Below are 57486 nucleotides of genomic sequence, written 5' to 3'. Positions count from 1 at the left end.
TTGATCTGGCCGTAGTCGAACGTGCTGCGCAGCGGCTCGATCCAGATGCCGACCGCCGTCCACAACATCGCGACGCGGCGGCCGGCGCCGGCGGGCACGCCCAGCAAGCGCTGGCTGATACGGATCGCGCCGTACAACGCGGCCATCGTCGCGAGCTGCCATCCGAACGCGACGAGCCCGAACGGCAGCAGGTGCAGCGGATAGAAGACGACGGCCGCGAACGGTGGATAGGTGAACGGCAGCGGGAAGTCCGGCGTCTGGTCGGCGTAGACGTAGCTGTACAGGGCGCCGGGATGGTCGAGGGCCGCGGCGCCGCCCAGGTAGACGTGCAGGTCGACGAAGTTGGCGCCGTTGGGCGCCAGGTAGGTCCAGGCGAGCCGCGCGATCACGCTGGCGATCAGCAGCAGCGGCGCGGCGGCCTGCGGCCGGCGCGTGAGCCGCCGCCCGCGGGGTGCCGTCGGCGCGGCGGTGGCGTCGAGGGTGGGGTCTATCTGCCCGACTCTAGCGAGCGCCGCGCCCGCCCGGTCACCGCCGTCACTCGTATCGGTAACGATCAAATAAATGCCACACGTGTCACTTGAGTCACTTCAGTATCAAAGTAGCTTCGGCCTCGGGACCTGTCATCGACAACCAGGGAGAATCATGCCAACCATTTGGACCTATCTGCGTGCAACCGCCGTCGTGGTCGGTTCGTCCGCAGCACTGCTGACGGGCGGAATCGCCCACGCCGACCCCGTGCCGGCCCCGCCGGTGCCGAACATTCCGCAACAGCTGATCAGCTCGGCGGCCAACGCACCGCAAATCCTGCAGAACCTCGCCACCGCCCTCGGCGCCACCCCGCCGGCGGCGCCGTCCGCTCCCGGCATCACCTTCCCGGGGGTGCCGTCGGCGGCCTCGCCGGCGCAGTCTCCGGCGTCGGTGCCGTCGATTCCGGGGCTCACCCCGGCTTCGCCCGCGGCGCCGGCGGCAACCACGCCGGGCCTCCCGGGGCTGGGTTCGATCCCGGGCCTGACGCAGCAGGCGCCGGCGGCGCCCGCCGCCCCGACGATCCCGGGGCTGCCCGCCATTCCGGGGCTTTCGGCGCCGGCGGCCCCCGCCGCGCCGGCCGCCCCGCAGATCCCGCAGGCGAAGGTGGACATGCCCGCGCTGCCGTCAAACCTGCCGGTCACTGTGCCCGCGCAGCTGACCCTTCCGCAGGATCTGTCGGCGCTGACGGGCCACGCTCCCGCGGCACCGGCCGCACCGGCGCCGGCGCTTCCCAACCCGATGTCGCCGCTGCTTTCGGCCATTCCGTGAGCAGACCGTAGACCGCCCACCCACAACATATGACCGGAGGAACCGTGGCGAACAGTTGGAACACACGTAAAGGTTTGGCCGCTTTCGTCATGGCGTCGGCTGCCGCGTTCGGGATGAGCCCGAGCGCGGCGGCCGATCCGGCCGCACCGCCGCCTGCACCGCAGGCGACTTCCCCTCAACAACTCCCGGGCCTGCCGGCGCTCTCGCAGCTCAGCCCGATCATCCAGCAGGCGGCCAGTGACCCGACGCAGGCGACACAGCTGCTGATGGCCGCCGCGCAAGCGTTCAGCCACAATCCCACGGCGCCCACCGAGTCCAAAAACGTTGCGGCGTCGGTCAATCAGTTCGTGCAGGAACCCGGCGCTCCCGGTGGCGGCACCCCGCCCGACACCGCGCCGACGCAGCACGTGCCGGCGGCGGGCATCGAGCCGGGCCTGCAATCCCACCTGCCGCAGGGCATCGATCCGGCTCACGCGGCCGGGCCGGCGCCCGCCGCGGCGCCCCCCGCGCCCGCCGCGGCGCCGCCGGCCACCCCGTCCGCACCGCCGGCCGCCGCTCCGGCCACCCCGTCCGCACCTCCGGCCGCCGCTCCGGCCACCCCGTCCGCACCTCCGGCCGCCGCTCCGGCACCCGGGCCCGCCGAACCCGCCGCGGCGCCCGCGCCGGCACCCGCCCCGGCCGCTACTGCCGGCCTCGGGCCCGACGCCCCGCCGACGCAGGACTTCATGTACCCCTCGATCGGCACCAACTGCCTTGCCGACGGCAGCAGCGCGATCGCGACCGCGCTGTCGGTGGCGGGGCCGGCCAAGATTCCCACACCCGGCCCGGGTCCCGGCCAGACCGCCTACGTGTTCACCGCCGTCGGCACCCCCGGCCCCGCCGAGGTGCAGAAGCTGCCGCTGAACGTCACCTGGGTGAACCTGACCACCGGTAAGTCCGGCACCACTGCGCTCAAGCCGCGCACCGACATCAACGGCGACGGGCCGACGACGCTGACCGCGATCGCCGACACCGGCTCGGGCAGTATCATGTCGACCATCTTCGGGCAGGTCACCACCAAGGAACGGCAGTGCCAGTTCATGCCCACCATCGGATCGACGGTGGTGGCCTAGCTAGCCCGCGATCCGTCTTCCGGATCTCGCGGCGATGATGGGCCCGAGGCCGGGCGGGCCGCGAAAGACGCGGCGCAACAAGACTTTCAGCGCGGCGAAGAGCGCTGGCTCGGAAGCTGTCGGCCGACGATCGGCGCCCGTTCCTGCGGGTGTCGTGTCAGCTGTCGGCCACCGAGGACGGCGCTAGTACGCCATGAACAAGATGGCGTCGCGGTCGTACTCCAGGCCGGGATGAACGCTGGCGAGGTGAGCCTGGGTCAGTTCGACCAGTTCATCCTCGTCCTTGCCGACGATGGCCTCGCCGCACGGGCACGTTAGGTGTGTCTTCACGTTGCCGCCTTTCCCTTCGCTGCCGCCTTCATCTGCTTTTTGTACGACCGCACCTGACCTAGTGAACGTTCGTCGACGATATCGGCGACGGACAGGTGGGTGCCCTCCTTGCCGAAATCGCCCGCCGCCGCGCGCCAGCCCTTCGGCGTCACGCCGTACTGCTTGCCCAGCAGGGCCAGGAAGATCTTCGCCTTCTGCTCGCCGAACCCCGGTAGCCCCTTGAGCCGCCGCAGCAGCTCCGGGCCGTCGGGCTCGCCGGCCGTCCACAACCCGGCCGCGTCGCCGTCGTAGCGGTCCACGATGATCTGCGCCAGGGCCTGGATACGCTTGGCCATCGATCCCGGGAACCGGTGCACCGCGGGCCTTTCGGCGCACAGCGCGGCGAACTTCTCCGGGTCGTACTCGGCGATTTGGGCGGGGTCCAGGCCGCCCATCCGGTCCGCGATCTTCTTCGGCCCCGCGAAGGCCGTCTCGAAGGTCACCTGTTGATCAAGAAGCATCCCGATCAGCAATGCGAACGGGTCGTCGTCCAGCAGCGCGTCTGCCTCGGGATCTTGAGCGAGCCAAAGTTTCACCGTCTCAGACCAACCTTTCCGCTGACCACCCTACGACCTGACCGCGGGGTTACCGTGGCGTGGTGGTGGATGAAGCCAGATTGGCACGGATGCTCGCCCGGGACGAACTGCTTGAGCTCGTCAACAGCTATTGCCGGGCCGTCGACCGCGCCGATTACGAGGCGCTTCGAAACCTGTATCACCCCGACGCGACCGACGCGCACGGTTCGTTCTCCACCGGCGGCGTCGAACAGTTCATCGCACAGCTGCAGGCCGCGGAGCCGTATGTGCGTGTCTCCCAACACAACATCACCACCACGAACTTCGCGATCGAGGGCGAAACGGCCCGCGGTGAGATCTACTGCCTGGTGTTTCACACCTTCGCCGGTCCCGAACACGACCTCGACGTCATCATCGGCGGCCGCTACCTGGACACCTACGCCAAGCACGACAGCCGCTGGAAGTTCGGCCGGCGCACCATCGTGGCGGACTGGGCGTACCAAAACGCCCCATCCCAGGTGAACTTCGGACACCCCAGCACCCGGGGCAGCCTGCGGGGCAAACCCGGCCAGGCCGACCCTTCGATCGGGCTGTTCACACCGCCCCGGGCGCCGGGGTAACGACCCGGAGGCCCTGCGCGACAACCCTTCCGGGCTAGCCGCTCTTGCGGCGGAACTCGCGGCGGCTCTCCACCGGACCGTGGGCCCGCGGTTGTTTGTCGCCACCGTCCTTGTGGTCGGACCCGCCCGAGGACTTGGCGTTCTTGCGGTCGAGGGCTTCGCGGAACTTGCGCTTGGTGTCGTCCTCTTGCCGGGGCTTCGATGCGGCCATTGCGGCAGCCTAACCCCCGCCGGCGCGCATGGCTCGTAAATTCAGCGCTTGCCCGGGGGCATGCCGTAGACGTGGGCGATCGGCAACGTCAGCACCACACGTCGGTCGGTGACCATCGCCCGGCGGTACTCGTCCCAGTCCGGATGTTCGCCGGCGATGTTGCGATACAAGGCAACCAGCGCCTCGACGGTCTCATCGCCGGGCGCGGCCGCGGGAGGGGTGAGCTCGGCGATGCCCTCGGCCACCGCATACGCCCATCCGTCGTCGGCGTCGACCAGGATCGAGGCCCGGGGGTCGCGGCGCAGGTTGCGGGTCTTGGCGCGCGGCTCGGTAATAGACACCTGCACCGCCACGCGACGCGGGTCGAAGTAGTACCGGACGTTCGACAGCTGCGGGCGCCCGTCGCGTTTGATGGTGGCCAGCACCCCCAGGGAATTCCCGCTGATCACGGCCAACAGCTTGTCGTCGAACACCTGGCGTCCCATGGGAGAAGCCTACGTCGTGGTGGAATCGGTAAATGACGACATACGCGGCGTTCCTGCGCGGGGTCAACGTCGGCGGCGTCAACCTCAAAATGTCCGAGGTGGCGGCCGCGCTGACCGACGCCGGTTTCGGCGAGGTCCGCACCATCCTGGCGACGGGCAACGTGCTCCTGGAGTCGACGGCGGGGGCCGCCGCGGTGCGCAAGAAGGTCGAGGCCGCGCTGCGCGAGCGGTTCGGCTACGACGCGTGGGTGCTGGTGTACGACGTCGACGCCGTCGCCGCCGTCGCCGACGCCTACCCCTTCGAGCGCGAGGTCGAGGGATATCAGTCGTACGTCACCTTCGTGGCCGACGAAGCGGTGCTCGACGAACTGGCCACGCTGGGCGAAGCCGCCGGCCCCGAGGAGAAGATCCGCCGCGGCGACGGCGTCCTCTACTGGCAGGTGCCCAAGGGCAGCACGCTCGACAGCACCATCGGCAAGACGATGGGCAAGCCGCGCTACAAGTCCTCGACGACGACCCGCAATCTACGCACGCTGGCCAAGGTGCTGCGATGAGACCAATAGCCTAGAGCCGCAAGCGAATTGACTTAGTCGTCGGGCACGTTGGTCAGGTAGCGCATCGCGTCGGACTTGGTCAACCCCAACGCGCGGGCCACCTCGACGTACTCCTTGGCCGCGGCCGCCATCGCCGCGTCGGTGGGGTCGAAACGCGAGATGAAAGTGCCGAACCGGCCGCGGGTTTCGACGATGGCCGCCGACTCCAGCTCGCGGTAGGCGCGGGCGACGGTGTTGGCGGCGACGCCGAGCTGGCCGGCCAGGTCACGCACCGTGGGGAGCCGGGTGCCCGGCGGCAGCGCTCCGCTCCGGACGCCGTCGATGACCTGGGTCCTGAGCTGGTCGAACAGCGGCTTGCCCGCCTTGACGTCCACCCGTATCAAATCCCGCAGCTCCACACGACCAGTATCACCCAGTACTCGCCGCACACGACTATGTTTGTGGGATGCGTGTGACGGTGCTCAGCGGCGCGGGGATCTCGGCCGAGAGTGGCGTGCCAACCTTCCGCGACGACAAGAACGGATTGTGGGCCCGTTTCGACCCCTACGAGCTGTCCAGCACGCAAGGCTGGCGCGACAACCCCGAACGGGTCTGGGGCTGGTACCTGTGGCGCCACTACCTGGTGGCCAAGGTGCAGCCCAACCCCGGCCACCGCGCGATCGCGGCCTGGCAGGACCATGCCGAGGTCAACGTCATCACCCAGAACGTCGACGACTTGCACGAGCGCGCGGGCAGCGCGCCGGTGCACCACCTGCACGGCAGCCTCTTCGAATTCCGTTGCGAGCGCTGCGATTTGCCCTACACCGGCGCGCTGCCGGAGATGCCCGAACCGGCGATCGAGGTGGAGCCGCCGATCTGCCACTGCGGGGCGATGATCCGGCCCGACATCGTGTGGTTCGGCGAGCCGCTGCCCGACGAGCCGTGGCAGCGCGCGGTCGAGGCCACCGAAGCCGCCGACGTGATGGTGGTGGTGGGGACGTCGGCGATCGTCTACCCGGCGGCCGGCCTGCCGGACCTGGCGCTGTCGCGCGGCGTGGCCGTCATCGAGGTGAACCCCGAGGCCACACCGTTGACCCGCAGCGCCACGATCAGCATCCGCGAGACGGCGAGCCAGGCGTTGCCCGGGCTGATGCAGCGCCTGCCCGCGCTGCTGGGATAGCTCGCGCCCGTCCCCTCGCCCGCCGAGACTGCGCACAGATCGCGGTTCGTCCCGCAGCAAACCAGGCGCTGGGCGCAGTCTCGGCGCACCGAACTCAAGGCCTGCGCGCGCGGCCCAGCGCCAGCTCCGACACCGGCAGCGGCGCCCAGATCGGCAACGTCCACTCCCGCCGCGAAGAGTCCACCTCGAACCCCGCCTCGACGATCGCGCGCTCGGTGTCGCGATGGGTGTGACAGTTGCCGAACAGCCTCGGCCACAACGTCGCGTCGGCGATCCGCTGCCACCGGCCCCGCCCGCCGCCGCTGGCCACGTGCTCGAGATAACGCAGCTGCCCACCGGGGCGCAGCAGCCCATACAGCCGCCGCAGCACCCCGACCGGGTCGCGGACCGAGCACAGCACCAGCGAGCACACCACCGCGTCGAAGGGCTCGCCGTCGCTGAATCCCTCGGCGGTGTCGCCGATCACGACGACCGGCACCGGGGCCGTGGCGGCCGCGACGCGGGCCTGCGCGGCCAGCCGCGGCTCGGGCTCCACCGCGATCACCTGCCCGACCGTCGCCGGGTAGCTGGCGAAGTTCGTCCCGACGCCCGCGCCGACCTCGAGCACCCGGCCCGACAGCCCCGCCAGGTTCTCCCGGCGCAGGGCTCGCACCGCCTCGGTTTCATGGCTGGCGACGACGGGCCAGATGCGCGCGAAGAACGGATTGTCGATGCGCGACGCGGCTGCTTGCGTCATGCCCGGGGCTCTTGCGGCGGCCGATGCGCCGTCACCCAGGACGCCAGCTTCTGCGGCGTGGCGTCGGCCCCGCAGTACCCGAGCACCAGTTGCCCGCAGAAGACGGCGGACAGCACCCGGTCGGCGAAGGCGTCGGCATCGCCGAAAGGCAAGTGCGGCTTGGCAATCAGCATGGCCGCCACCCCGTGCGCCGCGCTCCACAGCTCCAGCGCGACGGTGGTCGGGTCGTCGGGCCGATAGATGCCCTCGTCCATCAGTTTCTGCACGGTCGCCCGCATGTGCCTGAACGCCGAGCTGTCCAGCGTCGTGTCGATGTCGCGTCCGGAACGCCACTCACCCATCGTGGCGATCCGGTACAGCTCCGGGTTTTGGGTGGCGAAGCGCACGTAGGCCAGCCCCTGGGCGCGCACCACCTCGACCGCGGACGTGTGCTCGGCGGCCGCGCGCAGCATCTCCAAATTGAGCTTTTCGAAGTAGCGGGCGCACACCGCGTCCATCAGGGCGTCTTTGTCGGCGAAATGCAAATAGATCGACGGCGGGGTAACACCGACGCGTTGGGCGACCGACCGGATCGACACCGACCGGGCGTGACCGGTTTCCAGCAGCAATTCGGTTGCGGCGTCCAGGATTTCGTCGCGGAGCCGATCGCCGGACCCGCGGGGGGCCCGGGCGCGGCGAAGGCCGTCGACCGGCACGCTAACCAACTTTGGTCACCGGCTCCCTGACCGCGCGTCCATTGTGTTGCACCGGCTCCCCGGGCGGCTCCTCGTGCGCGGCCTGTTCGGCCGGTCCCTCGCTGATGCCGAACCGCTCGTGCAGCCACACCAAAGGCTTTGGCGCCCACCAGTTCCAGCGGCCCATCACGTGCATGAACGCCGGAACCAGCACCATCCGCACCAGCGTCGCATCGACGAACACGGCGAGGGTAAGCCCCAGGCCGAACATCCGCATGAACGACACGTGCGCGGCGATCAGCGCGGCGAACGACATCGACATCACCAACGCGGCGGCGGTGATCACCCGGCCCGTGCGGGCCACACCGTGTGCCACGCTCTCGTCGTTGGCGGCGTGGGCCTCGGCGGCGCTGACCTTCGCCGGCCGGGCGGCGCCGGAGGCCAGCCAGTATTCGCGGATGCGGGAGATCAAAAACACCTCGTAGTCCATCGACAACCCGAACGCGATGCAGAACAGCAGCACCGGCATGTTCGCCACCAGCGTGCCGCTCGGGGTCGTTCCCAGCGCGCCCAGATGGCCGTCCTGGAAGATCCACACCAGCGCGCCGAACGCCGCGGTCAACGACAGCACGTTGCACAGCAGGGCCTTGAGCGGCAGCACCGCACTGCCGGTCAGCAAAAACAGCAGCACGAACGTGATCGCCGCCATCAACCCAAGCACCAGCGGCAGCCGCTCCATCACCGCGTCGACGCTGTCGCGGTTGACCTGCGCGACGCCGGCCATCTGGACGGGCCGGCCGTGGGGCCCCGGCACCCGGTGCAGCCGCGTCAGCTGCGTGTCGGACGCCTCAGAGAACAGCGGCGCGGTGCTGTTGACGGTCAGGAAGGCACTGCCGTCGGCCAACCCGGTCGCACCCGTCGGCGGACCCACCCGTTGCCCGTGCACGAAGGCCCCGCCGGGCGCCGACACCGCCGACACGTCGACGACCCGCGACAGGTCGGCGGCGTAGCTGTCGAGGGCCGCCGGGTCCAGGCCCCGGGCGTCGGGGATGACGACGGGCACCGCGGTCGCGGAGTCGTTGGCAAAATTGCCGCGCAGCTGGTCGCCGACCTGATGCGCCGACGCCGACCGCGGCAGCACCCGGTCGTCCGGGAACCCCCATTTGACCTGGGTGAAGGGAAGGCCGAGGAGGAGCAGCAACGCGACGACGGCCAGGCCGATGGGCAGCCAGCGTCGCATCACGAACTTGCTCGACCGGTACCAGAACAACGCCTCGACCGGCTTGTGCGCCGGCTCCGGGCGGCCCAGCAGCCGCCGCAATCCCCGCCGCACGTCCAGCGCGTCCAGCCGCGTACCGAGCAGCACGATCGCGGCCGGGGTGATCACGATGGACGCGGTCGCGACGAACGCGACCGTGGCCACACCGGCATAGGCGAACGACTTGAGGAAGTACATCGGGAAGGCGACCGTCGCCGACATCGACAACGCCACGGTGACCGCGGAGAACAGCACGGTGCGGCCCGACGTGACCATCGTCCGGATCAGCGCCTGGTTGCGGTCGCCGCCCTCGGCCAGCTCGTCGCGATAGCGGCTGAGGATCAGCAGCGTGTAGTCGATGGCGAGCGCCAGCCCCAGCGCGGTGCTCAGGTTGAGCGCGAAGATCGAGACTTCGGTGGTGAAGGTGACCAGCCGCAGCACCGACATCGAGCCGACGACGGCCAAGGCGCCCAGCGTCATCGGCAGCGCCGCGGCCAGCAGCCCGCCGAACACCCAGACCAGCACCACGAAGCTGAACGGGATCGCGATCATCTCCATGACGACGAGGTCGTCCTGGTTTTGCCTGTTGATCTGGGCGTACTCCATCGCCGCGCCCCCGGCGCGCACGGTGACGCCGTCACGGTCGTGGGCGAACTGCTCCGCCAGGGTCTGGGCGTTTTTCTGGACGTAGTTCTCGCCGCCCTTGAGATTGACGACGATCAGGCCGGACTTGCCGTCTTCGCTGGTCAGGCCGGCGGCGGCCGGCGGCGGCGCGGTCCACGCCGAGGTCACGTTGTAGACCAGCGGCGACCCCTGCAGGGCGCCGACCAGGTCGGAAGCCACCTTGCGGGCCCGTCCGCTGTTGGCGCCGTCGGGAGAGGTGACGACGATCAGCATCTGCTGGCCGCTCTGGCCGAACTTGTCGGTCAGGGTCGCGATGGCGCGCGCCGACTCCGAATTGGGGTCCTGGAAGCCCCCGGGGGAAAGGCTCTTGGCGACGGGAATGCCGAAGATCGCGGCGACAACGAACACCAAGACGCCGACTCCGATAATTCGTCGCGGCGCCGCGATGGCCAGTCGAGCGATCGCTCCCAGCATGGTCCGGTCCTTCCCCCGCCCGGTGCCGGTCACGCTCCCCCGCCACCCGTCCGCGGTAACTTATCAGCGGTAACTTACAGGTGTCAAACAACACTATCGTTTAAGACGGCCGCGCATGGCCGGTTGGTTCAAAACCGTTCAAAAGCCCGTCAGAAGCCGTTCAGAAGCCCCCTGAAGCCCTGCGGAAGCCCCCTAGCGGCCGCTCAGCGGGCCCCCCTCACAGCCGCGCCGCCCCCGAGAGCCTGGCGGGGAAAACGGCCGGCGCCGGGGCGCCCCGGGGCCGCGATCGGAGGCCGACGGCCGGCAAACCTACCCGTCGGTAAATTGCCACAATTTTCCGAATCGTGACTCAAAGATTCCTTAAGGGTGGCCCATACGCTCAGTGTCATGTGGATCGACGACTCGAGTGCCGACGTCATCAAGGCTGACTTCGACGCCCTCTACCACGGCGACATGCTGGTGGAAGGCGTGACCTCGGAGCAGCTCGACGATTGGCACCCGTTGCCTACGGCAAGCTGACCGATCATGAGCGTGTTAGCACGGCTGCTGATGGCCGAACCCGCCATTACCCGATGGTTCCGTCGATAAGGTCCTGTTCGGTGAAAGCCCCCCGCAATGCGGGGGGCTTTCATTTTCTGCTGGGGGTTCGGCTGGGTATCCGCGGGTGGCCCGCTCAGCGGGGCGCCATGCGGATGGCGCCGTCGAGGCGGATGACCTCGCCGTTGAGCATCGGGTTTTGGATGATGTGCAACGCGAGCGCCCCGTACTCGTCGGGGTCACCCAGCCGGGCCGGGTGCGGCACCTGCTTTCCGAGTGACTTTTGCGCCTCCTCGGGCAGCGAACCCAGCAGCGGAGTCTTGAACAACCCCGGCGCGATGGTCACCACGCGGATCAGCTCGCGCGCCAGGTCCCGCGCGATCGGCAGCGTCATGCCGACCACCCCGCCCTTGGACGCCGAGTAGGCGGCCTGCCCGATCTGGCCTTCGAACGCGGCCACCGATGCGGTGTTGATGATGACGCCCCGCTCCTCACCGAGCGGTTCCGTTTTCGCGATCCGCTCGGCGGCCAGCCGCAGCACGTTGAAGGTGCCGATCAGGTTGACCCCGACCACCTTCTTGAACCCGTCCAGCGGGAACGGGCCGTCCTTGGACAGCGTCTTGATGGCGTTGCCGATCCCCGCGCAGTTGACGTTGACGCGCAGCGGACCCAGCGACTCGGCGACGTCGAGCGCCTTGGCCACGGCGGCCTCGTCGGTGACGTCGGCCTCCACGAACCGCGCGCGCTCGCCCAGCTCGCGCACCGCCTCCTCGCCGCGCAGGTCCAACACCACCACCTGCGCGCCGGCGTCGAGCAGCCGCCTGGTGGTGGCCAGGCCCAGCCCCGAGGCGCCCCCGGTGACGACGGCGACGGCGTCCTTGATCTCCATGCGAGTCCTTCCGTTGTCAGCCAACCAGTTGGTAGGGAACTATACCCAGTCCTTGAGCACCGCCTCGACGTCGGTCGCCGGCTCGGCGGGGCGCGGGGTGTCCGGCGCCGTGCGGGAGAACCGCGGCGCGGGCCGCGGTTGCAGGGCCCCGTTGACCTCGTAGAACGTGTCGCGCTCGGTGATGTGCGGTTCGTTCTGCACCTCGCCGAAGGCCAGCACCGGCGTCACGCAGGCGTCGGAGTCGGCGAACACCTTGGCCCAGTGGTCGCGGTCGTGACTGGCGAACTTCTCGGTGAGCAAAGCTCGCAGCTCGGGCCAGCGGGCGACGTCGTTCTGCGGTGGCAGGTCGGCGCCGTCGAGGCCCAGCCCGGCCAGCATGGCGGCGTAGAACTGCGGCTCGATCGCGCCGACCGCGACGTAGCGGCCGTCGGCGCACTCGTAGGTGTCGTAGTAGGGGGCGCCGCCGTCGAGCATGTTGGTACCGCGCACGTCGGTCCACATGCCCGAGGCGCGCATCTGCCACATCATCTGGACCAGCACGCTGGAGCCGTCCACCATCGCGGCGTCGATCACCTGCCCCTTGCCCGAGCTCTGCCGCTCCCACAGCGCGGCCAGGATGCCGACGAGCAAGAACATCGACCCGCCGCCGAAGTCCCCGACAAGGTTCAGCGGCGGTACGGGCCGCTCGTTCACCCGGCCGATGGCGTGCAGGATCCCGTTCAGCGAGATGTAGTTGATGTCGTGGCCGGCCTGCTGGCTGCGCGGGCCGGTCTGCCCCCAACCGGTCATGCGCGCGTAGACGAGCCGGTCGTTGACCGCGGCGCAGTCCTCGGGGCCCAGGCCCAGCCGCTCGGTGACGCCGGGGCGGTAGCCCTCGATCAACACGTCGGCCTTGGCGATAAGCCGCAGCACGAGGTCGCGGCCCTCGTCGGACTTCAGGTCGGCGGTCACGATGCGCCGGTTGCGGCTCATGGCGTCCTTGACCGTGTCTCCGCCGCCCGCCGCGGCGGAAACCGAGGGCCGGTCGATGCGCACCACGTCGGCTCCCAGATCCCCGAGGATCATCGCGGCATGCGGGCCGGGCCCGATGCCGGCCAACTCGACAACGCGCAACCCCTGCAGCGGTCCCGCCATGATGCAAGCCCCTTCCGTCCGCTTTGACGCCGTTCGCATCTTTGCAGCCGCGGTCATCGGCCGCGCAACGCGGTCGCTTAGGGTGAGCCCCATGGCGCAATCCACGATCGACGCGCTGGCCCCCGTCGCGGGCCTCGACGTCACCCTGTCCGACGGCGTGCTGTCGGTGACCATCGACCGCCCCGACAGCCTCAACTCGCTGACCGTTCCGGTGATCACCGGGATCGCCGACGCGTTGGAAGGCGCGGCCACCGACCCGCGGGTCAAGGTGGTGCGGCTCGGCGGCACGGGGCGCGGGTTCTGCTCGGGAGCCGGCATCAGCGCCGACGACGTGTCCGGCAACGGCGGCATCCGTCCGGACGAAATCGTGTTGGAGATCAACAGGCTGATCCGGGCCATCGCCGCGCTGCCACACCCGGTGGTGGCCGTCGTGCAGGGGCCCGCGGCCGGCGTCGGCGTCTCCATCGCCCTGGCCAGTGACGTCGTATTGGCCTCGGACAGAGCGTTTTTCATGCTCGCCTTCACCAAGATCGGGTTGATGCCCGACGGCGGCGCCTCGGCGTTGATCGCGGCCGCGATCGGCCGGATCCGGGCGATGCAGATGGCGCTGCTGCCCGAACGGCTGCCGGCCGCCGAGGCCCTGTCCTGGGGCCTGGTCACCGCCGTCTATCCCGCCGACGATCTTGAGGCCGAAGTGGACAAGGTGATCGAAAGGTTGTTGGCGGGCCCCGCCGTGGCGTTCGCCAAGACCAAGCAGGCGATCAACGCGGCCACGCTCACCGAGCTGGATTCGGCCTTGCAGCGCGAGTACGAGGGACAGTCGCTGCTGCTGGCGTCGCACGACTTCGTCGAAGGCACAACGGCTTTCCAGCAGCGCCGCACCCCCAACTTCACGGACGCCTGAACGCTTAGCCAGGCCAGAACCGGCAATCCTTCCTTGCGCTGGGTCTGAAATAACCCACCGAGGAACGGAGAGGCGATGGTTTGCTGTCTGGTGACCGGGGCGACCGGCTACATCGGCGCTCGGCTGGCGCCGCGGCTGCTCGACGAGGGCCACCGCGTGCGCGCGCTGGCCCGCGATCCGGCCAAGCTGGCGCACGTGCCCTGGCGCGACCAGGTCGAGGTCGCGCGCGGCGACCTGGGTGACCTCGATTCGCTGATCGAGGCGTTCGACGGGATGGACGTCGTGTATTACCTGGTCCATTCGATGGGGTCGTCGAAGGATTTCGCGGCCGAGGAAGCGGGCGCCGTCGCCAACGTCGTGACGGCCGCGCGGCGCACCGGGGTGCGGCGGGTGGTGTATTTGAGCGGGCTGCACCCCGAGGACAGCAAGCTCTCGACGCATCTCGAGTCGCGCGCGGCGGTCGGCGAGACCCTCATCGACTCCGGCATCGAGGCGGTGGTTCTGCAGGCCGGAGTCGTCATCGGGGCGGGCTCGGCGTCGTTCGAACTGATCCGCCATCTCACCGACCGGCTCCCGGTGATGACGGCCCCGAAATGGGTGCACAACCGGATCCAGCCGATCGCGATCGACGACGTCCTGTATTACCTCGCCGCCGCGGCGACGGCGCCGGTGCCGTCATCGCGGACCTGGGATATCGGCGGACCGGACGTGTTGGAGTACGGCGACATGATGCGCGTCTACGCGGAGGTCGCGGGCTTGGGCAAGCGCTATCTGTTCGTGCTGCCGTTCCTGACGCCCGCGATCGCCAGCCTATGGGTGGGGACCGTCACCCCGATCCCGCCCGGGCTCGCCCGCCCGTTGATCGAATCGCTGGAATGCGATGCGGTGATGCGCAACGCCGACATCGATTCGGTCATCCAGCCTCCCCCCGCCGGGCTGACCGATTACCGGCGCGCGGTCGAGTCGGCGCTTACCCCCGCGACGCGCGACTTCCCCGAGGCCAGTTGGGCGTCGTTGCGATCCGACCCCGCCCGGTCGCTGCCCAGCGACCCCGACTGGGTCGGGGAGACGGTGTACAGCAGCGTGCGGACCGCCACGCTGCCCGCCGAACCGGGAGAGGTGTGGGAAGCGGCGGAAAAGGCCGCGCGAGGCAGCCGCCTGTTGCGCGGCTGGAGCGTGGCGGAGCGCGAACCCGGCAAGAGGTTGCGGCTTCGAGCCGGCAAGCGGTTCGCGGGGCAAGGGTGGTTGGAAATGAGCGTCGCATCCCGGCCCGGCGGCGGCAGCCGGTATACGCAGCGGTGGGTCGTTGTGCCGAGCGGCCTGCCCGGTCACGCGTATTGGTTTTTGCTGCGGCCGCTGCACGCGGCGCGGTCCCGCGCGCTGGCACGCGAGGTGGCCCGGATCACACCCCGAAGATCGGCGGTAGCGCCAGCACCATGATCAGGCCCCACGCGAAGTGCGTCAGCACCGGGGCCAGCACACCTCCGGTGGCCCGGCGCTCCAGCGCGCACACCGTGCCGAGGATGACCGCGGCGAACCCCAGCATCGGGTTGCCGCTGGCCAGCGTCGCGCAGGTGTAGAGCACCGTCGAGATGGCCACCGGGCGGTACCGGCCCAGCGCGGTGTACAGCGCGCCGCGGAAAAAGATCTCCTCGGCGACGGCGTTGACCACGGTGATCGCCACGACCAGCGGATACGACCCCTGATGGGCGAACAGCAACACCCGGGTGATCAGGGCCGAGACGGCCGGTATCTCCCTGGCGATCAGCCCGCCCGCCACGAAGGCGCCGCCCAGCAGCAGGCCGACGGTGGCGCCGGTGATCACCGGCCGCTGGTTGCGGCCGCGCCAGCAGATGCCCCCCAGGTGCAGGGGGCCGGACGCGAACCCGCCGACGGTCCACACGCCCGCCAACATGAAAGTCAGCCAGTAGAAGCTCGATTCGCCCGGGTGGCGACGCAAGGTGAAGCCGAGGACCGCGGCGCCGACGACGATCGTGATCGTCACGACGACGCGGCGGCGGCGCACCACCGCGGGCGGTTCGTTGTGGGGCACGGCGACGTTGGTGATCGCGCGGCGCACCTCGGACAACACCGTGGCGCGATACGGGGTCGCCGACTGGGTCATGCCGGACGTACCTTCGCGTTCAAGGCCAGCAGGATTTCCAGGCCGGTGCGCACGGCACCGGCCAGCGGACCCGGGACGTTGTCGACGAGACGCAGCGTGGGCCGGGCGACGCGCGGCGTGACGGCGCGGGCGACCCGGCGGATGCGCAGCGCGTCGCCGCCGGCCCACGCGGGGTCGCTGTCGGCCAGGTGATGGGGGTCGGCCAGCGCGTTGACGGGCGGCGGGCGGCCGTTCGAGCGGTCCGCGAGCGCCCGGGCGATGGCGTCACCGGGGCCCAGCAGACCCCCCGGGGGGTCGGGCACCCGATCGCGCAGGCCGCTGACCGACGCCACCATCGGGTGGTCCAGCGACTCGACGAGGTCCCCGGCGAGGCCGGGCGGAACCGGCAGCGCGACGCCGGTGATCAGCGAGGCCAGCGCGGTGTCGACCCGCCCCACCGGCACCGCCGCGTGCCACCGGCCGGAGATCCGCGCGTAGGTCCTGAGCAGCTCGCGGTACGAGGTGGTGACGGGGCCCGCGATGTCGTAGGCACCGGCGGGCACCCGCTCCGGGTCCGCGGCGGCGGCGAGGTAGTGCAGCACGTCGCGGATGGAGATGGGGTCGATCGGGTTGTCCATCCAACTCGGTATCGGGATGAGCGGGAAGCGGTCGCCGACGTACCGCATGATCTCGAACGACGTCGAGCCGGCGCCGATGATCATCGCGGCGCCCAGCCAGACCAGTTCCGGGCCGTCCTCGACCGTCAAAGCCTCGGCCACCTCGGCCCGGCTGCTCAGGTGCTCGGACAGCGCCTCGTCGGCGGGCACGAATCCGCCCAGATAGACGATGCGTCGCACACCGGCGTCGCGGGCGGCGACCGCGAGGTTGGTGGCGGCGGCCTGGTCGGCGTCGCGGAAGCCGGGCTGGCCGATCCCGTGCACCAGGTAATAGACCACGTCGACCGGGCCGGCGCCGGCCATCCCGGCCTGCACCGACACCGGGTCACCGGCGTCCAGCGTCACGGGTGTGACCTCGTCGAACCACCCCAAACGCTTGAGACGCTTCGGGTTCCGGGTGGCGGCCAGGACCTCGTGGCCCTCCGTCAGCAGGGCGGTGACCAGGCGCGACCCGACATAACCGGTCGCCCCGGTGACGAGAATGCGCATACACCCGACACTAGCCCGGTGACGATGCGGCTGTGGCGGCGAGCACATGAACCGCGGGGGCCGCGGCACCGTGACCCCGTACATGGAGGAGATCACGGGGGCCAGTCCCGCACGCACAGGCATCACAACATTGGCGGCGAATCCGTCCGTCGCGGGGGTTGCGGTGAAATTTCCGCCGCACCGGTACACACAGGACGAAACCATCGGCGCGCTCAGCGACTTCGCCGGTCCGGAATTTCGGCGCTTCGCCCGCACCAGCGGGGTCGAGTTCCGAAACACCGCGCTGCCGCTGGCGCGGTACGGCAAGCTGAGCGGCTTCACCGAGGCGAACGACGCCTACATCGAAATCGCGCTGGGCCTCGCCGAGGAGGCGATGCTCGCCGCGCTCGACGAGGCCAAGGTCAAGCCCTCGCAGGTCGACGCCGTCTTTTCGACCACCGTCACCGGCCTGGCCGTGCCGTCGCTGGAGGCGCGGCTGGCCACCCGCATCGGGCTGCGCCAGGACGTCAAGCGGATCCCGTTGTTCGGCCTCGGCTGTGCCGCCGGCGCGGCCGGCATGGCCCGCGTGCACGACTACCTGCGCGCCTTCCCCAACGAGGTGGCGGCGCTGCTGGCGGTCGAGCTGTGCTCGTTAACCGTTCAGCGGCAAGACAATTCGCTGGCCAACCTGGTGGCCACCAGCCTGTTTGGCGACGGCGCCGCGGTGGTGATCGCCAAGGGCGGTGACCGCGCGGGCGCGGAGGGCGGCGCGCGGCCCAGCCTGCTGGCGACCCGGAGCCGCACCTACCCCGACACCGAGGAGGTGCTGGGCTGGAAGATCGGCCACGAGGGCTTCCGGATCGTGCTGTCGGTCGACATCGCGAACCTGACCGAAAAGTACATCGGCGACGACGTCCGCACCTTCCTCGCCGGCCATGGGCTCACGCCCGACGACATCTCGACGTGGGTGTGCCATGCCGCCGGTCCCCGGGTGATCGACGCGGTCGAGGAGGCGCTGGACCTGCCGGCGGACGCGCTGGATCGCACGCGAGACTCGTTGCGGGAGCACGGCAATCTGTCGTCGGTCTCGGTGCTGGACGTGCTTTGTTCCTACATGGCCGAGCAACCCGCCCCCGGTTCCTACGGGCTGATGATCGCGATGGGTCCGGGCTTCTGCTCCGAACTTGTGCTGCTGTCCTGGTAGCCCTGGTGAACACTGTAGGCATGTATTACCTGCTGATCCTGGCGGTCGCGCTCGAACGCGTGGCCGAGCTGGTGGTGGCCAGGCGCAACGCCGAATGGTCGTTTGCCCAGGGCGGCAAGGAGTTTGGTCGATCGCACTACCCCGTGATGGTCGTTCTGCACAGCGCGCTGCTGCTCGGCTGCGTCGTCGAGCCTTTGGTCCTGCACCGGCCCTTCATTCCGTGGCTGGGCTGGCCGATGCTGGCCGTAGCGGCACTCAGCCAGGCCCTGCGCTGGTGGTGCATCAGCACGCTGGGCCGCCGGTGGAACACCCGGGTGATCGTGTTGCCGGACGCGCCGTTGATCCACGCCGGCCCCTACCGGTACCGGTGGCTGCACCATCCCAACTATGTTGCGGTGGTGGCTGAGGGGTTCGCGTTGCCGCTGGTGCACACGGCGTGGCTGACCGCGGTCGTCTTCACGCTCGCAAACGCGATGCTGCTCAGGGTGCGTCTGCGGGTGGAGAATTCGGCGTTGGGATACGCATGACCGACTACGACGCCGATCTGCTGATCGTCGGCGGCGGCCCGGGCGGCCTCGCGACGGCGTTACACGCGCGCCGCCATGGCCTTTCGGTGATCGTGGCCGAGCCCCGCGAGGGCCCCATCGACAAGGCGTGCGGCGAGGGGCTGATGCCGGGCGGGCTGGGCGAGCTGGCCTCGCTCGGGGTCGATCCGGCCGGCATCCCCTTTCACGGGATCGCCTACGTCAGCGAGCATCGCCGGGCGCAGGCGCGGTTTCGCGGCGGGCCGGGCCGCGGCGTGCGGCGCACCACGCTGCACGCGGCGCTCGAGGCGCGCGCCAAAGAGCAAGACACCGAATGGATCCGGGCGCGGGTGACCAGCGTCGAGCAGGACGCGCACGGCGTCTCGGCCGCGGGTGTGCGCGTTAAGTGGCTGGTGGGGGCCGACGGGCTGCACTCGGCGGTGCGGCGCGCGGTCGGCATCAAGGCCACCGCCGGAACGCCGCGGCGCCACGGCGTGCGGTGGCACTTCAACGTGCCGCCGTGGTCGGAGTTCGTCGAGGTGCACTGGTCGCGCTGGGGTGAGGCGTACGTGACGCCGGTGGAGCCGGACCTGGTGGGCGTGGCCATCCTGTGCGGCGGGCGGCCCGAGTTGGCCTGGTTCCCGTGGCTGGCCCGGCATCTCGACGGGGCCGGCCGCGGGCACGCCCGCGGCTGCGGCCCGCTGCGCCAGGTGGTCTCGCGCCGCGTCGCGGGGCGCGTGCTGCTGGTCGGCGACGCGGCGGGCTACGAGGACGCCCTCACCGGCGAAGGCATCAGCCTCGCCGTCAAGCAGGCCGCCGCGGCCGTAGACGCCATCATCGACGACGCGCCCTCGTCGTATGAGGCTGCGTGGCAACGGGTTACGCGTCGCTACCGGTTACTCACCCGCGGGCTGGTGCTGGCCAGCGCGCCTCAGGTGGCCCGCCGCGCCATCGTGCCGGCCTCCGCCGCGCTGCCCGCCGTGTTCCGTCGCGCCGTCAACACGCTGGCACACTAAACCGTATGGAAGTTCGCCTCCTGCGATGGTTGTCAGCTCACGCTGTTGGACTGCGAGGACGAGCTGCTCACCCCCGCAGACCAGGTCGAGATCGCCGCCTTCGCCGAAGCTTCGAGCGCAACCGTCGGCGGGCCCTACGACGTGTCATCGGTCGAGGGTTCGATCACCACCCGGCGTGATATACAGCGGATCAACGAGATTCGCAAGCAATCGAAAGTGCTGGTCACCATCGGCGCATGCGCAACAGCGGGGGGAGTCGGCTGCGCCGCGACGGGATGTCCGGGGCCAAGAGTGACCGGGTGTTCTCAACGTTCAATGTCGCGCCGTTCGCCGCCGAGCGGGACCAGCAATGACGCCGGAAACGTGCACACCGGGCGTGGGCGCGCTCACTCGGGTGGAAGGCGAAGGCGCTGCATATCAGCTTCACGGAGGGGCATTTCAGAGCGTCCAGCTCAACATCTATGGCGTGTGCCCGACGAACTCGTGATGTTCACCGTCGAGGTGCCGGATACCGACCGAGGCGTCGGTCTGATTCCGCAGGTCGCACGTGCCGTGCCGAAGGTCGTCGATCTGGTGGCGGCCGAGATCAGCCGCGTCCTTGCGGCCAGACGATCAGCAACGTCAAGAGATCGGTCCCGTGCCCCGCAGCGATTTCGAACGATCTATCTGCTGGCCGCAGCTCGGGCAGAAGCGCTCGGCGGGGTGATGCTCAGCACCGCAATGTGCGCAAAAGTGAGGTTCGCTTTCGTCCGATGGCTTGGTGGGTATCAGACGAAGCGACTGTACGCCGCTATCGACGTCCGTGACGTCTGGCATCGATATCTTATGGATGGGTGTTACCGCCTGCGCGCCAGACGATTCTGCGTTAGCACCACGGGGGCCGGGCTCACTACCCGCAGCGACGGGCATGCGGGATGCCGGGGTTGCATGAAGAAGATGCGGATGCAGCTTGCGCACCGCCAAAGTCAGCCCGGCGCTCACGCCAACCACGGAGACAACGCTGATGACCATGTACCACAACAGAACTGCACCGCTCAACGGCGATGTGTCTCCGTACTGCTGGCGCAGATTGACCGCGCTGGTCCTGAGATCGTCCAGGCCGGGATACCCCGGCGACATCGCCAAAGCCTGGTCGAATTCGCCGATCGCATCGGTGTAGCGGCCCGAATGGAAACTTTTCAGCCCTCGTCGATAAGAAACGTCGGCGGGTCCGAGGGCCGGTTTTACGCCTCGAGCAGCCAACAGTGCGGCCAGCCCTTCGGCAGGTGCGACGAAATTGAACGGCTGCGTTTCGCCGGCGGGGGCGAAGCTGTTCACACCGACCACCTTGCCGTTCAGCCCGATCGTGGGGCCACCGCTCATGCCTTCCGACATTGCGGCGTCGATCTCATACTCGGGACTCGGGCCCACCGTCGACTTCTTGCTGACCTTGCCGCTCTTGTAGGTGGGGTCTAGCGAAGGGCCGGTTATGTTTTGGGTACTTTCGGGGAAACCCACGGCAAGTACCGGCGTACCGATGGTGACATCGGCGTCGGTTCCGAGTTCGGAGGACGGAAGGTTGGACTCGACTACCTTGAGAACAGCGACGTCGCCCTCCCCGAGGGGACGGAAATCCATAACGCTGGCAGGCAGCTTCGCGGAGAGCTTGGTCCCGCTACCGGACACGACCTTGAAACTCACATGCGGACCCTGCCCCGGCGCATCACCTTCCACTATCGCGTTCTTTTGCAGCCAATCGATGGTCTGGCCGGGTTCGCGCGACTCGGGCGCATCCGGGAACTGACTTCGGTATTCGTTGGCGGCCCGCTTAAGTATGAGCCATTTGGCGCTCGCCGGGTCGACGCAGTGACCTGCCGTCGCAACCCAGCCGTCGGGATTGACGGCGAAAGCCGTGCACTCCCACGTGGCCAGGAAAGGCATGTTGGACCCGCGCCCGAATTGAGACAGGACCTCACCGTTGGGGAGGCGTACCAGGCCATAGCCTTCGCCGGCGAGGTACATAACCGATGGCCGTATCAGCTCTGCCGCCCGCTGCTCCGGTTTCACTTGCTGATGCCCGCCATCGGCGAATGCCATGCCTGGCGGTTCAGCCAACGACATAAGCGCGGCTGCTAAAAGGACCATCACCCCTGCAAGCCGCGCTGCGTGCGACGGGCCATGAGCTGATCGACAAGCCGTTCTGCCACTCACGATCGGGACTAACGCCGTTGGTCTGCAGCGGCACGCCGACCCATCTCACCATGGGCAAAGCGCTTGACTAACGACGATGGGTGACGGCGCATTGCCTCAATGCGCTCACTTGAATCCCATTGAGCCGAAATCCAAGTCGGATGCGATGCAAGAACGATTATTTTTCCTTCTACAACCGATGCCACGGTAGATCGCTCCTTCGCTCCGGGAAGTGTCGCGGTAACAACATTCATATGAGCGGTTCACCTGACCGGCTGATAGGGTCCGAAGTCCCGACCGCGGAGGACTTCCGTTCGTTCTGTTATGCAGAGCCGATGAGCAGATCGCGCCCCGCCGTCGCTCTGGCGGGCTTGCAAGTACCGAAAAGGTCCGTTCCAGCGCGGCTCGCCTGGCGTCAAGGTCGGTTTGGTGACCTACGGCACTAGCCGGTCCATAGGGTCACGCGCAGAGTAAGACGTGTAACGAAGGAGGATTCGATGATCGAGGTGCTGCAAGACATGCCGCAGGGGGTAACCGGCATCCGCATATCGGGACGGCTGCGGGGTGACGAACTGCGCGAAGCCAGACCCGCTATTGAAGAGATGCTGAAGGCCGGCGAAGTCAGGATCGTGGAGGTCATTGACTCCAATTACGAAGGTTTCGGCCCGGGCGGCCTGGTCGAGGACCTCAAGCTGGGTCTGGGCACTGTTTTGCCGCACCACTCGGCGTTCCGGCGAATCGCGGTCGTATCCGACAAGGAATGGGTGAGGCATACTCTGCATGCCCTGGCGTGGATGGTCCCCGGCGAGCTTGCTGTGTTCGGGCTCGATGAGCTGGAACGCGCCACACAGTGGGCCGCCGCCACGGGGCCTTCGTCCTGATTCGGCCGAAACCCATTGGATTCCCAGAAAGCCCAGTGAAAAAGAACCCGGAGAAAAGGAGACGCCCGTGAAGGCGAAAGTCGGCGACTGGCTGGTGATCAAGGGCACCACGGTCGAGCAACACGACCAGCGAGGACTGATCACTGAAGTTCACGCACCAGACGGTGCACCACCATATGTGGTGCGGTGGCTCGCCAACGACCATGAGGCGACCGTATTCCCCGGCCCGGACGCAGTCATTGTGACCGCCGCGGAGCAGGCGGACGCAGACAAGCGCGCGCGACAACGGTTCGGAGTCATACAGTCGGCTATCGCCGACGCCAAAAGCAAGCAGGCGCCTGCGGAATGAGACGAATCGGTGGGGACGCATAACTTTCGGCCTTGGCCCGCAACCAGTCCCGTAACGTAGCACGGTAAGTATGCGCCACAGGACCGAATCGCCACAGGCCACCGATGTTGACGTGAGCGCACGGTGAGCTTCGTGTAGCGCCGATTACGCGCGAAGCAAGCTCGGACGCGACACCAGCCGACCTGCACTGCAGGCCCGCATCAAACTGACTATGCATCGCGATCCGGCGGTGGAAGAGCCCGTGGTGGCGCAGGTCAACTTCGATGTCGATAGCCGGCCCGTCCGCGCTCAGGTCCTAGGCAGACCGCCAGAGGAACTCGGCGAGCACGCTGATGGCGAGTTTGAACGCCGGGTACACCTTCAGCTGGTCGGCCCTCAGGGGACTCAGGGCCATAACCCGAGGACAAATGGCTCTCGTGGTCCGAGATGCCGCTCATTACCATCAACATGACCGCTTGGGACCGCCAAGTGTGAGCCAGAAAAGGGTTGAGCTGTGTCTGACCACGCCCCAGCCGCGGCCGGACAACCGGCCGCGCCATCAGCCCAGACGAGCCATGCCAGGGCCTACCTGAGCCGCGCGAACGGGGTTAAAGGACAGGGTGATTCGGCCATCACTGTGGATCCGGAGGAAGCCACCGCGCGGCTGTTGCGCGATCTGCGGACCACACCCGAGGGATTATCGACGCGCGAGGCGCAGCGACGCTTGCTGCAGTACGGGCCAAATTCCCTGCGACGCCGGCATAAGCGACGCTGGCCCGCCGACTTGGCGCGCCAGCTCACCCATCCACTGGCCCTGTTGCTGTGGCTGGCGGCAGGATTGTTGTTGATCGTCGGGTCGCATGTCGTTGCTGCCGCGGTGGTGCTGATCATCGGTCTGAACGCGGCGTTTTCTTTCGTCCAAGAGCTACAGGCCGAGCGCGCGGTGGAGGAGCTAGCCAAGTATTTGCCCCAGCATGCCAGGGTTGAGCGCGACGGTGCGATGACCGAAGTCGACGCGACGCAGTTGGTGCCCGGAGACATTGTATTGATCCAGGAGGGCGATCGGATCGCTGCTGACGTCCGCCTGCTCGATGGCGCGATCGACGTCGATATGTCGGCGCTGACGGGGGAATCTGTGCCTGTGCTGAGGTCGGCAGCGATGGCGGATGCCAATGTGCCGCTGCTGTCGGCGCATGAGTTGGTGTTCAGTGGAGCCAACTGTACCGGCGGTGAAGCCCGCGGCGTGGCGTTTGCCACCGGGATGTCCACCGAGATCGGCCGCATCGCCGCGCTGTCCCAGCGGGTCAAACCAGATCAGAGCCCGCTGGAGCGGCAGGTTCGCCGCGTCGCGTGGCTGATCGCGGCGGTTTCGGTGATGCTGGCGCTGTCGTTCATTCCGTTGGCCACACTGGCCGCGCATCTAACCCTGATCAACTCGCTGGTGTTCGCGGCAGGCCTGCTGGCAGGGATGGTGCCCGAGGGGTTGTTGCCGGTGATCACCTTGGCACTGGCGGTGGCGGTCCGACAGTTGGCCGGCCGCGGCGCACTGGTCAAACGCCTATCCGCGGTGGAGACGCTGGGTTGCACCGACGTGATATGCACCGACAAGACCGGCACGCTGACCGAAAACCGGATGATCCCGGTCGCCGCATGGGTGCCCGAACAACGAATTGATATCGACGACAAGGCGTTTGATTTATCGCGAAGCGCTGTGCGGTCCCCACTTGAGGCGCTCGGCGTTGTCGCGGCCAGTTGCAATAACGCGCGGCTTGACGACGGAGATGATCCGGCCGGGGATCCCACCGAGATCGCGATCTTAATGGCGGCACGAAGATTTGGCGCGGATACCGACCATGGCCATCGCAATGCACGACGCCAGACGCAGTTTCACTTCGAGCCAGAGCTCAAGTTGATGTCGACCGTCGATCAGGTATCCGATACCTCGAGCGCCATCCACACCAAGGGCGCGCCCGAGGAAGTGTTGTCGTTGTGCAATCGCATCGTCGACGCTGACGGACACGCTGTCGCGCTCGATGAAGCCGGGCGTCAACAGGTCGAGGCAGCCGTCAATTCGTTCGCTGCCGACGGATTACGGGTCCTTGGCTTCGCGCAACGTGAGCTTGCCGCCCACGAACCAATACCGCGTCAGCGCCGCGATGCAGAGCGCGACCTATGCTTCATCGGCTTGCTTGCGTTGCTCGATCCGCCGCGTGCGGGCGTTGCCGACGCCGTCGCGAAATGCCGCACGGCGGGCATACGCATCATCGTGATCACCGGCGATCACCCCCTCACCGCGGCGGCCATCGCCCGGCGGGTCGGCATTTCCGGCGATCATCCCACTGTCGTGACCGGCGATCATTTCGAGCGGCTCACCGAGCAGCAGTTGGCCACCCTGATCGAGGAAAACCCAGAAGTGATCTTCGCTCGTGCCTCGCCGGAGGCCAAGCTGCACATCGCCCAAGCGCTACGCGACGGAGGGCATGTCGTAGCAATGACCGGCGACGGTGTCAACGATGCGCCTGCACTGCGCTGCGCGGACATCGGTGTGGCGATGGGCAAGTCGGGCACCGACGTCGCCCGTGAAGCCGCGACGATGGTGCTCACCGACGACAACTTCAGCACGATCGTCACCGCAGTGCATGCCGGCCGACGCATCTATGACAATGTCCGCAAGTTCATCCTCTACATCTTCGCCCACGCCACACCGGAAACGGTGCCTTTCTTGGTGTTTGCCATCGGTGGAGGACTGGTGCCGCTGCCACTTACGGTCATGCAGATATTGGCTTTTGACGTGGGCAGCGAAACGCTGCCGGCGCTTTCGCTGAGCCGTGAACCTGCCGAACCGGGCATCATGGCCCGACCGCCGCGCCGGCGCGACGAGGGCGTGATCCGCTGGCCCATGCTGGCCAGGGCCTGGCTGTTTTTGGGAGCAATCGTCGCCGCGCTCGCGATGGCGGGGTTCTTCTACGTGTTGGTTAAGGCTGGCTGGCATCCGGGCGTGCCGGTCGATCCGGGTGCACCACTGCACCACGCGTATCAGCAGGCGACCACGATGACGTTCCTGGGCATGATGGCGGGTCAGATCGGCACCGCCTTCGCCGCGCGCACACAGCGGGCATCGTTGCGGTCGGTGGGCGTCGTTACGAACAGGTATCTGTTGGCCGGCATTGCCGCCGAGATCGTCCTTGCCGCCGTGTTTGTCTATGCCCCACCGATGCAGGCCTTGCTGGGCACCGCACCGCCGCCCGCGTCGGATCTGGTTCTGCTGCTGGCGTATCCCGTAATCGTCTGGGGTGCAGACGAATTCATGAGATATGTGCTCCGGAAGCGAGCGCAGCGTGAAGATCAGCCAGACAGCCGTCGGAGCCGCCGGGGCATGCGGCCGTGAACGGATCTTGGTCAACGTTGATGCTCTCGCGATCCGCGCTATCAGCGTCTTGATGCTGCTGTGCGCTCTGGGCTGGCTGACCGTGTTGGCCGTAAGCGAACACCCTGGCTACGACAGGGTTGCCCCGGGCCGGTTTGGGTGGTCAGTGGCGTTACTCGTCGCGGTGGCCCTGATTGCGGGTTGTTCAGCATCGCTGAAGACGGTGACGCATTCGGTTTCGTGCTCGACCGCGTCATGGCGTGCATTAGTGCGCCGTCCGGCAAGTTCCGCGAATCGCTATCGATCGGCGGGGGAAGCTGACGAACGACCTCCAACCCCGGGACTTCAGTCCCTTACGGCCGGCGCGACTTACTGGTCGGATGGACACCGTAAGCACCGCAAAATCCCGAAACCCAGGAGACACTCATGACCACCATTGCCCCTCGGCGCCAACCGATGTCGCTGTTCCCGGACTTCTCGGAGCTATTCGCCGGCTTTCCATCCCTGGGAGGCCTGCGTCCTGCCTTCGACACCCGTGTGATGCGGCTCGAGGACGAGATGGAAGATGGCCACTACGTAGTGCGCGCCGAAATGCCGGGCGTCGATCCTGCAAAGGACATCGACATCACCGTGCGCGACGGACAACTGACGATCAAGGCAGAGCGTAGCGAGAAGAAAGACTTCGATGGACGGTCGGAGTTCTCGTACGGCTCATTCGTTCGAAGTGTGTCGCTGCCGACCGGTGCTGACGAAGGAAGCATCGAAGCCACTTACGACAAGGGGATTCTCACCATCTCGGTGGCGGTCTCCGAACCTAAGCTGGCAGAGCGGCATATCGAAGTGCATTCGGCCAACGGACAGTGACCGCAAGACGACCAGAGCGGCCGATCCCATCCGGCGCTCGCCGTGGCGCGTGTTTCGTGACCGCTGGGAGGACGGTCGGGTCGCGGCGAAGTGAGCTGCCCGGTACCGAGTCCGTTTGGTCGACAAGGTATCCGAGCTCCTCGTCTCCACGATTAACACACGCGTAGCCTGGCAGCAGCTGATGCGCCGATGGGAAGGAAAGTACCGCTCGGCGCAGGTGCTGGCCCGAATCGGCCGTTTTGGGATCGGTCCGTCGGCGAGGACGGCTAGCGCGCCTTCCAGACCGGCTCCCGCTTCTCGGCGAACGCCAACGGTCCCTCCCTGGCGTCCTCGGACCGGATCAGCGAACGCATCTCGCGCATGGTGCGCTCCCAGCCGATCTCTTCGTCGGTGATGACGCCGTCGTCGGCCCCGTAGGCGATGCGCTTGCTGGCCTGCACGGACAGCGGCGCGTTGACGGTGACCCGGGCGGCCAGGGCCAGCGCGGCGTCGAGCACCGTGCCCGCGCTGACGACCCGGTTGATCAGGCCCCATTCCAACGCGTCGGCGGCGCCGAGCGGCTCGCCGGTCAGCAGCAGTTCCATGGCCACCTTGCGGGGCAGCTGCTGCACGATGCGGAACACGCCGCCGGCCGCCGCGATGAGGCCTCGTTTGACCTCCGGCAACCCGAACGTGGCCCGCTCGTCGGCCACTACCAAATCACTGGCCAGCGCGATTTCGGTGCCACCGCCGAGCGCGGTGCCGTTGACCGCCGCGATGGTGGGCTTGTCGATGAAGTGGTGCACGTAACCGGCGAAGCCCCATTCGCCGTGCTCGGGGTGATACAGGTTCTCCCGCCGCGAGATCGCCTTGAGGTCGGCGCCGGCGCAAAACGACTTGTCCCCGGCACCGGTGATCACCACCGCCCGCACGTCCGGGTCGTGTTGCGCTTGTTCGAGCGCGTCGCCGACGGCGGTGCTGACGGCACCGTTGACCGCGTTACGCGCCTCGGGCCGGTTGATGGTAATGACCATCACGTTGCCGCGGCGCTCGACGAGCGCCCCCGGCGCCTGGCCGTCGGTGTCGGTCACAGAAGCTCCACGATGGTGGCGTTGGCCTGGCCGCCGCCCTCACACATCGTCTGCAGGCCGTAGCGAATTCCCTTGTCGCGCATGTGGTACAGCAGCGTGGTCATCAGGCGCGCGCCCGACCCGCCCAGCGGGTGGCCGAGCGCGATCGCCCCGCCGTTGGGGTTGAGCTTCTTCTCGTCGGCGCCGATGTCCTTGAGCCAGGCCAGCGGGACCGGGGCGAAGGCCTCGTTGACCTCGTAGGCGCCGATGTCGTCGATGGACAGCCCGGACTTCTTCAGTGCCTTCTGGGTGGCCGGGATGGGCGCGGTCAGCATGATCACCGGGTTGGCGCTGGCCAGCGTCGCGGTGTGCACCTTCGCGATTGGCTTGAGCCCCAACGACTTCGCCTTCTCGGCCGACATGAACAGGATGGCGGCCGAGCCGTCGGAGATCTGCGAGGAGTTGCCGGCGTGGATCACGCCGTCCTCCTTGAACGCCGGCTTGAGCGACGCCATCTTTTCCATCGGGGTGCCGCGGCGGATGCCCTCGTCCTTGAGCACCACTGATTTTTCCGAGCCGTCCGTTACCGTGATCCCGACGATCTGGTCGTCGAAGGCGCCGGAATCCTGTGCGGCTGCCGCCTTTTCGTGCGACGCCAGGGAGAACTCGTCGAGCGCGGTGCGGTCGAATCCCCACTGCTCGGCGATCATCTCGGCGCCGATCCCCTGGTTGGGGATCTGGCCCTCGTAGCGGTCGAGGAAGGCCTGCGGGTAGGGCCGCCCGCCGTTGGCCAGCGACGCACCCATCGGGGTCCGCGACATCGATTCCACCCCGCCGGCGACGACGACGTCGTAGTGCCCGGCGACGACGCCGGCCGCGGCGAAGTGGATCGACTGCTGGCTCGACCCGCACTGGCGGTCGACGGTCACGCCGGGGACGCTTTCGGGCCAGCCGGCCGCGAGCAGCGCGGTGCGGCCGATGTCGAGGGCCTGCTCACCGGCCTGCATCACGCAGCCCCAGATGACGTCGTCGACGATTTCGGGGTCGATGCCGGCCTTGTCGACCAAGCCGTTGAGCACCTGCGCGGAGAGGTCGGCCGGATGCACGCCGGAAAGCCCGCCGTTGCGCTTGCCGATGGGTGAGCGGACTGCCTCGACGATGACGGCTTCAGCCATGGTGATCTCTCCTTTGAGTCGGTCTTTGGTCGATTGTCAACCAACGCGTTGGGCGGGCGCGTGGCGGGGTGGTCATGGCGCCGTTGCGAGCCACCTCGGCCAGGGCGTCCCTCAGGGACACCGCACAGTTGAGCCCAGAATCCGATAGCGCGCGCTAGCGGTCATAAAAGCCCGCTCACCGGTCGCCCACCCGCCGCCGGCGCGCGAACGTCGCCGGAATCGCCTTCTCGCCGGGCGATTCCGGTGTCAACGGCCGCCTTTCAGCCCGCGGGGTATGCCACCGACTTGATCTCGGTGTACTGGTCGAAGCCGGCGACGCCGTTCTGCCGGCCCACCCCGCTGGCCTTGTAGCCGCCGAACGGGGTGTCGGCGCCGTACGGGGCGCCGCCGTTGACGCCCATGAACCCGGCTTTGATCCGTCGGGCCACCGCCAACGAACGCTCCAGCGATCCCGACATCACGTTGCCGGCCAACCCGTACGCGCTGTCGTTGGCGATCCGGATCGCGTCCTCCTCGTCGTCGAAGGGGATGACCACCAGCACCGGGCCGAAGATCTCCTCCTGGGCGATCGTCATGGAGTTGTCGACGTCGACGAAAAGCGTTGGGCGGACATAGAACCCCTTGTCGAAGCCGGTGGGCGCGTCGGGGCCGCCGACGAGCGCCGTGGCGCCCTCTTCGACGCCCTTGTTGATGTAGCCGAGCACGCGCTTGCGCTGCTTGTCCGAGATCACCGGGCCGCACAGCGTCGAAGGGTCCTGCGGGTCGCCCGGCATGACGTTGTCGTAGATGCTCTTGAGGATCGCCACCCCCTCGTCGTAGCGCGACCGCGGCAACAGCATCCTGGTGGGGTTGGCGCAGCCCTGCCCGGCATGCATGCACGGCGCGATGCCGATCGCGCACGCCATCCCGAAGTCGGCGTCCTCCAAGACGATGGTGGCCGACTTGCCGCCGAGCTCGAGGAACAACCGCTTCATGGTCGCGGCGCCCTTTTCCATGATCCGCTTGCCGACCGCGGTCGAGCCGGTGAACGAGATCAGGTCGACCTTCGGCGACAGCGTCAGCTCCTCACCCACCAGGTGGTCCGACGCGGTGACGACGTTGACGACACCGGGTGGGATGTCGGTCTTCTCGGCGATCAGCCGGCCCAGCCGGGTGGCATTGAACGGGGTGTCGGGCGCCGGCTTGAGCACGACGGTGTTGCCGGTGCCCAGCGCCTGGCCGATCTTGTTGATGGTGACCTCGAACGGGAAGTTCCACGGCACGATCGCGCCGACCACGCCGACCGGTTCGCGCCAGACCTTGCGCGTGGTCAGCGCGCCGGTCAGGCTGATCACCTTGTCGCCCAGGTCGGTCTCCCACGGGTACTCGTCGATCAGCCTCGCCGGGTACTTCAGCCCGTCCTCGAGCGGAGCATCCAGCTGGGGGCCGAAGGTGATCGCCCGCGGCGCGCCCACCTCGAGGATCAGCTCCTCGCGGAGCTCCTCCTTCTCGGCCTCGATCGCCTCGTGCAGCTGCAGCAGGCAGCGCTGGCGCAACTTGTGGTTGGTCGACCAGTCGGTCTCGTCGAAGGCCCGGCGGGCGGCGTCGATGGCCCGGTGCATGTCCTGGATCGACGCGTCCGCGACCTCGCCGAGCGGCTCCTCGGTGGCGGGGTTGATGTTGGTGAAGGTGCCGGCCTGACCGTCGACCAGCTGGCCGTCGATCATCATCTTGGGCTCGAAGCGGACCTTTACAGCCTCAGTCATGTTTGTCACTCTCTTCCGAGTCGTCGAGGGGGCTACGGAGAGCCTTACTGGAAACTAGCCGATTGGCAAGGTGCAAACACCGCGGGCCTGGTTATTGGGGGTCGCACGGCACGCGTGTAGGGATCGTCGCCGGTCGGGACCTACCCGGGGCGCCTGGAGCGCCGCCTGGCCATCGGCCTCCGTACCGCGCGCGTGTTGACCAATTATCTGTTCCGGCGTGAGTCCGCTCCGGCGTCGTTGCAGCGTTGACCCGATTTCTGCTCCGACGTAGAGTCCGCAAAAGTGGACTTTTCCTACCCCCCGGAAGTCGAACAGTTCCGCGCCGAGCTGCGCGACTGGCTGTCCGCCAACCTGACCGACGAGCTGATCGCCGCGCGCCGGCCGACCGGTCGCGACGACGCCGCGTTCGACATGCTGCGCGCCTGGAACCGGACGATGGCGGACGCCGGGTGGGCCGCGGTCTCCTGGCCCCGCGAGTACGGCGGCCGCGGGGCGACGGTTCTCGAGCAACTCGTCTACACCGAGGAAACCACCCGCGCACGAGCTCCGATGCCGCTCAACGTCATTGGGATGAACAACATCGCACCGGCGATCATGCAATACGGCACCGAGTCCCAGAAGACGACGCTGCTCCCGCGCATGATGCGCGCCGACGACATCTGGTGCCAGGGCATGTCGGAGCCCGAGGCCGGTTCCGACCTCGCCGCGCTGCGCACCCGGGCGGTCACCGACGGCGAGCACTTCGTGGTCAACGGCCAGAAGATCTGGACCTCGCTGGGGCATCGCGCGCAGTGGTGCCAGCTGTACGTGCGCACCGACCCGGAAGCCCCCAAGCACAAAGGCATTTCGTGCCTGATCGTCGACATGAGCTCGCCCGGCATCGAGGTCCGCCCGCTCGTCACGCTCAACGGCGACACCGACTTCGCCGAGCTGTTCTTCCACGACGTGCGCGTCCCGGCCGATGCCTTGCTCGGCCCCCTCAACGGGGGGTGGCAGGTGGCCACCACGACGCTCAGCCACGAGCGCGCCGGGGCGGCGCGGCTGTACGCCGAGATGCAGGTGCGCCTGGAAGAACTGGTGGACGACATCGCCACGCACAGCGACGCGCTGCACGACCCGGTGACGCTGCGGCGCCTCGGCGAAATCGCGGTCCGCATCAAGTATCTCGAGGTGCTCTGCCAGCGTTCGATCTCGGCCGCGCTGCACGGCGGCCCGGACAAGGTGGCATTCGGCTCGGCCAGCCTCGCCAAGACCGTGTGGGGCGAGATCGGGCAAGACCTGGCCGCCCTGGCCTTCGACGTCCTGGGCACCCGCGGCGGCAACGCCCCGTGGGCCAATTACCGCCTGACGTCGCGCTCGCTGACCATCGCGGGCGGCACCACCCAGATCAACAAGAACATCACCGCGCAGCGCGTCCTGGGATTGCCGCGCTCATGAACCTCGAGCTGAGCGACGAGCAGGCGGCGCTGCGCGACACCACCCGGGCCTTCCTCGCCGCAAGGGCCCCGATCTCGGGTCACGTGCGGCCGTTGCTCGACGACCCCGCGGGCATCACCGACGCGGTGTGGCGCGGCCTCGCCGACCTCGGGGTCACCGGCCTGCTGGTGCCGGCGGCCTGTGGCGGCGCCGGCATGAGCATGGTCGAGGCGGGCATCGTCGCCGAGGAGCTCGGCGCCGCATTGCATCCCGGCCCCTGGCTGTCGACCGCGGTCGCCGCCACCCGCGCGCTGACCCGCTCGGGGGCCAAGGGTTCGGCGGCCAGCCTGTTGACCGGGATCGCCGACGGCACCACGATCGCGACCGTCGGCTTCGTTGACGACCACGCCCGCGTCACCGCGGACCGGCAGGGGAACGGGATCGAGGTGCGCGGCGAAATCCCCGCGGTCTACGACGCCGGTGCCGCCGACGTCCTGCTGGCGCTCGCCGAGGATTCCGGCGGCACCGGGCTTTACGCCGTGCGGACCGACGCCCCCGGAGTTTGGGTCGCGGTGGAGCGCGGTATCGACCAGACCCGCAAGCGCTTTCGGGTCACGCTGGACGCGGCACCCGCCGATCGGCTGGCCACGGTTTCGTCCGACGACGTGGCGGCGGTGGTCGACGACGTACTGATCGCGGCCGCCGCGGACGCGCTCGGGGCCGCGCGCGCGGTCATGGACCTAGCCGTCGAATACGCGAAAGTCAGAAGGCAATTCGGGCGGGTCATCGGTTCGTTTCAGGCGGTCCAGCACCTGTGCGTCGACATGTTCGAGACCGTCGAGCTGGCGCGCGGCGGCGTGATCCACGCGCTGTGGGCCGCCGATAACGCCGGCGCCGAGGAGCGGCACCTGGCGGCGTTGCGGGCCAAGGCGTTCGCCGGGCGGCTGGCCACCGTCGGCGACACCGCCATCCAGGTGTTCGGCGGCATCGGCTACACCTGGGAGCACGACGCCCACCTGTACCTCAAGCGGCTGCTGGGCTGGAGCGCGCTGCTGGGCGGCCCGGACCGGTACCTGACCGAGCTCGGTTCACGGCTTGCCGACCGGGGGTCCGCGGCGCCTTAGAATGGACCTGCTGCCCGTTTGGCGCGCGCGCTTGTTTCGCCAGGTCTGATAGCCTTCTAACACAAAGATTTGGTTCGGTGGGAGGACGATCCGCGTGCATGCCGATTCGCACTCGTCCGAGTTGGCGCGCCGTTAGCCATGGCCAAAATAGAGCCGCTGTCCCAGGGCCGGTCCCCGGTCGTCCGCCCGGACCCCTCCGACGATCCCGGGTCGCGCCGCACCGAGATCCTCCAGACCGCGGCGTCGCTGATCGCGTCCTCCGGATTGCGGACGTCGCTGCAGGAGATAGCGGACGCCGCCGGCATCTTGCCCGGCAGCCTGTATCACCATTTCGAATCCAAAGAGGCGATCCTCATCGAGCTGATCCGCCGGTACCAAGACGATCTGAACCGCATCGGGCTCGCCGCGCAGGCCACACTGGACGAGCCCGATTCGCGGCCGGTCGCGGACCAGATCGTCGAGCTGGGCAAGGCGATCGCGAATTGCGCGGTGCGGCACGGCGCCGCCCTGCAGATGTCGTTCTACGAGGGGCCCAGCGCCGACCCGCAGCTGATGAAGCTGACGCAGCGGCAGCCCGGCGCGATCCAGGAGGCGATGCTGCAAACGCTGCGCGCCGGCCGATGGAGCGGCTACATCAAACCCGACATCGACCTGCCCACGCTGGCCGACCGCATCTGCCAAACGATGCTTCAGGTCGGGCTCGCCGTCATGCGCCACAAATCGCCCGCCGACCAGGTGGCCGAGCTGCTGTGCCGAATCATCCTGCAGGGCTTGGCCTCCCGGCCGCCCGCCGACTCCGCGCTGGACCGGTCCGACGCCTTCACCGCCGCCGCGGACGCCATCGCCACGTGGGCCGACGACCGCGACGCCGACCCCCGCGACAAGGCGGCCCACGTCCGCGCGGTGGCCCGAACCGAATTCGGGCGCAAAGGTTATGAGGTCACCACCATCCGGGACATCGCCTCCGCGGCGGGCCTGGGCACCGGGACCGTCTACCGGGTGATCGGCTCCAAGGACGAACTGCTGGCCTCGATCATGGAATCCTTCGGCAAGAAGGTCGAGGCGGGCTGGGTCGCCGTCCTGCGCTCGGATGCCGGCGTCATCGAGAAGCTCGACGCGCTCAGCTGGGTCAACGTCAACGCCCTCGACCGGTTTTCCGACGAGTTCCGGATCCAGCTCGCCTGGATGCGGCAATCGCCGCCGGACACGCCCAACCCGGGCTGGCTGTACGCCACTCGCCTTCGGCAGATGAAATCGCTGCTCTCCGAAGGCATCCGGTCCGGTGAGGTCGCCATCGACGCCCCGTCGACGGCGATGCTGGCCCGCTGCCTGATCGGCCTGCAGTGGATACCGGAGAACATCCTTCGCGCCGTCGGCAAACGCGCCGCGCTGGTGCACGCCCGTGACACCGTGCTGCGCGGCGTCGCCGTCCGCGGCAAATAGGTATTGAACCTAATAACTGTTCTACATACAGTAGGGCGGTTAGAACCGGGTTGGCGGTGAACGAGAAGGGGATTTCCATGTCTGTGATCGATCGGTTGCGCTACGACGGCAAACGCGCGCTGGTTGTGGGCGGCGCGACGGGCATGGGCGCCGCGGCGGCCAAGTCCGCGGCGGAACTCGGCGCCGAGGTGATCGTGCTGGACTACGCGCCGGTGACCTACGACGTCGCCAAGGCCATCCAGGTGGACCTGCGCGATCCCGCGTCGATCGACGCCGCGCTCGAGCAGGTGGACGGGCCGGTGCACGCCCTGTTCTCGGCCGCCGGCATCGCCGAGGGGACGACCGACCTGATGGCGATCAACTTCATCGGCCACCGGCACCTCATCGACCGCCTCCTCGAGAAGAACCGGCTTCCCTCGGGCGCGGCGATCTGCTTCATCTCCTCGGTGGCCGGCATGGGCTGGGAGAACGACCTGGAGCTGCTGACCGAGTTCCTCGCCACCCCGGACTTCGCGTCGGCGCAGGAGTGGGTCAAGGCCCACGAGGCCGAAGGCATCATCCACTACGGCTTTTCGAAGAAGGTCGTCAACGCCTACGTGGCGACCCAGGGCTACCCGCTGCTGAAGCGGGGCGTCCGGATCAACGCGATCTGCCCGGGCCCGACCGACACCCCGCTCGCCCAGGCCAACGCCGACCTGTGGCTCACCTTCGCCCAGGACTACCGCGACGAGACCGGCTCGAAGGTGCACACGCCCGAGCAGATGGGCGACGTGATGGCGTTCCTCAACAGCGCCGCCGCCTTCGGCATCAACGGGATCACGCTGCTGGTCGACTACGGGCACACGATGGCCTCGCTCACCAACGCCTATCCCCCGGGCAAGCCGATCATCGACCTGATCATGGGGAGGGTGAAGCTCTAACGGCCGGTACCGTCGGTTGGTATGGCACGCATCGTCATCATCGGCGGCCACGGCAAGGTCGCGCTGCAGCTGGCCCGCATCCTGACCGACCGCGGCGACCGGGTCAGTTCCGTGTTCCGCAATCCCGACCACTCCGACGACGTCGCGCGGAGCGGTGCCGAGCCGGTGGTGGCCGACATCGAAACCCTCGACACCGACGCGCTGGCGAAGTTGGTGGCCGGCCACGACGCCGTCGTCTTCTCCGCCGGCGCGGGCGGCGGCAACCCGGCGCGCACCTACGCCGTCGACCGCGACGCCGCGATCCGGGTGATGGACGCCGCCGCGCGGGCCGAAGTCGGGCGGTTCGTGATGGTGTCCTATTTCGGCGTCGGGCCCGATCACGGGGTGCCGGAAGGCGATTCGTTCTTCCCCTACGCGCAGGCCAAGGCGGCCGCGGACGCCCACCTGCGCGCCAGCGGACTCGACTGGACCGTCCTCGGCCCCGGCCGGCTCACCCTCGAACCGGCGACCGGGCGCATCGCGCTGGGCAAGGGCAAAGGAGAGGTTTCGCGCGGCGACGTCGCGCTCGTGGTGGCCGCCGCCCTCGCCGACGACTCGACGATCGGGCGCACCATCGACTTCAACAACGGCGAGGTGCCCATCGCCGAGGCGCTGGCGAGCTGACCGTAAACTGCACGGCGCAGCTGGTCTGCCGTCGCCGCCTCGCGCGGCGCGGCATCGAGCGAGGCACGTTACGCCCGCCTCGCGAGAGGGAACCCGGTGCGAGTCCGGGACTGTCCCGCAGCGGTGAGCAGGAACGACCGCCGTCACCAAGCACTGGTCTTTGCGAAAGATCGAAGACTGGGAAGCGACGGCCAGTAGGAGCACCACCCGGTGCGCGCCTGCGAGTCCGAAGACCTGCCGGCTGTGCCGGGCGCGCCGCGTCCGGCGGCTCATCGCCTCGTGGATTGGGCGTTTGGCCGGGCCCGGTGCGGTGTAACACCAAGGCGTTCACCGTGGATCGGATCGGCCGCGCGTCCGTGGCGGTGAGCACCCCGTCGATCGATAGGACGAAAACGTGAGCTCTCAACCATTCACCGCGACGGTTACCGGCTCCCCGCGCATCGGGCCGAAACGCGAACTCAAGCGCGCGACCGAGGGTTACTGGGCCGGGCGCACCAGCCGATCGGAGCTGGAGTCCGTGGCCGCGGCGTTGCGCCGCGACACGTGGTCGCAGCTGGCCGCGGCCGGCCTGGACTCGGTGCCGGTGAACACCTTTTCGTACTACGACCAGATGCTGGACACGGCGGTGATGCTCGGCGCGCTGCCGGCCCGGGCGGCGGAGGTGCCCGACGAGCTGGACCGGTACTTCGCGCTGGCGCGCGGGAACGCCGACGCCGCCCCGCTGGAGATGACCAAGTGGTTCGACACCAACTACCACTACCTGGTCCCCGAGATCGAGCCCGCGACCCGGTTCACGCTGCACCCCGACAAGGTGGTTTCCGAGCTGAAAGAGGCGCTCGGGCAAGGCATTCCGGCGCGGCCCGTCGTCATCGGGCCGATCACCTTCCTGCTGCTGAGCAAGGGGATCGACGGCGCGGGCGCCCCGATCGGGCGGCTGCAGGAACTGGTGCCGGTCTATTCCGAGCTGCTCTCGCTGCTCGCCGACGGCGGGGCGCGGTGGGTGCAGTTCGACGAGCCGGCGCTGGTCACCGACATCTCCCCCGACGCGCCCGCGCTGGCCGAGGCCGTCTACAACGCGCTGGGGGCGGTGCGCAACCGGCCGGCAATTCACGTCGCCACCTACTTCGGCGATCCCGGCGACTCGCTGGCGGCGCTGGCCCGCACGCCGGTCGAGGCGATCGGCGTCGACCTGGTGGCCGGCCCCGACACCGCGGTTGCCGGCATCCCCGAGCTGTCCACCAAGATCCTGGTCGCCGGCATCGTCGACGGGCGCAACGTCTGGCGCACGGACCTGGACGCGGCGCTGGCCAAGCTGGCCGCCCTGCCGGTTTCGGCTGCGGCGCTGGCTGTTTCGACCTCATGCTCGACGATGCACGTGCCGTACTCGCTGGAGCCCGAAACCGGGCTGGACGACAACCTGCGCAGCTGGCTGGCGTTCGGGGCCGAAAAGGTGCGCGAGGTCGTGGTTTTGGCTCGCGCTCTGCGTGACGGGCGCGACGCGGTCGCCGACGAGGTCGCGGCGTCCAACGCCGCCGTCGCCTCCCGCCGCAGCGATCCCCGGCTGCACAACGCCGCCGTGCGCTCCCGCATCGACGAGATCCTCGCGTCGGGCACGCATCGCGGCGACGCGGCGCAGCGCCGCGCCCGCCAGGAGGCGCGGCTACACCTGCCTCCGCTGCCGACGACGACCATCGGCTCCTACCCACAGACCCCGGCGATCCGCAAGGCGCGCGCGGCGTTTCGGGCCGGGGAGATCGACGAGGCCGAATACGTCGCCAAGATGCGCAAGGAGATCGCCGACGTCGTCAAGCTGCAGGAGGACCTCGGCCTCGATGTCCTCGTGCACGGCGAGCCGGAGCGCAACGACATGGTCCAATACTTCGCCGAGCAGCTCGAGGGTTTCTTCGCCACGCAGAACGGCTGGGTCCAGTCGTACGGCAGCCGCTGCGTGCGCCCGCCGATCCTGTACGGCGACGTCTCGCGGCCGCACCCGATGACCGTCGAATGGATCACCTACGCCCAGTCGCTGACCGACAAGCCGGTCAAGGGCATGCTGACCGGGCCGGTCACGATCCTGGCGTGGTCGTTCGTGCGCGACGACCAGCCGCTCGCCGACACCGCCAACCAGGTCGCGCTGGCCATCCGCGACGAGACGGTGGATCTGCAGGCGGCGGGCATCGCGGTGATCCAGGTCGACGAGCCGGCGCTGCGCGAGCTGCTGCCGCTGCGCCGCGCCCGGCAGGAGGAGTACTTGCGTTGGGCCGTAGCGGCTTTCCGGCTCGCGACCTCCGGCGTCGACGACGCGACCCAGATCCACACCCACCTGTGCTACTCGGAGTTCGGCGAGGTGATCGGGGCGATCGCCGACCTGGACGCCGACGTCACGTCGTTGGAGGCCGCGCGCTCGCACATGGAGGTGCTCGACGACCTGAACTCGGTCGGCTTCGCCAACAGCGTGGGACCGGGCGTGTACGACATCCACTCGCCGCGGGTGCCGCCCACCGCCGAGATGGCCAAGTCGCTGCGCGCGGCGCTGAGAGCGGTGCCGCCGCAACGGCTTTGGGTCAACCCGGACTGCGGGCTGAAGACCCGCAATCCCGACGAGGTGGCCGCGTCGCTGCGCAACATGGTGGCCGCGGCGCGGGAGGTCCGGGCGGAGGCTTAGGGCTTGGCGAGCGTAACCGCGCTGCGAGTCCGCCCGCGGTTGTTTCGCAGTGTGGTTACGCTCGCGGACCTATTCCGGGGCCGCTCAGCACCTGGACCGGCACGTCGTCGGCCCAGGGCTGCCGGGTCACCATGTCGGCGACGCGGACGTAGCCGCGCTCGAACTCGCCCGTCGCAGCGTCGACCAGGCGGTACTGCTGCGTTTGGCGGTGGATCGGCTGGGCGTCGAGCAGGACGACGCGCACCTCGCCCGGCTCGAAGTGGCAGCGCTCCTGCATGGCGGTGATCAGCTGCTCGTTGTGCATGTGGCCGTCGCCGAAATTCCAGCCGATCGCGGTGCTGCAGATCCGCTCGCCGTCGGTGATGACGTAGTCGTCCTCGTCGTGGCCGGCCATGGCGCGGTGCGCCAGCGTGAACAGCGCCCGCCCGTGGGTGTTGAACCCGCGGAACGCGTAGCCCATGTAGATCGGGATCTGCGCGGCCTCGGGGCTGCCGTAGAACCGCTCCAATTGTTCCTGCGGCATGCTGGCGATCGCGATGATGCCCCGGGCTACCTTGTCGTTGGCCGAGGACTTCATGCACCACAGCGTGGTGTCCCAATTGCCGGCGTAGTAGCGCATGCCGGGCAAAAACGAGATCTTGCGCGGAAACACGTTGCCCAGCGCCACAATTCCGGCGATCACGACGAACAGCAACGCCACCACCACCGGGTGGTGCAGGTCGGCCAACCCCAGGCGGGCGTGCGCGACGAACAGCGACAGCACGCCGAAGATCATGAAGACGTTCCACTCCAGCGGCACGCCCATCGGGATGGACACCAGGATGCCCAGGTGGAAGCACACCATGACGAACGCGGCCACCGCGAGCGGCCAACCGCCGTGGCAGAAGAACAGCGGGAGCGGGACGAGCATCTCGATCGCGGTGCTCACATGGGCCAGCCAGCGCGACAGCCGCCCCGGACGCAGGTCGTCGGGGAACTTTTCGAAGAAGCGCCGCTTGAGCCACTTGGGGCGCATCAGCGGGTTGTTGGACATCATCGTGGAGATCACGAACGGGAAGTGCTTGTTGAGCTTCGACGTCGCCGCACCCATCCAGATCACCAAAAACACCACCTTGGACCCGACGATCATGTCGGCCCCGCCGAACAGGAAGGTCACCGCCAGCGTCGCGTAGACCTCGCCGCGCGCGGCCAAGAAGATCACCTTGTCGCGCAGCCCCGCGACGCCGAGGATCAGCAGGATCACCACGATCTCCGACGCCGGCAGCAGCCCGACCGTCGTGCCCAGTTCGGGGATGGGGCCGGTGCCGTCGGAGAACAACGCCCACAGCGTCGTCGCCAGCAGCGCCGCATACAGGAAGACATCCACCGGCCGGCGGGCGGTGCCCCTGGTCAGCGGGACGCGATCGGGCCACGGTGGCAGCCGGATGGTGCCGAACCGCATCCAGTACAGGATGGAGCCCATCGGCGGGAAGAAGCGGTTGTTCAGCGGGCCGAAGCCGCAGCCCAGGCCGATCACCTCGAACAGCATCGTGTAGAGCACGACCTTCTCGAACACGATCGGCTCGGACCACCACGACGCGACGTGGGTGAACCCGCCCAGTCCCTTGGTGGCCGACGCGAACAACCACCCGACCAAAATGTAGAGCAGGATCTTCAGGACGTAGAACAGGTGCAGGGCGACCGGCGTGCCGAAGCCCACCTCGGCCCAGTGCCGGGCCATCGGGCGAATCTTCTCGGCGCGGGTGCCCTTGTTCCATTCGGCCATGTCGACCTGCGGCAGCTCCGGCTTGAGAAATCCCATGGTTCCAAAGACTAGAACGCGTTCTAGGGGCCCGCGCAACGAATTCTTTGCCCGCGGGTCCGGCGCAAGGATACGGTGGGCGCGGGCCGGCCTGCGCTGGGAGACATCGACATGAGCAAACTTCTTCTCGCCCTATTGGCAACGATCGCCGCCGTCTCGCCGATGGCCGTCGCCCGAGCCGACGCGCCCGCCCCGGGCGACGCCTGCACGGTGCTGCACGCCACCACCCGGGACGCCAACGGCCGGATGATGTGGTGCAACCCCACGATGACCGGCGCCCACACCCTGGTGTGGCAGTACGGCGGGCCGTCCTAACCGACGCCGGGAGCCACACGCCGACCGGTTAGGTGACGACCACCAGCAGGTCGCCGCCTTCGACCTGGGCGGTCTGCGACACCGCCACCCGCGCCACCTTCCCGGCTTTGGGGCTGGTCACCGCCGCTTCCATCTTCATGGCTTCGATCGTCGCGACGGTCTGGCCGGCGTCGACTTCGTCGCCGACGCCGACGGTCACGGTGACGACGCCGGCGAACGGGGCGGCGATGTGGTCGGGGTTGGCGCGGTCGGCCTTTTCGGCGGCGGGCACGTCCGCGGCGATGCTGCGGTCGCGCACCACCACCGGCCGCAGCTGCCCGTTGAGGATGCACATCACCGTGCGCATGCCCCGTTCGTCGGGATCGGAGATGGCCTCGAGGCCGATCAGCAACTCCACGCCGCGCTCCAACTCGACGCGATGTTCCTCCTCCTGCCGCAAACCGTAGAAGAACTGATTCGCGCTCAACTGAGACGTGTCGCCGTACTTCTCGCGGTGATCCTCCAGCTCCTTGGTGGGCCCGGGGAACAGCAACCGATTCAGCGTGGCCTGGCGGGCGGCGCCGTGCCCGGCCAGCGCCTTCTCGTCGGCGGCCGACAGCTCCTGCTCGGGTTTCGCCGGGCCGCGACCTTCTAATACCTTGGTGCGCAGCGGTTCCGGCCAGCCGCCGGGCGGGTCGCCGAGCTCGCCGCGCAGGAAGCCGATGACCGATTCGGGGATGTCGTAGCGGGCCGGGTCGTCGGCGAAGTCCCGGGCGGTGACGCCCGCCCCGACCAGCGCCAGCGCCAGGTCCCCGACCACCTTGCTGGACGGGGTGACCTTGACCAGGTGCCCGAGGATCGCGTCGGCCCCGGCGTAGGCGTCCTCGATGTCCTCGAAGCGGTCGCCGAGCCCGAGGGCGATGGCCTGCTGCCGAAGGTTGGACAGCTGCCCGCCCGGTATCTCGTGGCGGTATACCCGGCCGGTCGGGGCCGGCAGGCCGGATTCGAAGGGCGCGTACACCTTTCGGAGCGCCTCCCAGTACGGCTCCAACGCGCAGACCGCCTCCAGCGACAGCCCGGTGTCGTGGCTCGTGTGGGCCGCGGCGGCAACGATCGACGACAGCGCGGGCTGGCTGGTGGTCCCGGCCAGCGGGGCCGCGGCGCCGTCGACGGCGTCGGCGCCGGCGTGCCAGGCCGCGACGTACGTCGCCAGCTGCCCGCCCGGGGTGTCATGGGTGTGCACGTGGACCGGCAGGTCGAACCGGGACTTGAGCGCCGATATCAGCGTTGCGGCCGCGGGCGCGCGGAGCAGCCCGGCCATGTCCTTGATCGCCAGCACGTGCGCGCCCGCCGTGGCGATCTGATCGGCCAGCTTGAGGTAGTAGTCGAGCGTGTACAGGTTCTCGGTCGGATCGCTGATGTCGCCGGTGTAGGACATCGCGACTTCGGCTATTGCGGTGCCGGTTTCGCGGACGGCATCGATCGCCGGGCGCATCGAGTCGACGTTGTTCAGGGCATCGAAGATCCGGAAGATGTCGATGCCGACGCTGGCGGCCTCCTCGACGAAGGCCGTTGTCACGGTTACCGGATAGGGGGTGTAGCCCACCGTGTTTCGGCCCCGCAGCAGCATTTGCAGGCAGATGTTGGGCACGGCCTCCCGCAGCGCCGCCAGCCGCTCCCACGGGTCCTCTTTCAAAAATCGCAGTGCCACATCGTAGGTCGCCCCACCCCAGCATTCGATCGACAGCAGCTGCGGCGTCATCCGCGCGATGTGGGGCGCCACCTTGACCAGGCCGCTGGTGCGGACCCGGGTTGCCAGCAGGGACTGATGCGCGTCGCGGAAGGTCGTGTCCGTCACACCGACGCCGCCCGACCGGCGCAGCCACTGGGCGAATCGGTCCGGTCCCAGCTCGGTGAGGCGCTGCTTGGATCCCGGCGGCGGGGTCGCGGACAGGTCGATGTCGGGCAGCTTGTCGTGCGGATACACCGCCGACGGACGCTCGCCGTGCGGCTTGTTGACGGTGACGTCGGCCAGGTAGTTGAGGATCTTGGTGCCGCGGTCGGCCGAACTGCGCGCGGTGAGCAGCTGCGGGCGCTCCTCGATGAACGACGTGGTGACCCGGCCGGCTTGGAAATCGGGGTCCTCCAGAACCGCTTGCAGGAACGGGATATTCGTGGACACGCCGCGGATGCGGAACTCGGCGACCGCGCGCCGCGCCCGCCGCACGGCGCTGGTGAAATCGCGGCCCCGGCAGGTCAGCTTGATCAGCATCGAGTCGAAGTGCGCGCTGATCTCCGCGCCCAACGTGGTGCCGCCGTCCAGCCGGATCCCGGCACCGCCCGGGGTGCGGTAGGCGGTGATCCGGCCGGTGTCCGGGCGGAAACCGTTGGCCGGGTCCTCGGTGGTGATCCGGCACTGCAACGCCGCGCCGCGCGGGGCGATCGAATCCTGGCTCAGGCCAATCTCTTCCAGCGTCTGTCCGGCCGCGATGCGCAGCTGGGCCGACACCAGGTCGACGTCGGTGATCTCCTCGGTGACCGTGTGCTCGACCTGGATGCGCGGGTTCATCTCGATGAACACGTGGTTGCCGCGTTCGTCGAGCAAGAATTCCACCGTGCCCGCACACGTGTAGCCGATGCTTCGCGCGAATGCCACCGCGTCGGCACAGATTCGCTCGCGCAGTTCGGGATCGAGGTTGGGCGCGGGCGCTATTTCGATGACCTTCTGGTGCCGCCGCTGCACGCTGCAATCCCGTTCGTACAGGTGGATCACGTTGCCGTGGCCGTCGGCGAGCACCTGGACTTCGATGTGACGCGGATTGAGCACCGCCTGCTCGAGGAACACCGAGGCGTCCCCGAACGCGGACTCGGCCTCGCGGCTGGCGGCCTCGATCGCCTCGGGCAGCGCTTCGCGGTCGGTGACCCGGTGCATGCCCCGGCCGCCACCGCCGGCAACGGCCTTGACGAACAACGGGAATGCCATCGACTCGGCGGCCGTCAGCAGTTCGTGCACCGACGTCGAGGGCGCCGAGGACGCCGGCACGGGCAGGCCCGCCGCCCGCGCCGCGGCGATCGCGCGCGACTTGTTGCCGGTGAGCTCCAAGACCTCGGTGCTCGGGCCGACGAACGTGATGCCCGCCGCCTCGCAGGCCGCCGCCAGGTCCGGGTTCTCCGACAGGAAGCCGTACCCCGGGTAGATCGCGTCGGCCCCGCACTCCCGCGCCGTCGCGACGATGTCGTCGACCGACAGGTAGGCGCGCACCGGGTGGCCCGGCTCGCCGATCTGATACGACTCGTCGGCCTTCAACCGATGCACGGAGTTGCGGTCCTCGTACGGATACACCGCTACGGTGGCCAGGTCCAGTTCGTAGGCCGCGCGGAAGGCGCGGATCGCGATCTCCCCCCGATTTGCGACCAGTACTTTTTCGATCACGGTAGTTACGATAGAGCCCGTCGCGGCGGCCCGAGGTACTCGCTGAGCGGCGCCACCGTGCAGCGGGCCCATCGAGAGCGCCGATGGCGCCATGAAGCGGTGCTGCGCGACATGCTTGAAATCGGCAACGCCGACCGGGCGCCGGAGCCACCGGCGGCGGACGAGTATCCGAATATCGTTGCAGCTGGCTACTTTTCAGCACTCCGCGCAATCGCGCCCGCTTGTCGGACCGGGAAACGGCGCTGGCGATGCGCCCGCTCATCCAAAGATGCCCGGCGGGACGGTCGGCGCCTCGTCGAGGATCAGCGGATCAACGGCGACGTTGAGCGCCCCGAGCGCGCCGGCCCGCAGATCGGGCAGCGCCTCAACCGCCGACAGGAACCGCCGTTGCTCGGCCTCGCCGACGACACAGTCGGCCAGCGCGGCGAACTTTTCGATGTACTCCTTGCGCCGAAAAGGCCTGGCCCCCAAGGGGTGTGCGTCGGCGACAGCGATCTCGTCGATGATGACCGCACCGCTTTCGAGGGTGACCTCCGCCCGCGCACCGAACGCCTTCCGCGCCGGGTCGGTCGAGTGGTAGCGCCGCGTCCACTCGGGGTCTTCGACGGTCGAAATCTTGCGCCACAGCTCGACGGTGTCGGGGCGGTGCGCCCGCTCCGGCGCATAGGACCGCTCGTGATGCCAGGCGCCATCCTGCAGGGCGACGGCGAAGATGTACATCACCGAGTGGTCCAGCGTTTCCCGGGACGCGTCCGGGTCGTATTTCTGTGGATCGTTTGAGCCGGTGCCGATCACGTGATGGGTGTGGTGGCTGGTGTGCAACACGATCGTCGCCACCTGGTCCAGGTCGCCGATACGCTCGCGCAGCCGGCGGGCGAGGTCGATCACGGCCTGGCTCTGGTATTCCGCGGAGTGCTCCTTGGTGTAGGTCTCCAGGATGGCGCGCTTCGGCTCGCCGGGTTCGGGCAGCGGCACCCGATAGGTACGCTCCGGCCCCGACAGCAACCAGGCGATCACGCCGTCCTCGCCCTCCCAGATCGGGGCGGGCGCGCCTTCGCCGCGCATCGCGCGGTCGACGGCCTCGATGGCGACCTTCCCGGCCCAGGCCGGCGCGAACGCCTTCCAGCTCGAGATCAGGCCCTTGCGCGACTGCCGGGTGGCCGTCGTCAGGTGCAGCGCCTGACCAATGGCCTGGTAGATCGTTTCCTTGTCGAGGCGAAGCATCGTCCCCAGCCCGGCGGCCACCGACGGGCCGAGGTGCGCGACGTGGTCGATCTTGTGCTCGTGCAGGCAGATTCCCTTGGCCAGGTCGACCTGAATCTCGTAGCCGGTGGCGATGCCGCGGACGAGGTCGGCGCCGCCGATTCCGAGGTGTTGGGCGACGGCGACCAGGGCGGGGATGTTGTCGCCCGGATGGGAGTACTCCGCGGCCAGGAAGGTGTCGTGGAAGTCCAGTTCGCGCACCGCGACACCGTTGGCCCAGGCCGCCCACTCCGGCGAATAGTCGCCGCCGACCCCGAACACCTTCGCGCCTCGAGACTCGGCGGGATGCGCCTGCGCTTGGGCGCGGGCGACCGCCACCGGGCGGCGGGTCACCGAGGCGGCGGAGACCGCGGCGTTGTCGATGATGCGGTTGATCACCATCGCCTCGGTCGCCGGCGGCACGGCTACGGGGTCCGCCGCGACCTCGGCGATCTGCCACGCCAGGTGCTCGGTGCGGGGGAAGTCCTCGGCGCTGCGCCGGGTTCGAACGTCGTGAGTGCGCATATGCCGCACGGTACGCAGCTTGCCGTTGCGCCTTTCCCTACCTAGGCCGCCCGGTTCGCGTCGACCCGCACATCAGCACCGGCCTGCCCCACCCACCGCCCGGCATTCCGGGCGAAAGGTCGACCGATTGGGCACAATTGCCGCACCGAGCGGTGTCGGGGCCGAGCTGGGTCACGAAGGGAGGATTCAAACGTGTCCCGCGTCTCGTCGTGGCTGGGCCGACCCGATCAGTTCGAATGGATCACCGAAATCCTGCGCGAGCGCGGCCTGCTTCGCGCGGCACAGTGGGCCCTGGGGGCCATCTCCGCTATCTCGGGGCTCGTCCCGGTGACCACCATGCTCAGCGCGCGGCACCCAACTCCCGGGACGGTGCTCGTCGACTCGGTCGTGACGGCCTTCATCGTCGTCGTGACCGTCTTCTGGTTGACCCATTGGCCAAACCGGGTCCAATCCGAGGTTTTCGGGGTTGTCGCCGCGACGTGCATTGCGGGTTGGACCCTGATCCAGCCGGCCGCCGCGCTGGCAGCCGTCGGCTGCTGCGCCATGGCCGTCAACAGCGGTTACATAGCGCTGTTCCACGGCAACAAACTTCTGGTGTTCAGCACTGCCCTGGCGATCGTCTCCGTCGCGGCCGCGACGCACCTCGCTCGTGAATTCGACACCGGAACCGGGATCGCCGCCTTCTGGGTGATCGCGATGCTCAACCTGTCGTTTCCATTGGCCATGCGCGGCATGTCGCACGCCGTGGGGACCTACGCGGAACGCGCCGACGAAGACGCGCTGACCGGGCTGTTCAATCGTCGGGGGTTCACCGCCGCCCTCGCCCGCCGGCTCGCCGATGCGCGCGCCGGCGACACCCACCTGACGATGATCATGATCGACCTCGACGCGTTCAAACGCATCAACGACACCTTCGGTCACCTCGCGGGGGACCGGGCGCTGATCGCGGTCGCCGACGTGCTGCGGCAGCACATGGGGCCCACCGCGGTGCTCTGCCGCGCCGGCGGCGAAGAGTTCCTCATCGCCGCCACGGGCCCGCTCCCGGACGCCGAGTCGATCTCGGCTCGATTGGGCGCTGCCATCGCCGCGCTCCCCGCGGGCTGACGGCCAGCATCGGCACGGCCTGCGCCGAGCTGCCCCCGACCGGCACGTACAACGCCCCCGGATTCATCGAAAAGCTCATCGAGTCGGCCGACGCGGCGATGTACACCGCCAAACGCCGCGGCGGCAATCAGGCCCATCATCTTTGAACCAGCCCACCAGCACCGTGCCGCCAATCGGCAAGAGCGGCAACGGCTTTGCCGCGCGCTCGACCGGAAGGGTCGAACCTCCGGGAAATCCGCGTGTAGTCGCCCCCGTGTGCGCGCCGACCGGTGTAGTTTGCTGCTAGGGCGGGCTAGCGAAGGAGCCAGTCGTGTCGGAGGTCGATTATTGCGTGGTCGGCGCGGGATTCGCGGGTTTGACGGCCGCCCTGCGGTTGAAGCGAGCGGGCCGATCGGTGGCCTTGCTGGAGGCGCGCGACCGGGTCGGCGGCCGCACGTTCACCGAATACCGTCCCGACGGCTCGTGGGTCGACCGCGGCGGCGCGTGGGTGGGACCCGGGCAGGATCGCATCTATGCGCTGATGGAAGAGTTCGGCGTCGCCGAATACAAGCAGCATCACGACGGCGACGCGATGATGATCGTCGACGGCAAAAAGCATCGCTACGGGGGCACCATCCCCTGGACGATGAGCCCGTGGGCGGTCGCCAACCTCGGCGTGGGCCTGCTCTCGATAGACAAGATGTGCAAATCGATCCCTCGCGAAAACCCCTGGGAGGCAAAGCATGCCGCCGAATGGGACCGCATCAGCGTGGGTGAATGGATCGAGAACAGCACCATGTCCAGGCGAGCCCGCGAGATGCTGGACATGGCGTTGTCCGGCACCTACACCTCGGCGGGGTCGGAGACGTCGCTGCTATGGCTGCTGACCCCCAGATGGGTTCCTCCGGCGGCGGCGCCACCTTCGTCATTTCCGGCAAGGGCGGCGCCCAGGACGCCCGCCCGGTCGGCGGGATGGGCGCCCTCTATGGCCCGATGGCCGCGGAACTCGGTTGCGCGCTGCACCTTTCGCGGCCTGTCCGGCAGATCACCCAGGACGCCGACGGGGTCACGGTCACCGCGGACGGTACTGCGGTGCGGGCGCGCCGGACCATCGTCGCGATCCCGCTGGCGGTCGCGACCTCGATCGCCTACGAGCCGCTGCTGCCGGTGGATCGGGCGCTCTTGCACCAGCGCATGCCCAGCGGCGCGGTCATCAAGATCTCGGTCATCTACGACGAGCCCTTCTGGCGCGCCGACGGGCTGTCGGGCCAGTCGGCCGCACCGGGAACACCGGCCACCCTGACCATCGATGCGTGCACCGATACCGCCAACCCCGGGATCATGTGCGTCATCACCGAAGGGCCGGCGGCGCGGCGGCTGACAAACCTCGACGAGTCCGAACGGAAGGCGGTCGTCATCGGCGAACTCGCCGACCGGTTCGGCAACAAGGCCAAGGCGGCCCGGGAGTTCCACGAGCAGAACTGGACGATCGAGCGCTACTCCGGTGGCGGGATGATCAGCCATGCCCCGCCCGGCGTGCTGACCGAGTTCGGTTACACCCTGCGCGAGCCCTGCGGCCGCATCCACTGGGCGGGCACGGAGAGCTCGGCGATCATGTGCGGCTGGATCGACGGCGCCATTCGCTCCGGTGAGCGGGCGGCGGCCGAGGTGATGGCTGCCGAAACCACCTCTGCCGCAATAACTTAGCGCGCTCGGCGCGACACGGGCGCGGGCCCACTGGCCATGGTGGACCCGCACCCGCGGACCGGCCCGCGAAGCGGCTAAGCCCAGCTGGAACCCACCGCGGAATCCGTGCTGGCCATGTTGCTGCCCGCGGCCTGCACCTTGGCGCCGTGAGCGTTGGCCTGCTCGTAGATCACCTGGAAGTTGCGGCCCAGCTGTGTGATGAATTCCTGGCAGGCCACCGACCCGGCGCCACCCCAAAAGTCACCGGCTGCCAGCACATCTCGCACGATCGCCTGGTGCTCGGCCTCCAACGACGCCGCCTGGGCGCGGATCAAGGCGCCGTGGGAGTCCACGTCGCCGAACTGGTAATTGATCGTCATCGCCCAACCTCCTAGCTGCTCAACACTTGCTGCGAAGCCTGCTCTTGCTGCTCGTAATTGCCGGCGTCACGCAACAATCCGTCGCGCACGCCGTGCAGCATGCTCACAATGTTGCGGAACGCCTGGTTCATCTGTCCCATCGTGTCGAACGACGTCGCCTCGGCCGCACCGCTCCAGCCGGCGCCGGAAATGCTTTGCGACGACGCCCACATGCGGCGCGCCTCATCCTCGACCGTTTGGGCGTGCACCTCGAACCGCCCGGCCATCGCGCGCATCGCGTCCGGATCTGTCATGAATCGAGTAGCCACCACTGTCTCCTTTCGAAAAACGGATCACTGTCCTTTGCGTGCCGCGCGCGGCGGCCCATCGGAAGAGCCTCGACCGCTCACCCCCGCCCTATCCGACCCCGACCCGCGGCACCACGGTGGCCCGCGACTGCACCACATGCGGACTGGCCCCGCCGCGCCCCAACATCGCGCCGGGCATGCCGCCGCCCAGGCCGCCCATGGGCATCGGCATCGGCATGGCACCCATACCGGCGCCGACCGCCGAAGCGGCACTGGGCATTTCGCCGCCAAGCCCGGCCATGGCGGAACTGACCATCCGGGCCGGCGTCGACCCCTGCCAGGTCGGTGGCACCGACAGCGCACCGACCAGCCGGGCCTTCCCCAAGCCCGCGGACATCGCCGGGCCCAGCCCCGCGCCGCCGCCCCCGAGCGGCCTGGCCGCGGGAGCGGTGTCGCCGACGAATTTCGGGGCGTCGGCGCCCAGGCCCGTCGCCGCCGTACCGGCCAGGCCGGCGCCGTTGGCGCCCTGCGCCAACGACATCAGCGGGGACATCAGCATGCTGACCGGAAGCGTCGCTACTTGCGCCACCGACGACAACGACTGCAGCGGCACGCCCGAAATCAGTGACTGGACCGCGTCCCCCGCCGTCGAGGCCACCGCCGTCGCCCCCGCGGCAAGCTGAGACGCCAAGTCGCCCAGGCCGATTGGCGGTGCCGCGAACGGCGTCAGCGATGACGCCACCGACATCGCGCCGGCGTGGTAGCCGAGCATCGCGGCGACGTCCTGCGCCCACATCTCCATGTACTGAAACTCCGTGGCCGCGATCGCCGGCGTGTTTTGGCCGAGCAAGTTCGTCGCCACCAACGTCATCAGCTGGGCCCGGTTCGCCGCGACGGCAGCCGGATGCACGGTCGCGGTCTGCGCCGCCTCGAACGCCGTCGCCGCCGCCCGGGCTTGCGCCGCCGTGCCTTCCGCCCGGGCCGCCGACGACGCCAGCCACGACGCGTACGGCGCCGCGGCGCCCGCCATCGCCTCCGACGCCGGGCCCGTCCACGGCCCCTCCGCCAGTGCCGAGATCACCGCGCCAAACGACGACGCCGACGCCCACAGGTCGGTGGCCAGCCCGTCCCAGGCCGTCGCCGCCGCGAACAGCGGGCCCGCACCCGCCCCGGCATAGATCAGCGCCGAATTGATCTCCGGAGGCAGCAGCGAAAAGTCCGGCATCACAACGCCTGTCAGACCATGGCCAGCAGGTTGAAGAAGCCGGCGATCGCGTCCTTGACGTTGAAGAATCCGGAGTCGCTGTTGCCGGAGTTGCCGATGCCCGAGCTGAAGACGTTCGTGTTGCCGATGCCGACGTTCAAGAACCCGGTGTTTCCGATCCCGATGAGGGTGCTGCCCGCGTTGTTGATGCCGGCGTTGCTGCCGTTGCCCGAGTTGTGGAAGCCGGTATCGAAGGCCACGCCCGTGTTCTTGAAGCCGGACGAGGCGCCCGCGGTGTTGAAGAAGCCCGACGAGTCGAGGCCGGTGGTGCCGAAGCCCGAGTTCTTCACGCCGGCCGGGGTGATCACGCTGCCGAAGCCGGTGTTCAGGTTGCCCGCGTCGAAGGCGCCGGTGTTGCTTTCGCCCGAATTCGCCCACCCGGTGTTGACGTCGCCGGCGTTCATGTATCCGGTGTTGAGGCTTCCGCCGTTGAAGAACCCGGTGTTTTCGGCACCCCCGTTGCCGAAGCCGAAATTCTGCGCACTGCCGTTGACCATGCCGAAGTTGTTCGAACCGCCGTTGCCGAACCCAAAGTTGTTGTTGCCGGCGTTCCCGAAGCCCGTGTTGGTGAAGCCCGAGTTCCAGAAGCCGGTGTTGATGCTGCCTGAGTTGTCGAACCCGAAGCTGTGGTTGCCCGAGTTGAAGAAGCCCACGTTCCCCGTGCCGGAATTGAAGAATCCGATGTTGCCGGTGCCCGAGTTGCCGAAGCCGATGTTGCCGACCCCGGAATTCAGTGCGCCGAAACCGATCTGGTTGTCACCGGTGAGCCCGAAACCGATGTCGTTGTTGCCCGTATTGCCAAAGCCCACGTTGTGATTGCCGGCGTTGCCGAAGCCGACGTTGTTGTTGCCGCGGTTGCCGAAGCCCATGTTGGAGTCGCCGCGGTTTCCGCTGCCGGTGTTGGCGTTGCCCAGGTTGCCGTTGCCGAGGTTGCCGCTGCCTTGGTTACCGACGCCGATGTTGCCGATGCCGAAGTTCCCGTCGCCCATGTTGTTCTGGCCGAGGTTGCCGCTGCCGAGGTTCTGCGTACCGAAGTTGCCGTTGCCGACGTTGCCGTTGCCGAAGTTCCCGCTGCCGACGTTGCCGCTGCCCTGGTTGCCGCCGCCCAGGTTCTGGTTGCCCTTGTTCCCGCTGCCGATGTTGCCGCTGCCCTGGTTGCCGGCGCCCACGTTGCCGCTTCCGGTGTTGCCCGGGCCCACATTCATGCTCGCCAAGGCGGCCTGCAGTTGACCCAGCGGGCCGGGCAGGTTTTGCAGCGCCTGCTGCATCGGGGCCAACCGCGCGGCCACCGCCGAGGCCCCGCCGTGATAGCCGACCATCGCGGCCACGTCGGCGGCCCACATCTGCTCGTACTGGGCCTCGGCCGCCGCGATCGCCGGCGCGTTCTGGCCGAACAGGTTGGCGCTCACCAACGACACCAGCTGGTTGCGGTTGGCCGCCACCGCGCCCGGGTGCACGGTCGCGGCTACCGCCGCCTCGAACGCCGACACCGCCGCCCGCGCCTGCCCCGCCGCACCCTGCGCGTGTGCCGCCGCGGCGGAAAGCCAGCCCGCGTACGGCGCGGCCGCCCCCAGCATCGCCGCGGCCGCCGGACCCTGCCAGGCCGCGCCCGCCAGCCCCGAGGTCACCGATCCGAACGAACTCGCCGCCGCACCCAACTCGCCGGCCAGCCCGTCCCAGGCCGTCGCCGCCGCGAGCATCGGTCCCGGCCCCGCGCCCAGATACATCCGCGCCGAATTGATTTCCGGCGGCAGCACCAGGAAGTTCATCGCGATGTCCCTTCGTTGATCGCACTCAGCGGAAAGCTGCCCTGGGGGCCGCAACCCTGTTGAAAGACCTTTTATCGGGGGACCGGTCGCGCACAGCGAATGCGTGGTATCGACCCCCGACGTCGATGACAACGAGTCGAATATGTACGGCGCGTGTCGAACTAACGTCGGTCGAATCGCGTAGATCCTGAACATGAAGGGTCGTAATCGCGTCGAGATGCGGGGTCGTAGGACCGCCCGCGGCAAACGGGCGGCCCACGCGGGGGCTCTGCGGGAAACCCACTCGGCCTCGACAATCTCCACATTTTTCGGTGTATTCGACCCGGGGCGGCCGGCATGAGCGAAACTGATGTACGCGCGGGGGTCGGGTCACGGAATAGGGGTGACCATGGCGCGAAGGAGCTTATGCCCGCAGGAACGGTGACCCTGCTTCTCGCCGATTTCGACGACTCCGAGCGACTGTGGGAGACCCAGCCGGAGCAAATGACGGCCGCCCTGGTGCGGCTGGACCGCGTGGTCGGCGAGATCGTCCCCGCGCACCACGGCGTGCTGGCCGTGGAACCGGGCGCGGACGCCGGCTTCGTGGCCGCCTTCGCGCACGCGACCGACGCCGTGGCGTGCGCCGTCGAGTTGCAACGCGCGCCGCTGGGGCCGATGCGCCTGCGCGTCGGCGTGCACACCGGCGAGGCGCGGCTGGGCGACGCGGGCGACTACGTCGGCGCGACCCCCGAGCGCGCGACCCGGCTGCGCGACCTGGCGCACGGCGGGCAGATCCTGATCTCGGGCATCACCCGCGACCTCGTCGTCGACCGGCTGCCCGCCGACGCCTGGCTGGTCGAGCTGGGCGCCCACCAGCTCGGCGACCTTCCCCGCCCGCAACGGGTGGCGCAGCTGTGCCACTCCGACTTGGACGTCGAGTTCCCGCCGCTGCGCACGACCGGCAGCGTGGTCCCGCACGGGCTGCCGGTGCAGCTGACCACGTTCGTGGGTCGCGTCACGCTGACCGGCGACGTGGCCAAGGCCCTCTCGGAGAATCGGTTGGTGACCCTGGCCGGTGCGGGCGGTGTCGGCAAGACTCGGTTGGCGGTGCAGGTCGCGGCCCAGGCGGCGGCCGAGTTCGACGGCAACGTGTGGTTTGTCGACCTCGCGCCGGTCACCGATCCCGCGGTGGTGCCCGTCGCGGCGATCCGGGCGCTCGGCCTTCCGGACCAGCCGGGCCGGTCGGCCCTCGACACGCTGGTGCGTTTCCTCGGCGACCACCGGGTGCTCGTGGTGCTGGACAACTGCGAGCACGTGATCGACGTGTGCGCGGAACTGTCCGTCGAGTTGCTGCGCGCGTGTCCCCAGTTGACCATCCTGACCACCAGCCGCGAGCCGCTCGGGCTGGCCGGCGAGATGACCTGGCGGGTGCCGTCGCTGTCGCTCGCCGACGAGGCGATCGAACTCTTCGTCGAACGCGCCCGCCTGGCACGGCCCGATTTCGACATCGCCGTCGACGACTCCGCCACCGTGCGCGAGATCTGCGCCCGCCTGGACGGTCTGCCCCTGGGAATCGAGCTGACCGCGGCGCGCGTGCGGATGATGTCGCTGACCGAAATCCTCGACGGCCTGCGCAACCGCTTCCGGCTGGTGCACGACGAAGCGTCCGCGGCGCGCGGCAAAAAGACGCTGGGGGCGTCGGTCGACTGGTCGCACGCGCTGCTGAGCGAGCCGGAACGCGTGCTGTTTCGCCGGCTGTCGGTGTTCCGGGGCGGCTTCGACCTGGACGCCGCGCGGGTCGTCGCCGACCGCGATTTCGGGCAGCAACACCATGTCCTGGATCTGCTCGCCCAGCTGGTGGACAAGTCGCTCGTGGTGGCCGAACACGCCGGGGACCGGACCCGGTTCCGGCTGCTCGAGACGGTCCGCCACTACGCGATGGGGAAGCTGCGGCAATCGGGCGAGGACGACGAGGTCCGCACGCGGCACCGCGACTACTACGCGGCGATGGCCGCGCTGCTGGACAGCCCGGCCGACGAGTACCACCAGCAGCGCCTCGAACAGGTCGAGGCCGAGATCGACAACCTGCGGGCCGCGTTCGCGTGGAGCCGCCAAAACGGCGAGGTCGAACGGGCTTTGGAGCTGACCTCGTCGCTGCAACCGCTGTGGCAGACCCGCGGTCGCATCCAGGAAGGGCTGGCCTGGTTCGAGGCCACCCTGGCCGAGCAGGGCGCGCACCACTCCGACATCTCCGCGGTGGTGCGCGGGCGCGCGCTGGCCGACAAGGCGTCCCTCGATGCGTCGCGCAGCATCGGCGACAACCTCGAGCAGGCGCACCAAGCCGTCGCGATCGCCCGCGAGATCGACGACCCCGCCCTGCTGGCGCGCGCCCTGACCGCCTGCGGCGCCATCGCTTCCTACAGCGCCGACGCGGCGCGTCCGTACCTGGCCGAGGCGCTCGGCATCGCCCGCTCGCTCGGCGACCAGTGGCGGCTCACCCAGATCCTGACCTGGCAGGCCAACGGCGCGTTCTACGCGGGCGACCCGATCGCCGCGGGTGAGGCGTCGGAGGAAGGCCTCGCGCTCGCCGAGGCGATCGGCGACCACTTCCACGCGCGCTCGTGCCGCTGGACGCTCGGGCTGGCGCAGCTGATGGCGGGCGATCTGGCCCCCGCCGTCGCGCAGTTCGGGGCGGTGACCGCCGACGCCGACGCGGCCCACGACGTCTTGTTCCGGTGGGGCGCGCGGCTGAGCCTGAGCCTCGCGCTCGCCTTCCAGGGCCACATCCCGGCGGCCCAAGCGGCCGCGCGCGCCTCGCTGGAGGCCGCGGCCGACCTGTGGCCGTACAACGAGGGGTTCAGCCACGCGGTGCTGGCCACCGCGGCAGTGGCCGGCGGTGACATCGCGGCGGCGGCGGCGGCGAGCGAGGAGGCGCAGCGCCGGCTCGGCGTGCGGGGCGAGCTGGGCGCGGCGATCGCCAACCCGGGCGCCGAGGTCGCCCTGGCGCGCGGGGACTTGATCGAGGCGGGACGGTGGGCCGACCAGCAGATCGCGGTGTCGTCGGGCTGGCATCTGGCCCGGGCGCTGACGACGCGCGCCCGCATCGCGATCGCCAAGGCCGAGCCGGATCACGCGGAGCGCGACGCCCACAAGGCGCTGGGCTGCGCCGCGGAATGCCAGGCACACCTGGCGGTCCCCGACATCCTCGAGTGCCTCGGCCGGCTGGCCGCCGACGGCACGAGCCACCGCGACGCGGCACGGCTCTTCGGCGCCGCGGACCGGATCCGGCGACGGATCGGCGTGGTGCGGTTCGGGATCTACGACGCGGAGCACGAGCGGACGGTTGCGGCGCTGCGCGCGGCCATGGGGGTGCCGGCCTTCGACGCCGCCTGGGCCGAGGGGGCCGGCCTGTCGGTCGAGGAGGCGATCGCCTACGCGCGGCGCGGTCGCGGCGAGCGCAAGCGCCCGACCAGCGGCTGGGCGTCGCTGACCCCGACCGAGCGGGATGTCGCGCGGTTGGTCGCCGAGGGCCTGGCCAACAACGAGATCGCCGCCCGGCTGTTCATCTCGCGGCGGACGGTGCAGACCCATCTGACCCACGTGTACGCCAAACTCGGCATCGCCTCGCGCGTGCAGCTCGCGCAGGAAGCCTCCGGCAAGAGCTGAGCCTGCGCGCCGCCGCCCGGCAAATCTACGACCCTGACCGCGCGCAATCTACGAGCCATGACCGACGTTCGTCGCGGCCCCGCTTCGCATGCTGAAGGCGATTGCAACTGACACGTCGGGCCGGGTGGCGACGCGCACCCCCCGAGCGCTTCACGACCGGGAGGACAGCGATGTCGTTTGTGATAGTGGCGCCCGAGATGCTCGCGGCCGCCGCGGCGGACGTCGAGAACATCGGCTCGGCGCTCAGCGCCGCCAACGCCGCCGCGATGGCCCCGACCACCAGCGTGCTGGCGGCGGGCGCCGACGAGGTGTCGGCCGCGATCGCGTCGCTGTTTTCCGGCCACGCCGAGCTGTATCAGGCGATGAGCGCCGAGGCGGCGCTGTTCCATCGGCAATTCGTGCAGACGATGAGCGCCAGCGGGGCGATGTTCGCGGCCGCGGAAGCGGCCAACGCGAACCCGATGCAAAGCCTGCTCGACGGCATTAACGGGCCCATCCAGGCGGCCACCGGGCGGCCGCTGATCGGCAATGGCGTCGACGGCGCGCCGGGAACCGGGCAAAACGGCACGCCCGGGGGGTGGTTGATCGGCAATGGCGGCGCCGGCGGGTCCGGCACCAACGGCGGCAACGCCGGCGGAAACGGCGGCAACGGCGGGGCCGGCGGGCTGATCGGCAACGGCGGGGCGGGCGGCGCCGGGGGAAACCCGTTGGCGCTGGGCGGGCC

Annotated in this window: 49 protein-coding genes, 2 pseudogenes and 1 riboswitch (1 of these 52 only partly in view); of the genes and pseudogenes, 27 read left to right on the top strand and 24 right to left on the bottom strand. The window is 68.9% G+C overall.

Features of this window, described 5'->3' with window-relative positions:
- Positions 1–554 carry the beginning of a mannosyltransferase gene (locus AWC19_RS15285; protein WP_085078918.1) on the bottom strand. 736 nt of this gene lie to the left of the window's left edge, so the window shows 554 of its 1290 coding nt (coding positions 1–554); the start codon lies at positions 552–554; its stop codon lies beyond the left edge, outside the window.
- A gap of 88 nt (positions 555–642) precedes the next feature.
- Here AWC19_RS15285 and AWC19_RS15280 point away from each other — a divergent pair, with 88 nt between their 5' ends.
- Both AWC19_RS15280 and AWC19_RS15275 read left to right on the top strand, forming a co-directional pair.
- Positions 643–1296: a hypothetical protein gene (locus AWC19_RS15280; RefSeq protein WP_085078905.1), complete on the top strand. Its 654-nt coding sequence runs from the start codon at positions 643–645 to the stop codon at positions 1294–1296.
- A gap of 44 nt (positions 1297–1340) precedes the next feature.
- Positions 1341–2408 (top strand): Rv1157c family protein, encoded by a 1068-nt coding sequence (locus AWC19_RS15275; protein ID WP_085078917.1) that lies wholly within the window; start codon positions 1341–1343, stop codon positions 2406–2408.
- Positions 2409–2591: 183 nt separating this feature from the next.
- On the opposite strand, the gene AWC19_RS15270 is transcribed toward AWC19_RS15275, so the two are convergent.
- Entirely contained in the window at positions 2592–2738 is a 147-nt protein-coding gene (locus AWC19_RS15270) for a hypothetical protein (RefSeq protein ID WP_007169078.1), read from the bottom strand.
- The gene (locus tag AWC19_RS15265) at positions 2735–3313 is read right to left on the bottom strand and encodes an HhH-GPD-type base excision DNA repair protein (protein WP_085078904.1); all 579 of its coding nucleotides are present in this window, start codon (positions 3311–3313) and stop codon (positions 2735–2737) included. The genes AWC19_RS15270 and AWC19_RS15265 overlap by 4 nt, the downstream gene beginning before the upstream one ends.
- A 59-nt stretch (positions 3314–3372) precedes the next feature.
- On the opposite strand from AWC19_RS15265, the gene AWC19_RS15260 reads away from it, so the two are divergent.
- The gene (locus AWC19_RS15260; protein ID WP_085078903.1) at positions 3373–3912 is read left to right on the top strand and encodes a nuclear transport factor 2 family protein; all 540 of its coding nucleotides are present in this window, start codon (positions 3373–3375) and stop codon (positions 3910–3912) included.
- A 34-nt stretch (positions 3913–3946) separates the two neighbouring features.
- Here AWC19_RS15260 and AWC19_RS29195 read toward each other — a convergent pair whose 3' ends face one another.
- Both AWC19_RS29195 and AWC19_RS15255 read right to left on the bottom strand, forming a co-directional pair.
- On the bottom strand, positions 3947–4123 hold the full coding sequence (locus AWC19_RS29195; protein ID WP_142281201.1) for a DUF5302 domain-containing protein: 177 nt from the start codon (positions 4121–4123) through the stop codon (positions 3947–3949).
- Positions 4124–4164: 41 nt separating this feature from the next.
- Positions 4165–4608, bottom strand: a complete 444-nt coding sequence (locus AWC19_RS15255) for a PPOX class F420-dependent oxidoreductase (RefSeq protein WP_085078902.1) — start codon at positions 4606–4608, stop codon at positions 4165–4167.
- A 32-nt stretch (positions 4609–4640) separates the two neighbouring features.
- Here AWC19_RS15255 and AWC19_RS15250 point away from each other — a divergent pair, with 32 nt between their 5' ends.
- The gene (locus AWC19_RS15250; RefSeq protein ID WP_085078901.1) at positions 4641–5162 is read left to right on the top strand and encodes a DUF1697 domain-containing protein; all 522 of its coding nucleotides are present in this window, start codon (positions 4641–4643) and stop codon (positions 5160–5162) included.
- Positions 5163–5194: 32 nt separating this feature from the next.
- Here AWC19_RS15250 and AWC19_RS15245 read toward each other — a convergent pair whose 3' ends face one another.
- Complete coding sequence (locus AWC19_RS15245; RefSeq protein ID WP_085078900.1) at positions 5195–5560, bottom strand: Rv1152 family transcriptional regulator; 366 nt, start codon at positions 5558–5560, stop codon at positions 5195–5197.
- 47 nt (positions 5561–5607) lie between these two features.
- Here AWC19_RS15245 and AWC19_RS15240 point away from each other — a divergent pair, with 47 nt between their 5' ends.
- On the top strand, positions 5608–6321 hold the full coding sequence (locus AWC19_RS15240; RefSeq protein ID WP_085078899.1) for an SIR2 family NAD-dependent protein deacylase: 714 nt from the start codon (positions 5608–5610) through the stop codon (positions 6319–6321).
- 94 nt (positions 6322–6415) lie between these two features.
- Here the strand turns inward: AWC19_RS15240 and AWC19_RS15235 are convergent, their stop codons facing one another.
- The 3 genes from AWC19_RS15235 to AWC19_RS15225 are packed head-to-tail and all read right to left on the bottom strand — an operon-like array spanning position 6416 to position 10087.
- Complete coding sequence (locus AWC19_RS15235) at positions 6416–7057, bottom strand: class I SAM-dependent methyltransferase (protein ID WP_085078898.1); 642 nt, start codon at positions 7055–7057, stop codon at positions 6416–6418.
- Positions 7054–7752 (bottom strand): TetR/AcrR family transcriptional regulator, encoded by a 699-nt coding sequence (locus tag AWC19_RS15230; protein ID WP_085078897.1) that lies wholly within the window; start codon positions 7750–7752, stop codon positions 7054–7056. The genes AWC19_RS15235 and AWC19_RS15230 overlap by 4 nt, the downstream gene beginning before the upstream one ends.
- Before the next feature lies 1 nt (position 7753).
- The gene (locus tag AWC19_RS15225; protein ID WP_085078916.1) at positions 7754–10087 is read right to left on the bottom strand and encodes an MMPL family transporter; all 2334 of its coding nucleotides are present in this window, start codon (positions 10085–10087) and stop codon (positions 7754–7756) included.
- A gap of 387 nt (positions 10088–10474) precedes the next feature.
- On the opposite strand from AWC19_RS15225, the gene AWC19_RS31195 reads away from it, so the two are divergent.
- Entirely contained in the window at positions 10475–10606 is a 132-nt protein-coding gene (locus AWC19_RS31195) for a hypothetical protein (protein WP_264072425.1), read from the top strand.
- Positions 10607–10760: 154 nt separating this feature from the next.
- On the opposite strand, the gene AWC19_RS15220 is transcribed toward AWC19_RS31195, so the two are convergent.
- Both AWC19_RS15220 and AWC19_RS15215 read right to left on the bottom strand, forming a co-directional pair.
- The gene (locus AWC19_RS15220) at positions 10761–11513 is read right to left on the bottom strand and encodes a 3-hydroxyacyl-CoA dehydrogenase (RefSeq protein ID WP_085078896.1); all 753 of its coding nucleotides are present in this window, start codon (positions 11511–11513) and stop codon (positions 10761–10763) included.
- 39 nt (positions 11514–11552) lie between these two features.
- A complete protein-coding gene (locus AWC19_RS15215; protein WP_085078895.1) occupies positions 11553–12647 on the bottom strand; it encodes a CaiB/BaiF CoA transferase family protein in 1095 nt (364 codons plus the stop codon).
- A 91-nt stretch (positions 12648–12738) separates the two neighbouring features.
- Here AWC19_RS15215 and AWC19_RS15210 point away from each other — a divergent pair, with 91 nt between their 5' ends.
- Positions 12739–13551, top strand: coding sequence for an enoyl-CoA hydratase (locus AWC19_RS15210; protein WP_085078894.1), 813 nt, complete (start codon positions 12739–12741; stop codon positions 13549–13551).
- Positions 13552–13626: 75 nt separating this feature from the next.
- A complete protein-coding gene (locus tag AWC19_RS15205) occupies positions 13627–14991 on the top strand; it encodes a DUF2867 domain-containing protein (protein ID WP_085078893.1) in 1365 nt (454 codons plus the stop codon).
- On the opposite strand, the gene AWC19_RS15200 is transcribed toward AWC19_RS15205, so the two are convergent.
- Positions 14954–15676: a CPBP family intramembrane glutamic endopeptidase gene (locus AWC19_RS15200; protein ID WP_085078892.1), complete on the bottom strand. Its 723-nt coding sequence runs from the start codon at positions 15674–15676 to the stop codon at positions 14954–14956. The two genes, AWC19_RS15205 and AWC19_RS15200, sit on opposite strands and share 38 nt — an antisense overlap.
- A complete protein-coding gene (locus AWC19_RS15195; protein ID WP_085078891.1) occupies positions 15673–16821 on the bottom strand; it encodes an NAD(P)H-binding protein in 1149 nt (382 codons plus the stop codon). Before AWC19_RS15195 ends, AWC19_RS15200 begins: the two co-directional genes overlap by 4 nt.
- 82 nt (positions 16822–16903) lie before the next feature.
- Here AWC19_RS15195 and AWC19_RS15190 point away from each other — a divergent pair, with 82 nt between their 5' ends.
- From AWC19_RS15190 to AWC19_RS15175, 4 genes and pseudogenes are all read left to right on the top strand, one after another.
- Positions 16904–18004 (top strand): type III polyketide synthase, encoded by a 1101-nt coding sequence (locus AWC19_RS15190; RefSeq protein ID WP_372508583.1) that lies wholly within the window; start codon positions 16904–16906, stop codon positions 18002–18004.
- 20 nt (positions 18005–18024) lie between these two features.
- A complete protein-coding gene (locus tag AWC19_RS15185) occupies positions 18025–18531 on the top strand; it encodes an isoprenylcysteine carboxyl methyltransferase family protein (protein WP_085078889.1) in 507 nt (168 codons plus the stop codon).
- Positions 18528–19544 carry an NAD(P)/FAD-dependent oxidoreductase gene (locus tag AWC19_RS15180; RefSeq protein ID WP_085078888.1) on the top strand — a complete coding sequence of 339 codons (1017 nt, stop codon included), beginning with the start codon at positions 18528–18530 and terminating at the stop codon, positions 19542–19544. The genes AWC19_RS15185 and AWC19_RS15180 overlap by 4 nt, the downstream gene beginning before the upstream one ends.
- Before the next feature lie 42 nt (positions 19545–19586).
- Positions 19587–19802 (top strand): annotated as a pseudogene (locus tag AWC19_RS15175) (NADH-quinone oxidoreductase subunit B family protein); the annotation flags it as partial.
- Positions 19803–20165: 363 nt separating this feature from the next.
- On the opposite strand, the gene AWC19_RS15170 reads toward AWC19_RS15175, so the two are convergent.
- Positions 20166–21620 (bottom strand): trypsin-like peptidase domain-containing protein, encoded by a 1455-nt coding sequence (locus AWC19_RS15170; RefSeq protein WP_245848996.1) that lies wholly within the window; start codon positions 21618–21620, stop codon positions 20166–20168.
- A gap of 590 nt (positions 21621–22210) precedes the next feature.
- Here AWC19_RS15170 and AWC19_RS15165 point away from each other — a divergent pair.
- The 4 genes from AWC19_RS15165 to AWC19_RS15150 all read left to right on the top strand — a co-directional run bounded on the left by AWC19_RS15165 (position 22211) and on the right by AWC19_RS15150 (position 27153).
- Positions 22211–22594, top strand: a complete 384-nt coding sequence (locus tag AWC19_RS15165; protein ID WP_085078886.1) for a SpoIIAA family protein — start codon at positions 22211–22213, stop codon at positions 22592–22594.
- A 67-nt stretch (positions 22595–22661) separates the two neighbouring features.
- Positions 22662–22943, top strand: a complete 282-nt coding sequence (locus AWC19_RS15160; RefSeq protein WP_085078885.1) for a DUF1918 domain-containing protein — start codon at positions 22662–22664, stop codon at positions 22941–22943.
- Positions 22944–23559: 616 nt separating this feature from the next.
- On the top strand, positions 23560–26310 hold the full coding sequence (locus AWC19_RS15155; protein ID WP_211284930.1) for a cation-translocating P-type ATPase: 2751 nt from the start codon (positions 23560–23562) through the stop codon (positions 26308–26310).
- Between the two features lie 405 nt (positions 26311–26715).
- Entirely contained in the window at positions 26716–27153 is a 438-nt protein-coding gene (locus AWC19_RS15150) for an Hsp20/alpha crystallin family protein (protein WP_085078884.1), read from the top strand.
- A gap of 266 nt (positions 27154–27419) precedes the next feature.
- Here the strand turns inward: AWC19_RS15150 and AWC19_RS15145 are convergent, their stop codons facing one another.
- From AWC19_RS15145 to AWC19_RS15135, 3 genes are all read right to left on the bottom strand, one after another.
- Positions 27420–28223 carry a crotonase/enoyl-CoA hydratase family protein gene (locus AWC19_RS15145; protein WP_085078883.1) on the bottom strand — a complete coding sequence of 268 codons (804 nt, stop codon included), beginning with the start codon at positions 28221–28223 and terminating at the stop codon, positions 27420–27422.
- Complete coding sequence (locus AWC19_RS15140) at positions 28220–29377, bottom strand: thiolase family protein (RefSeq protein WP_085078882.1); 1158 nt, start codon at positions 29375–29377, stop codon at positions 28220–28222. Before AWC19_RS15140 ends, AWC19_RS15145 begins: the two co-directional genes overlap by 4 nt.
- 260 nt (positions 29378–29637) lie before the next feature.
- Positions 29638–31122, bottom strand: coding sequence for an aldehyde dehydrogenase family protein (locus AWC19_RS15135; RefSeq protein ID WP_085078881.1), 1485 nt, complete (start codon positions 31120–31122; stop codon positions 29638–29640).
- A 282-nt stretch (positions 31123–31404) separates the two neighbouring features.
- On the opposite strand from AWC19_RS15135, the gene AWC19_RS15130 reads away from it, so the two are divergent.
- The 6 genes from AWC19_RS15130 to metE all read left to right on the top strand — a co-directional run bounded on the left by AWC19_RS15130 (position 31405) and on the right by metE (position 39353).
- Entirely contained in the window at positions 31405–32559 is a 1155-nt protein-coding gene (locus AWC19_RS15130; protein WP_085078880.1) for an acyl-CoA dehydrogenase family protein, read from the top strand.
- On the top strand, positions 32556–33662 hold the full coding sequence (locus tag AWC19_RS15125; RefSeq protein WP_085078879.1) for an acyl-CoA dehydrogenase family protein: 1107 nt from the start codon (positions 32556–32558) through the stop codon (positions 33660–33662). Before AWC19_RS15130 ends, AWC19_RS15125 begins: the two co-directional genes overlap by 4 nt.
- Positions 33663–33800: 138 nt before the next feature.
- Positions 33801–35105, top strand: a complete 1305-nt coding sequence (locus tag AWC19_RS15120; RefSeq protein ID WP_085078878.1) for a TetR/AcrR family transcriptional regulator — start codon at positions 33801–33803, stop codon at positions 35103–35105.
- Positions 35106–35182: 77 nt separating this feature from the next.
- Positions 35183–36025, top strand: coding sequence for an SDR family oxidoreductase (locus tag AWC19_RS15115; protein ID WP_085078914.1), 843 nt, complete (start codon positions 35183–35185; stop codon positions 36023–36025).
- A gap of 21 nt (positions 36026–36046) precedes the next feature.
- The gene (locus tag AWC19_RS15110; protein ID WP_085078877.1) at positions 36047–36688 is read left to right on the top strand and encodes an SDR family oxidoreductase; all 642 of its coding nucleotides are present in this window, start codon (positions 36047–36049) and stop codon (positions 36686–36688) included.
- Positions 36689–36774: 86 nt separating this feature from the next.
- Positions 36775–36924: riboswitch (cobalamin riboswitch) on the top strand.
- A gap of 158 nt (positions 36925–37082) precedes the next feature.
- Positions 37083–39353 carry a 5-methyltetrahydropteroyltriglutamate--homocysteine S-methyltransferase gene (gene metE, locus AWC19_RS15105; RefSeq protein WP_085078876.1) on the top strand — a complete coding sequence of 757 codons (2271 nt, stop codon included), beginning with the start codon at positions 37083–37085 and terminating at the stop codon, positions 39351–39353.
- A gap of 55 nt (positions 39354–39408) precedes the next feature.
- On the opposite strand, the gene AWC19_RS15100 is transcribed toward metE, so the two are convergent.
- Entirely contained in the window at positions 39409–41154 is a 1746-nt protein-coding gene (locus AWC19_RS15100; RefSeq protein WP_085078875.1) for a DUF3556 domain-containing protein, read from the bottom strand.
- Between the two features lie 111 nt (positions 41155–41265).
- On the opposite strand from AWC19_RS15100, the gene AWC19_RS15095 reads away from it, so the two are divergent.
- Positions 41266–41469, top strand: coding sequence for a hypothetical protein (locus AWC19_RS15095; RefSeq protein WP_085078874.1), 204 nt, complete (start codon positions 41266–41268; stop codon positions 41467–41469).
- A 28-nt stretch (positions 41470–41497) separates the two neighbouring features.
- Here the strand turns inward: AWC19_RS15095 and AWC19_RS15090 are convergent, their stop codons facing one another.
- On the bottom strand, positions 41498–44881 hold the full coding sequence (locus AWC19_RS15090; RefSeq protein ID WP_085078873.1) for a pyruvate carboxylase: 3384 nt from the start codon (positions 44879–44881) through the stop codon (positions 41498–41500).
- A 258-nt stretch (positions 44882–45139) separates the two neighbouring features.
- On the bottom strand, positions 45140–46648 hold the full coding sequence (gene prpD / locus AWC19_RS15085) for a 2-methylcitrate dehydratase PrpD (protein WP_085078872.1): 1509 nt from the start codon (positions 46646–46648) through the stop codon (positions 45140–45142).
- Between the two features lie 192 nt (positions 46649–46840).
- On the opposite strand from prpD, the gene AWC19_RS15080 reads away from it, so the two are divergent.
- Both AWC19_RS15080 and AWC19_RS15075 read left to right on the top strand, forming a co-directional pair.
- The gene (locus AWC19_RS15080) at positions 46841–47752 is read left to right on the top strand and encodes a GGDEF domain-containing protein (RefSeq protein ID WP_085078871.1); all 912 of its coding nucleotides are present in this window, start codon (positions 46841–46843) and stop codon (positions 47750–47752) included.
- A gap of 310 nt (positions 47753–48062) precedes the next feature.
- Positions 48063–49438 (top strand): annotated as a pseudogene (locus AWC19_RS15075) (flavin monoamine oxidase family protein).
- Between the two features lie 74 nt (positions 49439–49512).
- Here AWC19_RS15075 and AWC19_RS15070 read toward each other — a convergent pair.
- The 4 genes from AWC19_RS15070 to AWC19_RS15055 all read right to left on the bottom strand — a co-directional run bounded on the left by AWC19_RS15070 (position 49513) and on the right by AWC19_RS15055 (position 53117).
- Positions 49513–49797 carry a WXG100 family type VII secretion target gene (locus tag AWC19_RS15070; protein ID WP_085078870.1) on the bottom strand — a complete coding sequence of 95 codons (285 nt, stop codon included), beginning with the start codon at positions 49795–49797 and terminating at the stop codon, positions 49513–49515.
- Positions 49798–49808: 11 nt separating this feature from the next.
- On the bottom strand, positions 49809–50105 hold the full coding sequence (locus AWC19_RS15065) for a WXG100 family type VII secretion target (protein ID WP_085078869.1): 297 nt from the start codon (positions 50103–50105) through the stop codon (positions 49809–49811).
- An 88-nt stretch (positions 50106–50193) separates the two neighbouring features.
- Positions 50194–51312 carry a PPE family protein gene (locus tag AWC19_RS15060; RefSeq protein WP_085078868.1) on the bottom strand — a complete coding sequence of 373 codons (1119 nt, stop codon included), beginning with the start codon at positions 51310–51312 and terminating at the stop codon, positions 50194–50196.
- 8 nt (positions 51313–51320) lie between these two features.
- Entirely contained in the window at positions 51321–53117 is a 1797-nt protein-coding gene (locus AWC19_RS15055) for a PPE family protein (RefSeq protein ID WP_085078867.1), read from the bottom strand.
- A 405-nt stretch (positions 53118–53522) separates the two neighbouring features.
- Here AWC19_RS15055 and AWC19_RS15050 point away from each other — a divergent pair, with 405 nt between their 5' ends.
- A complete protein-coding gene (locus AWC19_RS15050; RefSeq protein ID WP_245848995.1) occupies positions 53523–56762 on the top strand; it encodes a helix-turn-helix transcriptional regulator in 3240 nt (1079 codons plus the stop codon).
- Positions 56763–56932: 170 nt separating this feature from the next.
- A partial coding sequence (locus AWC19_RS15045) for a PE family protein (protein WP_142281197.1) occupies positions 56933–57486 on the top strand: 554 nt, incomplete at its 3' end.

Origin of the sequence: Mycobacterium palustre (genome assembly GCF_002101785.1) — a bacterium.
Lineage (GTDB): Bacteria > Actinomycetota > Actinomycetes > Mycobacteriales > Mycobacteriaceae > Mycobacterium > Mycobacterium palustre.
Note: the sequence above shows the minus strand (reverse complement) of the source record. Positions and strands in the feature narration are given on the sequence as shown.

Coding starts and splice junctions, on each gene's coding strand:
- AWC19_RS15115 (WP_085078914.1), top strand. CDS start 35,183: ATGTCTGTGATCGATCGGTTGCGCTACGACGGCAAACGCGCGCTGGTT.
- AWC19_RS15055 (WP_085078867.1), bottom strand. CDS start 53,117: ATGAACTTCCTGGTGCTGCCGCCGGAAATCAATTCGGCGCGGATGTAT.
- AWC19_RS15225 (WP_085078916.1), bottom strand. CDS start 10,087: ATGCTGGGAGCGATCGCTCGACTGGCCATCGCGGCGCCGCGACGAATT.
- AWC19_RS15195 (WP_085078891.1), bottom strand. CDS start 16,821: ATGCGCATTCTCGTCACCGGGGCGACCGGTTATGTCGGGTCGCGCCTG.
- AWC19_RS15135 (WP_085078881.1), bottom strand. CDS start 31,122: ATGACTGAGGCTGTAAAGGTCCGCTTCGAGCCCAAGATGATGATCGAC.
- AWC19_RS15235 (WP_085078898.1), bottom strand. CDS start 7,057: ATGACGCAAGCAGCCGCGTCGCGCATCGACAATCCGTTCTTCGCGCGC.
- AWC19_RS15255 (WP_085078902.1), bottom strand. CDS start 4,608: ATGGGACGCCAGGTGTTCGACGACAAGCTGTTGGCCGTGATCAGCGGG.
- AWC19_RS15250 (WP_085078901.1), top strand. CDS start 4,641: ATGACGACATACGCGGCGTTCCTGCGCGGGGTCAACGTCGGCGGCGTC.
- AWC19_RS29195 (WP_142281201.1), bottom strand. CDS start 4,123: ATGGCCGCATCGAAGCCCCGGCAAGAGGACGACACCAAGCGCAAGTTC.
- AWC19_RS15150 (WP_085078884.1), top strand. CDS start 26,716: ATGACCACCATTGCCCCTCGGCGCCAACCGATGTCGCTGTTCCCGGAC.
- AWC19_RS15215 (WP_085078895.1), bottom strand. CDS start 12,647: ATGGCGGGACCGCTGCAGGGGTTGCGCGTTGTCGAGTTGGCCGGCATC.
- AWC19_RS15100 (WP_085078875.1), bottom strand. CDS start 41,154: ATGGGATTTCTCAAGCCGGAGCTGCCGCAGGTCGACATGGCCGAATGG.
- AWC19_RS15165 (WP_085078886.1), top strand. CDS start 22,211: ATGATCGAGGTGCTGCAAGACATGCCGCAGGGGGTAACCGGCATCCGC.
- AWC19_RS15110 (WP_085078877.1), top strand. CDS start 36,047: ATGGCACGCATCGTCATCATCGGCGGCCACGGCAAGGTCGCGCTGCAG.
- AWC19_RS15180 (WP_085078888.1), top strand. CDS start 18,528: ATGACCGACTACGACGCCGATCTGCTGATCGTCGGCGGCGGCCCGGGC.
- AWC19_RS15280 (WP_085078905.1), top strand. CDS start 643: ATGCCAACCATTTGGACCTATCTGCGTGCAACCGCCGTCGTGGTCGGT.
- AWC19_RS15070 (WP_085078870.1), bottom strand. CDS start 49,797: ATGACGATCAATTACCAGTTCGGCGACGTGGACTCCCACGGCGCCTTG.
- AWC19_RS15140 (WP_085078882.1), bottom strand. CDS start 29,377: ATGGCTGAAGCCGTCATCGTCGAGGCAGTCCGCTCACCCATCGGCAAG.
- AWC19_RS31195 (WP_264072425.1), top strand. CDS start 10,475: ATGTGGATCGACGACTCGAGTGCCGACGTCATCAAGGCTGACTTCGAC.
- AWC19_RS15125 (WP_085078879.1), top strand. CDS start 32,556: ATGAACCTCGAGCTGAGCGACGAGCAGGCGGCGCTGCGCGACACCACC.
- AWC19_RS15200 (WP_085078892.1), bottom strand. CDS start 15,676: ATGACCCAGTCGGCGACCCCGTATCGCGCCACGGTGTTGTCCGAGGTG.
- AWC19_RS15095 (WP_085078874.1), top strand. CDS start 41,266: ATGAGCAAACTTCTTCTCGCCCTATTGGCAACGATCGCCGCCGTCTCG.
- prpD (WP_085078872.1), bottom strand. CDS start 46,648: ATGCGCACTCACGACGTTCGAACCCGGCGCAGCGCCGAGGACTTCCCC.
- AWC19_RS15050 (WP_245848995.1), top strand. CDS start 53,523: ATGCCCGCAGGAACGGTGACCCTGCTTCTCGCCGATTTCGACGACTCC.
- AWC19_RS15170 (WP_245848996.1), bottom strand. CDS start 21,620: ATGGCATTCGCCGATGGCGGGCATCAGCAAGTGAAACCGGAGCAGCGG.
- AWC19_RS15190 (WP_372508583.1), top strand. CDS start 16,904: ATGGAGGAGATCACGGGGGCCAGTCCCGCACGCACAGGCATCACAACA.
- AWC19_RS15185 (WP_085078889.1), top strand. CDS start 18,025: ATGTATTACCTGCTGATCCTGGCGGTCGCGCTCGAACGCGTGGCCGAG.
- AWC19_RS15220 (WP_085078896.1), bottom strand. CDS start 11,513: ATGGAGATCAAGGACGCCGTCGCCGTCGTCACCGGGGGCGCCTCGGGG.
- AWC19_RS15240 (WP_085078899.1), top strand. CDS start 5,608: ATGCGTGTGACGGTGCTCAGCGGCGCGGGGATCTCGGCCGAGAGTGGC.
- AWC19_RS15120 (WP_085078878.1), top strand. CDS start 33,801: ATGGCCAAAATAGAGCCGCTGTCCCAGGGCCGGTCCCCGGTCGTCCGC.
- AWC19_RS15205 (WP_085078893.1), top strand. CDS start 13,627: ATGGTTTGCTGTCTGGTGACCGGGGCGACCGGCTACATCGGCGCTCGG.
- AWC19_RS15210 (WP_085078894.1), top strand. CDS start 12,739: ATGGCGCAATCCACGATCGACGCGCTGGCCCCCGTCGCGGGCCTCGAC.